The following is a 53,647-nucleotide window of genomic DNA, read 5'->3' on the forward strand; positions in this document are numbered from 1 at the left end:
TCCGCGTTCGACGACCTCATCGGTGACGACTGTCCCTGTTACGTCGCCCGCGAAGTCCCCGCCTTCGAGCGCGGCTGTACGATACTCTCTGAGGCGTGCGGGCTGGTCGGCCTCGCGCATCCGTTCCGCTACCCTGACACCGCGGCCGCGCTGTCCCGGTGTGGCTCGCTCGATGCCGTCGAACGGTGGTATCCCTACGGCCGCACCGTCGATAACAGCCTCGTCGACGACGCCATCGAGCGGTACGATCTCGTTCCTACCGGCGGCAGCGATGCCCATGGCGAGACACTGGGCGGGACCGGCCTCAACGCGGCCGCCTGGGAGCGGGTCGAAACAGCGCTCGGTGAGTGATGCGGATCCTTGTAGACTCTCCCGAGAGATTCCGATTCCGTCGTCGGCACTATTCGGACCTACGCACCGACAATCGTCTGACGACCGGCAGACGGAACCCGAGGGTTCAATGTCGTCCGGGCCTACCATTCAGGTATGCAGTGTCACTACTGCGACCGTGAGGCCGACATCGCCGTCGAGAACGACGGCGTCAAAGTCGGTGTCTGCAAAACACACTTCCGTGAACAGATGGCGGAACTCGAAGACGCCGACTGGCTCCAGGACCTCGACGAGGAACTCGATATCGACCGACGCGAGTGATTGACGCTCCGTTTCTCTTCTCTTGCCGTAGCGGAACTTCCCAGTGGCACCGCCGTAGCTTCCCGACCAACGGTTAAGGACTGTCCGGCTGTACGTGCCAGCTATGGAGAAAATCACCATCGACGCTGTCGAATCACGAATGGGGCCGGCGTCGGTCAAGCGGGCGCTCGCCGGACCGCTCGACACCGACGACATCGCACTGAACTACTACGAACTGGCTCCCGGCGAATCCTTCGGCTTTGGCTATCACCGCCATCCGAACCAGGAGGAGGTGTTTCTCGTCCAGTCGGGCACAGCGACGTTCGAGACGGAGGACGGCGACGTACGCGTCGCGGCCGGCGACGCCATCCGTTTCGCCCCCGGCGAGTGGCAACGCGGTCACAACGAGGGCGACGAACGCGTCGTCGCGCTCGCTCTCGGCGCGCCACAGGAGATGGGCGACACCGAGATGCTCCGACACTGCGAGGAGTGTGGCGGTCGCACGCACAACTACGTCGAGATGACCGATGATCGGGACGCGCTGGTGACACGCTGTGAGGAATGTGACGCCGAGACCGGTCGGTTCACCTGATGTTCACAGCCGCGACGGCAGCGCAGGTGGGAGGACGCTGGGTCAGTCGTCGGCTGCGGCGGTGGAGCCGGTTCCGTCGCGCGTGCGTTGCGCGGCGAATTCGGTGAAGTTATCGAACAACTGTTTGGCCTCGCAGGCCGCGCGGTAGTTCTCCTGGGTGACGCCGTCAAGCACCGACTCGATGCGCTCATCCGAGAGCTGGTCGTCCTTGCCCTTTGTCACTGTCTCGGCCGTCTCGGGGTCGTACTCGGGGTGGAACTGCACCGAGAAGACGTTCTCTTTCCGGAACCCGTGGACGCCGTAGTCGTTCTCGGCGAACGTGGTCGCGCCCGGCGGCACCTCAGCGACGCGGTCAGAATGCGTCGTGAAGACGGTGAAAGAGTCGTCGACGCCGGCCAGCAGTTCGTTCTCGCTGTCGTGTTCGACGGTCCGGTAGCCGATCTCGTATTCGTCCATCGGCTCAACGGTGCCACCGAGCGCGTGCGCGAGCAGTTGATGGCCGAAACAGACGCCCAGGAACGCGATATCGCGGTCGATCCCGTCCTGAACCCAGGTTTCGAGGTCCCGGATCCAGGGTTTGTCCCAGTAGACGGACGCGCGGCTGCCCGTGACCAGACAGCCGTCGAACGCGAAGGTGTCGGGCAGTTCGCGTTCGGTCACGTCGTATTCCACGAGGTCGGCGTCGAGCTCCCGCCGGAAGTTCCGGCGGTTGTCCTCGCCGTCGTGGGCCGCATTCAGCAGGGCGATTCGTGGCCTCATTACCAGTACGGAACAGTTCAAACCCTAAAAACGTGCGTACCGGCGGCAGTGATTGCCGCTCACGGTGACAGAGAGAGCCCAACTCGACCGGGGGCACAGCGGCTACCGAGGAGTACCGAACGTTCAGAACCGTCTCACTCACTGCGCGCCCTCGACTGGGAGCTGCGCGTTACGTCTGGTCCGATTCCGGGTTGTTCGTCCGCCGATAGGACCCGACCATCTTCCACAGCGTGTCGTTGAAGTCGTCCTCGCTGGCTTCGCTCTCGATCTGCCGGTACAGGTTCTCCGAGACTTCGATACGAGGCATCGGGTGTGTATAGAGAGCGGGAGTAAATAAATCTCCGCTGACACGGAAGCGAGTAAAAGCTTCAACACGCCCCTCTAGGGGCCGTATAACCATTTAGCCCCGAAGAAGACGAACCAGGCCATCCAGATACAGAAGACGACTAGCCACGTCCCGTACTGGACCGTCGGGCCGGGGACTATGACGTAGGCCACGACGAGCAACGCAGCGATGCTTGCCGCGGCCGCGGCGTCCCAGCGGTCCAGTGCGGGCGGTGTGGCCATCGGGGACTACTGCGAGATGCCGTAGGTGTCGTCGTCCCAGTCGTTGACGCCGGTGTCGTAGACCGCCTGCTCGCGTTCGATGGCGTCGATGCGTTCCCGGTCCGCGGCGTCCAGTTCCCAGTCGAACAAAGCGAGGTTCTGCCGGACGTGCTCGGGCGAGGAGGACTTGGGCAGCACGACCACGTCGTTCTCGACGGCCCACTTCAGGATGATCTGGGCCGGCGACTTGTCGTACTGCTCGGCCAGGTCCTGGATGACATCGTCACCGAACACCTCGGTCCGGCCAAGCGGCGCGGCGGCCTCGACGACGGTGTCGGTGTCGCGGCAGAACTCGACGACCTGGTCCTGGGTGTTCCAGGGGTGGTACTCGATCTGATTGACGGCGATGGGCACGTCGGCGACGTGCTGGGCGGCTCCGAGCTGGTAGGCGCTGAAGTTCGAGACGCCGACGTTGCGGATCTTCCCCTGGTCGTGAAGCGTCGCCATCGCGTTCATGGTCTCGCGGATGGAGGTCGCGGGGTTGGGCCAGTGGACGAGATACAGGTCGAGATAGTCGGTCCCGAGGCGGTCCAGCGACGCCTCGCAGGCCTCGATGACGGACTCGTAATCGAGGTGCTTCGGCAGTACCTTCGACGTGAGGAACACGTCCTCGCGGTCGTAGTCGGCCAGGGCCTCGCCGATCTCGGCCTCGTTCTTGTAGCCTTCGGCGGTGTCGACGTGGGCGTAGCCCGCGTCGAGTCCCGCTCGAACGGACTCTTGGACGGTCTCGCCGCCGATGTCCCACGTCCCGACGCCGACCATCGGCAGTTCGTCGCCACTCGGTAGTGTCACTGTAGGGGGTGTCACAGTACGTGCCTCACCCGCCGCAGTCAAAACCGTTTCGCGCTCGTCGCGTCGCGGCAGACGGCTCACTCGGGCTGGGCCACGTCGACCGGTTCCCCGGCGTCTGCACTCCGGGCCAGTGCGTCCATCGCACGCATGTTCCCCAGCGTCTCGGTCCGGTCGATGGGCGGCGTCTCGCCGTTCTCGACGGCCTCGGCGAACGCCTCGACCTGCAACTGGTAGTGGTCGACAGGATCGAACGTCTCGGTGACCTCGCGGCCGTCGACGCTGTAGGTCAGCGAGACGGACTGGTCGTGTTCCGGGCCGAAGCAGTTCGGCGCTTCGAGCCAGCCGTCGTCGGTCTCGACGCGGTAGTAATCCCGGTCCGGGCCGTCGAAGCCACAGGATATCGAGGCGACGCGCCCGTCGTCGTATGAGAGGACGCCGCTGAGGTTCGTGTCCACGCCGCTGTCCCAGGAGTCACGGGCGTGCGCGAACGCACGGTCCGGCTCGCCGAGGAAGCCCCGGGCCGCGCTGACGGCGTAACAGCCCACGTCCATCAGGCTCCCACCGGCCAGCTCCGGGTCGAGCCGGATGTTGTCGGGGTCGTCGAGCGGGAACTTGAACGACGCGTCGACGGTGTGAATCTCGCCCAGTTCCGTCTCGACGATTTCCCTGGCTCGCTGGGTTCGGGGGTGGAACTGATACATGAACGCTTCCATCAGCGCGACGCCCTGGTCGGCACAGTAATCAAAGAGGTCCGCCGCCTCAGCGGTGTCGACCGCCAGCGGCTTCTCACAGAGCACGTCGAGGCCGTGGTCGGCGGCCCGCTGGCTCCACTCGGCGTGGAGCGCGTTCGGGAGCGGGTTGTAGACCGCGTCGATGTCCGCGTCGGCGAACATCGCCTCGTAGTCGCCAAACGCACTGTCGATGCCGAGGGTCTCGGCCACCTCGCTGGCCCGGTCCCGGTCTCGGGAGCTGATCGCCGCCACGGTGTGGTCGGATTTCTGAATGCCCGGAATCACGTCTTCGCGTGCGATTTTCGCTGTCGAGATAACGCCAAAGCGCATACCGGTATCCGATGCCCCTCCGATAAACAATTATCGACATTTCGGCCCGCTACTGCGGGCGGCGTCAGTACGGCTGGCTTCGGTCCGCCGGCTGCCGTTGCGGGCTCCCGCCTGTCAGGTCAGCGACACACTGGCGGCAGAACTGGTAGTCCTGCTCGTTTCTCGCCCCGCAGTGGGGGCAGTCGATGGAGGCAGTGCTGTCGTCGGTGGCGTTGCCACGGCGCCCCTCCGCCTCGCCCTGCCCGGTCGCACCGGCGGGGTCGCCCCGGTGCCGGTAGGCGTACAGCATGGTCAGGACGTGGAGCCCCACGAGAAGCGCGATTGCGCCGTAGAGCCACTCGCTCACCATCATATGTTAACATACGGGAACATACTACTTGAGGGTTGTGCCGGGTTACCAAGGGCCTGTGATTTCGTTCGGTTTCGACCCCTGATCGAGGGGTGATTTCGGCATACGGGTCCCGCAAGCCAGCGTTCAAATAGGACCACGCGGCCAGGGGGGCCCATGCCCGTTCACACGTCCGGTGGTCTCTGATGGGCCGTCGAACGCTCGTGGCCGTCGCCCGCCCCGACGGCCGCTACGACTGCCGCACCGCACACTGGGGCGTCGACGCTGATCCGGTCGCTCAGTCCCGCCCGCTCGGGAATGGGTGGACGGCGTCGGCCGTCCTCGCTGCCCTCGATGCGACCTACGAACAGCTGGTCGTGCTCGATGGGTCGGTTCGGACCTACGCCGTCTGCTGGCTCGACCCGATGCTATCGGATATCGACGACATCGCCCTCGCTCGCACCGACGACCCCGATGCGTTCCGGTCGTGGTGGGTCGACCGCAAGGACGCGGCGTCTCGTGCCCTCGACAGCGACAATCGGAAGCCGGCGAGCGTCCGGCACGACCTGCTCGCTGCGCTCCGGGACCGCGCCGCCGCCGTTCACTGCCCCGACGACGCGTCCTTTTTACGCGGGGACCGCTAACCGCCACACGTGACCGCCGTCGAGACGCTGACCTATCCCGACCCCGCCGACGCGCTGGAACTCGCGTCGCGCGCCGCCGACCGCGGCGCACTGGTGACGCTCGTGGGCTCCTGTACGGTCGAATACGAGGGCCGAGCGGCCAGTTCGCTAGGGCTTGGCGACCGCCACGTGATGCTCAAGCCCGACGGAGCCGCGCTGGTCCACACCGACGAGGGCCAACAGCCGGTGAACTGGCAGCCGCCAGGCTGTGAGCACAGCGTCAGCGTCGACGACGGCTCGCTGGTTGTTCGCTCCACACGGTCGACCCCCGAGGAGTCACTGGACGTTGTCTTCGAGACGGTCGCCCACGCCGCGGCCTTCGACGTGAGTGACTCCGAAGACCTCGCGCTCACCGGGACCGAAGCGGATCTGAAAGACCGCATCCTCGACGAGCCGGCGCTGGTCGAGTCGGGCTTTACGCCGCTGGCGACCGAGCGCGAGACACCAGCCGGCGCGGTCGATATCTACGGGGAGGACACCGACGGCCGGACGACGATACTCGAACTCAAGCGCCGCCGCGTGGGCCCCGACGCCGTCGGCCAACTGGGCCGGTACGTCGATGCCCTGGACCGAGATTTACACGCTGACACCGAAGTCCGGGGAATCCTCGTTGCGCCGTCGGTAACGGACCGGGCACGTCAGTTACTCGCCGAGAAAGGATTGGAGTTCGTCTCGCTGGAACCGCCGTGACCTGCTGTCCGTCAAACCACTACCGGACGTGTCTGGCCTGCCCCGGGCTACCCGAGTGGGGACAGGGAGCTACCCATCTACAGTGACCGTTCCATCGGTATCGACGACCACGCGGTGGCCGCTGTAGTCGAACGCGACGTGGGCGTCGGTGTTCGAGTCGTCGATACACGCCGTCAGCGCATCCGGATTGATACTGTCGCCCAGCGGCGGGAGTGACTTCGTCGGTCGCCCCTCCACGGCCGCCACAGCGCGGACGACTGCGGTGATGATTGACTGCTCGGGACCGTGGGCTTCGATAACGGCTGGTGAGATTCCAGACACGGTGCTTTTCCTCATGATAAATCTAACACCCAGGCGTAAAGTTCAACATGGCTAGCATAGTGAACGCCAACGATGTGAAGTATGCCAACATTCTTCACGGGATATCGAGTACACCAGCGTATGTCTCAACAGCCTGGTGACGGCCGGGCGGTTACGCGTGTAGAGTTTGACCTGTCTGATGCGTCGTATCCCTTTGTATCGGTATCTGAGACCGAATCGTGTTCGGTGATTTTGGTGAAGTGCCTCCCCAGAGCGGACGACACGTACGCGGAATTCCTCTCAATTGAGGACGCTCGTCCCGACAGGCTCGCCGAGTCTGTCGAGGACGATGCCCACCGTGAGGCGCGGGTCCTCGACCGGACCGACGACGGCGGGCTCGTCGAACTAGATGTCCAGAACAGCTGCCCCATCGTTTCGCTTGCAGACGCCGGTGCGGTGCCACAAACTGCCCAGGGTGTCGACGGCCAGGGGACGGTTGTGGCCGACGTACCGGGGCAGACGGAGACGGCGGCGGTTATCGAGGAGTTTCTGGCGTCTCATCCCGACGCCGAACTCGCGACGAAACAGCAGCGGGAGTCCATCGTCCCGCTGTTCGGCTTCCAGGACTACGCGGCCCTCACCGAATCGCTGACCGACCGCCAGCGGGAGGTCCTCGAAACGGCCCACGAAGCGGGCTACTACAACTGGCCTCGCGAGGCGACAGCCGCGGACCTGGCTGAACGCCTCGACATCTCCGAGCCCACGCTGCACAAGCACCTGCGCGCCGCCGAGCAGAAACTCGTCGCGGCCATGTTCGCCTGTCCGCACGACGACGCAGCCGCCGATACCGATAACTGATTTCCGCGACCGCTGTTATTCGAGGCGGTCCTGTAAGTCCGCGAGCGCGTTCATCGCTTCTATCGGCGTCATCGTGGCTACGTCGAGCGACGCCAACTGCTGTGCCACTGACTCCGGGAGCTGCCCTTCGGCGTCGGCTCCGTTCGTCCGACGCGTTTCGTGTGCGTGGCCGTCCGCTGAACCCTCGCCGGCCGACCCCGCCGCCGTTCCGTCGGCTTCGGCCGACACCGTCTCCGCAGCGGCGGTATCAGCGTCTGAGTCAGCCGCCGCCCCGGACTCCGATTCGCCGGCGGCTCCCGGTCGTTCTCTGTCGGTGTCGGCCCCCTCGGCATCCGTCAGGAGATCCCGTGACCGTTCGACGACGGACTCGGGGACGCCGGCCATGCTCGCCACCTCGACGCCGTAGGAGGCCGCCGCGGGACCGGGCGCGAGTTCGTGGTCGAAGCGAACGTCGCTGTCCTCACGGCTGGTCTCGAAATGGCGGTTGGTCGCGCCGGGTAGCGCCGCGGCGACGGCCGTCAGGTCGTGGTGGTGGGTCGCAAACAGCGTGTACGCGCCGACCTCGTCGTGGAGGTACTCGGTGACCGCGCGGGCGATAGCCAGCCCGTCGGCCGTCGACGTGCCCCGCCCGACCTCGTCCAGCAGGACCAGCGAGTCGGCGGTCGCCGCGTCCAGAATCGTCGCCAGTTCGGTCATCTCGATCATGAACGTCGAGCGGCCGCCGGCGATGTCGTCGCTGGCCCCGACGCGGGTGAACACCCGGTCGAGAATCGGGAGGTCGGCCGCCTTCGCGGGGACGAAGCCCCCCGCCTGTGCGAGCAGGCAAATCAGCGCGACCTGGCGCATGTACGTCGACTTCCCGCTCATGTTCGGGCCCGTGACCACGGCGAGGAAGGGGTCTTGCGCTCCGGGGGATTCACCGTCAGACTCTCCCTCGTCCGCTTGTCGGTCGCCGCTCTCTCGAAGCGGCCCGCTGCCCAGATGCGTGTCGTTGGGGACGAAGGCGTCCTCGGTCCGCTCGACGACCGGGTGGCGGCCGGCGGTGATGTCGATGCCGTCGCCGCCGACGGTGGGCCGGCAGTAGTTGTACTGGGCCGCGACCTCGGCGAAAGAGACCAGCACGTCGAGGCGTGCGAGGCGGTCGGCCAGGGCCTGCACGCGCTCGGCTTCGTCGGCCACCTCGTCCCGGACCGCACAGAACAGGTCGTACTCCAGGCCGTCGGCCGCGCTCTCGGCGCGTAGGATCTCCTCTTCGCGCTCCTTGAGTTCCGGCGTGTAGTAGCGCTCGCTGTTTTTCAGCGTCTGGCGGCGCTGGTAGTCCTCGGGGACGGCATCGAGGTTGGCGTTCGTCACCTCGATGTAGTAGCCATGTACCGAGTTGTGCCCGACCTTCAGCGAGTCGATGCCGGTGCGTTCGCGCTCGCTCGCTTCCAATTCGTCGATCCACTGCTTGCCCGACTGCTCGGTCGAGCGCAGCCGGTCCAGTTCGTCGTCGTAGCCCTCGCGGATGACGCCGCCCTCTGTCACCTGCTGTGGCGGGTCCGGGCGGATCGCCGCCTCAATCTCCTCGCGGGTTTCGGTCAGCGGGTCCAGCGTCGCATGCAGATCCGCGAGCAGGCGGGCGTCTGCGTCTGCGAGGTGGTCCCGGATCTCCGGAACGACCGACAGCGTGGCGGCCAGCGACCGGAGGTCGCGGGCGTTCGCCCGGCCCCGCGAGACGCGCGAGATGAGCCGTTCGAGGTCGTACACGTCCGCGAGCAGATCCGAGAGCGCCTCTCTGGTCGCGGGGTCGCGCTGGAGTTCCGCGACCGCGCCGTGGCGGGCCTCGATTCGGTCCGCGTCGAGCAGCGGCCGGCGGAGCCAGTCGGTGAGTTTCCGCCGGCCCAGCGCACACGCCGTCTCGTCGACCGTATCGACGAGCGTGCGGTTCTCGTGGCCCCGGACCGACCGGCGCTCGAACAGTTCCAGACTCTCGACGGCGACGGCGTCGAGCAGCATGTACTCCCGCGGGTCGTACCGCGTGAGGTGATTGAGGTAGTCGAGCGTGCCGGCGGGGTCCACGTCCGGGTCGACCGGCTCGCCGTCGGGGCCGACCGCGCCGCTGCTGCCGCGGGTGTACTCCGCGTAGGCAAGCAGCCCACCGCAGGACCGGATTTCCGCGTCGCCGGCGAGCAGGCGCTCCGGCGGGCCGAAGTACTGGGTCACGCGCTCCTCGGCGCGCTCCCGGGCGAAGGCGGCCGCGTCGTAGCGCGTCACCAGGCAGGCCGGGCCAAAGACGGCGTCCCGATCCACGTCCACGTCCGGGCCGACGATGGCTTCGGCCGGGCCGAACCGGCTGAGTTCGTCGGCGACGGCGCTTGCCGAACCGACGCTGGTGGCGTAGCAGTCGCCGGTCGACACGTCGAGCAGCGCCAGCCCGTACCGCTCGCCGGCCGTCAGGGCCGCGACGTAGTTGTTGTCCGCTCCGCCCAGTAACTCGCTCTCGGTGAGCGTGCCGGGCGTGACGATTCGCGTCACCGCGCGTTCGACCACGCCGCTGACCTCGTCGGGGTCCTCGACCTGGTCGGCGATAGCGACCCGGTAGCCCGCGTCTAGCAGCGTCTCGATGTACGATTCGGCGTTGTCGATGGGGATGCCGGCCATCGGGTACTCGCCGGTCGAGTCCTCCCGCTGGGTCAGCGTAATCTCACACAGTCGGGCGACCCGCTTTGCGGCCGCACAGAAGGCCTCGTAGAAGTCCCCGACCTGAAAGAGGACCAGGGCGTCGTCGTACTGCCGGCACAGCTCGTAGTACTGCGCCATCATCGGCGTCAGGTCCTCCTCGAGCTCGGCCATCTGCTCGGGCGGGCCAAGCGCAGCGTCCATACCGGTGGCAACAGCCGCCCCCTCATAGGCGCTCCGCTCTCCCCCGCCGTGACGTGATCGCTCCGGCAGGTACTGCGGCAACGGCCGGCCACTGATTTTTATACTGTGCGGGAGAGGTTAGTCGTATGTCACGTCGTGCCAACTACGCGCTCTGTCAGTTCCAGCAGCACCTCGGCCCGTCGGCGGATTCGCTCGACGTTCCCTGGGCCGAGTACACCGGCGATTCAACCGATCCGATTGCCTTCGACCTCCCGACCTCGTCACCCGCGGACCCGTACGTCCAGATGCAGGTGTTCGATGTCGAGGACTTCGAGCACGAAATCGTCGTCAACGGCGAGCCGCTGTCGGGGTTCGACATCGCGCCGGGCGAGGGGTGGCAGCTCTGGATGGACACGATTGCGCCCGAGCGACTGCAACTCGGCGAGAACACCATTCAGTTTCGGCGGAACACCGACTCGAAGGACGCCTTCGTCGTCGGGTCGGTCACGGTTCACTGGACCGAGCCGGTTGAATGAATATATAAACAGGTCATCCCGGTCTTACTGGGGCGTGCCAACAGCTACCACTGTTGGCGGGATGTACCACCTCAGTCCGGTGGTTTTCCCCGTTCTGGGCGCATCAACAGGTGACCGACGAGCGCCCTGTAACCCCTACTTTTATATAGAACCACATGCAATCTTCGCTTGATTATGAGCCAACGCCAGATGCAGGGCCAGCCGATGATCATCCTGGGAGAGGACTCCCAGCGGATGAAGGACAAGTCTGCACAGGAACACAACATTTCGGCCGCCCGCGCGGTCGCCGAGTCGGTACGCTCGACGCTCGGCCCGAAGGGGATGGACAAGATGCTCGTCTCCTCGATGGGCGACGTTACCGTCACGAACGACGGCGTCACCATCCTCACCGAGATGGACATCGACAACCCGACAGCCTCGATGATTGTCGAGGTTGCCGAGACACAGGAGGACGAGGCCGGTGACGGCACCACCTCCGCCGTCGCCATCGCAGGCGAACTCCTCAAGAACGCCGAGGACCTTCTCGAACAGGACATTCACCCGACGGCGATCATCAAAGGGTTCAACATGGCCGCCACGCAGGCCAAGGACGAACTCGACGACATCGCCACCGAGGTCGACCCCGACGACGAAGAGCTCCTGAAGAAGGTCGCCGAAACCTCGATGACGGGCAAGGGCGCTGAGCTCAACAAGGAGCTGCTCGCCCAGCTCATCGTCGACGCGGTCAACGCTGTCACCGTCGAAGCCGAGGACGGCTCCGTCATCGCCGACCTCGAATACCTCAACATCGAGACCCAGACCGGCAGCTCCGCCGGCAACTCCGAACTCCTCGAAGGCGCGGTCATCGACAAGGACCCGGTCCACGAGGAGATGCCGACCGAGGTCGACGACGCCGACGTGCTGCTCGTCGACACGGCCATCGAGCTCGACGAGACCGAGGTCGACGCCCAGCTCTCCGTCGACGACCCGAGCCAGCTCCAGAACTTCCTCGACAAGGAAGAACAGCAGCTCAAACAGATGGTCGACCAGATCGCCGACACCGGTGCCGATGTCGTCTTCTGCCAGAAGGGCATCGACGACATGGCCCAGCACTACCTCGCCGAGAAGGGTATCCTGGCCGTGCGTCGCGCCAAGAAGTCCGACATCGAGTTCCTCAAGGAAGTCCTCGGGGCTCGCATCGTCTCCGATCTCGACTCCGCGACCGCAGCGGATCTCGGTCACGGCTCCGTCACCCGCGACGAGGCCGAAGGCCTGTTCTACGTCGAGGGTAGCGGCGACGGGGCTCACGGCGTCACCCTGCTGCTCCGTGGCTCGACCGACCACGTCGTCGACGAGCTCGAACGCGGCGTCACGGACGCACTCGACGTTGTCGCGTCGACGGTCGCCAACGGCAGCGTTCTCGGCGGCGGCGGCGCGCCCGAAGTCGAGGTCGCCCGCCGGCTCCGCGACTACGCCGACAGCGTCGAGGGCCGCGAGCAGCTCGCCATCGAGTCCTTCGCCGACGCGCTGGAGATCATCCCGCGTACCCTCGCAGAGAACGCCGGTCTCGACAGCATCGACACGCTGGTCGACCTGCGCGCCGCTCACGAGGACGGCGATGTCAGCGCCGGCCTGAACGTCTTCTCCGGCGATGTCGAGAACACGCTCGACACCGGCGTCGTCGAGCCGACTCACGCCAAACGCCAGGCTGTGTCCTCGGCTGCAGAGGCCGCGAACCTGGTCCTCAAGATCGACGACATCATCGCTGCCGGCGAGCTCTCGACCTCCGGCGGCGACGAAGGCGGCCCCGGTGGCGCCCCTGGCGGTATGGGCGGCATGGGTGGCATGGGCGGCGGTATGGGCGGCATGATGTAAGCGAGGTTCTGAGCGAAGCGAAGAACCTCGACTAGCGAGCGAATCGCTGTCTGCGGTGCGGTTTTTTGCGGTTTCGTAACGCGCCGAGTCGTCCCAGTGTGCGTATCGACTCGTGAAATCGAAGCAATCGTTACGTACGTCTCTGCGTAGTTTCTACTGTCCCAGTCCGATTGGTGGCACGGACTGGTGACAGTGGGTGGGGCACCCTCTTCGTTTTGCGTCCGATGGCTACGTCATTCAGTCCTGTTGTACTGGTCGGTTCTGCCGGCTGTTGGGGCTGACCCGTGCCAGGTATCGAACGCTACCTCCGTCGTCCCGAGGTCGCTATAGCGGAGGCTCTCCGTCACGCGGCGTGTCTCGGTCCCGTTGACGGTCGTGTACTGGAGCGCGTAGCTCCGGACGACGCCGTTGGGTGTCACGGTGGCCGAGAGGGAGACGTTGGTAACGCGGTCAACCGGGCGAGTCGCGATTGTCCTGTCGTCGGTCGCTCCGGCCCCCTTGATACGATACAGCGAAACCCCGTACAGTTGCTTGATGACCGAACCGCCAGGGCGGATGGATGTGACGTTGGTGACCGAAAGCAGCGTGATGAGGCGGCCGTTGAACGTGGGCTCGAAGAACAGCGCGGCCCGAGGGGGGCGTGGTGGACCACCGATACCGCGGCTGTCAGCGACCACCTCCGCCGATGTCGAGCCGTTGACCGTGGTCCACCTGAGTGCGCGGCCGTTTCGCCAGGTGCTGTGGATTTCCCGCGCTGTCACGCCCGGGCCGGTCACCGTTCGAGTGGCCCTGTATGACCGGTAGCCCGTGCTGATGCTGGCCCGGGTTCGGACGCGCTTATAAACGCCGCTGTCGTTCCTGACGGTTCTGGTGTGTCGAACCTGGTAGGAGGTGCTTGAGAGTTGGCCCACGTGGGCGCGACCGAGCGCGGTGGCGTTGACGACGCGGTCGCCGACGATGCCCGGGGCGCGTTGTTCTGGACTCGCCGTCGCCTCCGCAGTCGGGACGGGGGCCGGCGTCACCGTCTCTCTGGCGGCCGTGCCGTCACCGAACAGGCCGGCACACCCGGCGCTCAGCAGGCAGAGGCTGACCACGGCAATCGCTACCCCGCGACGCATACCAGTGACTGGGCGTGTGACGACATAATCCCTGTGACGGCGGGGGTATAAGTGGCGTCGAGTGTCAGGGGTTCGTATGCAGACGCTGCTTCTTGGCGCGGACGCGGTCGAGGACCACGCTGCGATGCCGGCGGTCATCGACGCGGTCGCCGCCGCCTTCGCCGCCGATGCCAGAGACAACACCATCATGCCGGCCAAGTCCTACATCGACCTGCCGCAGTACAACGGCGACTTCCGGTCGATGCCGGCCTACGTCAACGCGGAGACGTGGGACGCCGCCGCGGTCAAGTGGGTGAACGTCCATCTCGACAACCCCCGCGACCACGACCTGCCGACCGTCCTCGGGACACTCATCTACTCCGACCCGGAGACGGCGTTCCCGCTGGCGGTGATGGATGGGACCGTTCTGACGCGCCTGCGGACCGGGGCAGCGGCCGCTGTCGCCACCGACCACCTCGCCGTCGATGACGCCACATCGCTCGGTTTGGTCGGGGCCGGGACGCAGGCCTACACGCAACTGGAAGCCATCTCGTCGGTGCGGGACATCGAGACGGTAGTCGTCGCCGACCGGGACACGGAGAAACAGCAGGCGTTCGTCGACGCCTTCGACGACCGGTTCGACGTACGCGCAGGCACCATCGAGGACGCCGCCGGCTGTGACGTGCTGTCGACGATCACGCCCGTCGAGTCGCCCATCGTGGAGCGGGAGTGGCTCGGCGACCGCACGCACGTCAACGCTATCGGGGCCGACGCCGCCGGCAAGCAGGAACACGACGAACGCACGCTGCTGGATTCGAAACTCGTTATCGACAACTACGAGCAGTGTACCCACTCCGGCGAGATCAACGTCCCGTGGGGCGCGGGCGTTCTGACCGACACCGACCTCCACGGCGAACTCGGCGACATCGTCGCGGGCAAACTCTCGGGGCGGACCGATGACGACGGCATCACTGTCTTCGACTCGACAGGGCTGGCGATCCAGGATGTCGCGGCCGCACACGTCGTCTACGAGAACGCAAGCGCCGACGGCGATGGGACGGCGTTCTCGCTTGTCGACACGGACACGTCCTGATTAGGATGTGGGTGTGAGCATCTCGGTCACTTTCGAGATGCCCCAGACGATGATGATAAACGGCAAGAGTGGGACCAGCAGGACGAGCAGGCCGGCGAGCATGCCCCAGCCGATCACGTCCATGCCCTCGTTGGGACGGCTCCGCGACCCCGGCGTGACCGACCGGAGTGCCTTCGGCAGTCGTCCGCTGTCCTTCGCATCGTCGTCAGGTGATTCCGCCATACTGTCTCTTGCGTTGAGACGTGTATAAGCCTAGGGCGGCTACATCGCACCGGCGACGCCGCTGCCGATGGCGGCCCCGCACTCGCTACAGGCCACGAGATAGAACCGCTTGGAGGCCGTAAAGAAGCCCGTCGTCGACTCCATGTCGAGGAACTCCACGTCCTCCTGGTCGGCCATCTCCGCGTCGCATTCCGGACAGTGAACCATCAGGCTGCACCTCCGTTCGACTTCGCGCCGGCGACGCCGCTACCGATAGTGACGCCACAGGCCGCGCAGTTGGCAGTGTAGAAGCGTTTGGAGGCTTTGATGAACCCGGTCCTGGCGTCCACTTCGACGAACTCGATGTCGTCGGCCGTTTCCAGCGAGGTCTCACAGTCAGGGCAGTGTACCATACAGTTCTGACACTTGCGGAGTCCGGCAAAAATCTTGTGTGGGTTCCGACGCCCGGTCGGAGTCCCGTGTCCGTCCCGCCGGGATTGCTCGGACCCATCTGGCGCTGGAACGTTCGGGAGCTATCGCTGAACTGAGGGTCGTGAACGGCTTTTGCTGCTCGAAACGCCCGAAACAGTAACGGTCCATCACACGTAACAGTACGCTCACCGGGAACGCACAATGGGTGGCAAATCTGTCTTAGTCGTCGGCGACGACGGGGTGGATCCAGCAACTCTCGAATCCGCTCTCGCCGAGACGCCGGCTTCGATCACGCAACTGTCGGACCTCACGGCTCTCTTTGATACGCTCACCCGTTCGATGTTCCACGCGCTCGTCCTGCCTGCAATCGTTGACGGACAGTCCGGGACCGACATTGCGTACGGGGTCAGGAACCTATTTCCCGATCTCCCGGTGATCATCGCCGGCGAGGACCCGTCGGCAGTTCCGGACGGCCTGGACGTAACGGCAGTCGAGTCGTCGACACGGCTGGAAGACAACGTTGCCGAGGCTGTCCGGGACAGTCTCGACGGCGAGCCGCCGTCTGTTGCGGGACGCCCACCGTCGCCGATGGAGACGCTGTTACTCTCGCTGTTCAACGAGCTGCCGGATCACCTCTACGCGAAAGACGATGACGCCCGACACGTCCTGATGGGCCGGGGGTTCAACGAGCCGACCGACCGGCTCGGCCGCACTGATGTCGAAGTCCCGGAACTGGCCGACGAACACGCGAAAGCGGCCCTCCGTGATGAGATGGACGTGATCGAGGGGAACACAGACCGGATCGAAGTCGAGGAGTTCCTCAACCTCGGCGCGACGTACGTCCGCACTCGTAAAATGCCGTGGTATGACGCTGCGGGGGAGATCCAGGGCATCGTCGGGCACACACAGGACATCACCGAGCGAAAGCTCCGCGAACACGCGTTCCGTCGCCAGCACGAACGGATGGTGAAGGTCGCGCTTGTGGCGTCTCACGAGCTCCGAAACGAACTCCAGATCGCCTACGGCCGACTCGAAGACATGGCTGGCTGTGACGATGCGGCCGCCGACATTGAGGAGTCCCTTTCCAATGTTTCTACGATCATCGACACCGTGGTCGAACTCTCCACGAGCGATCCGAACGGACCGCTCCAGCACGACGAGATCGAACAGATCCCGAAACAAAAACACGTGTGGCTCTCCCGTCTCAGTCGTGAGGTCTGGGACACGCTCGCTGACAGCCGGGCGAGCCTGACCTTCGACGGCGACACCCGTATCGTCGCAGACCAGGAGTCGACTGGGCTGCTTCTCCAGATCCTGTTCCAGAACGCGCTTGAACACGCTGGCCCGTCAGTCACCGTTACCGTCGGCACGACGGACGACGGCTTCTTCGCCGCCGACGACGGCCCAGGCATCGATGTTGAGCCGCCGGAGCGCGTGTTTGACGCGGGCCACTCCGCCGTCGCGGAGAACACTGGATTCGGGCTCTATGTCGCTCGACGGGTCGCCGCGGATCAGGGCTGGACGCTCTCCATGTCGGACAGCGAGTCGGGCGGCGCTCGCTTCAACATCGGAAACGTGGACTGTCAGGACTAACGGGTCGGCGGCCGATCCGTCAGGACGCTCTCTACGCTGTGCCCCGACAGTCTCCCGAAGGGAAAGGTATAGCACCGTCCCTACCGGATGTTCCGATATCATGACTACGACCGGTGAGGAACGCGAGCGGGGGTTCGATCACACGGAGATCGAACCCCGGTGGCAGCGCACGTGGGACGAGGCCGACGTGTTCCGGATCGACGACGACGAGACCGACCCGGAGTACGTCCTGGCGATGTTTCCTTACACCTCCGGGAGCCTCCACATGGGCCACGTCCGGAACTACACCATCACGGACGCCTACGCCCGCTTCGAGCGGATGCGTGGCGAGAGCGTCCTGCATCCGATGGGCTGGGACTCCTTTGGCCTCCCCGCGGAGAACGCCGCCGAGGAACGGGACACCAACCCACGGGACTGGACGATGCAGTGCATCGACTCGATGCGCGACCAGCTCACGGAGATGGGCTTTGGCTACGACTGGGACCGCGAACTGGCGACCTGTGAACCCGACTACTACCAGTGGAACCAGTGGCTGTTCAAACAGTTCCGCGAGGAAGGGCTCGTCGAGCGCCAGGCCGCCGAACTGAACTGGTGTCCCTCGTGTGAGACCGTCCTCGCTGACGAGCAGGTCGAGGGCGAGGCGGAACTGTGCTGGCGCTGTGACACGCCCATCGAGGCCCGCGAGATGGACCAGTGGTTCTTCACCATCACCGACTACGCCGAGGAACTGCTGGAAGACCTTGACGATTTGGACGGCTGGCCGAACAACGTCCGGGAGATGCAGCGCAACTGGATCGGCAAGCAAGAGGGTGCGAGCGTCGCCTTCGAAGTCGGCGAGTACGGCGACGTGGACATCTTCACGACCCGCTTAGATACCATCCACGGGGCGACCTTCTTCTCGCTGGCCCCGGGCCACCCCGTCGCCCAGGAAATCGCCGAAGAGAACGACGCGGTCGCGGAGTACATCCACGAGGCCGAACAGGCCGACGAGGACGACTTGGACGTGACCTCTGGCGTGTTCACCGGCGAGTACGCAACGAATCCCGCCACCGGCGAGGAGATTCCCGTCTACGTCGCCGACTACGTGTTGACCGACGTAGGGACCGGCGCGCTGTACGCCGTGCCGGCCCACGACGAGCGCGACCACGAGTTCGCCGAGGCCCACGATATCGACATCGTGCAGGTCGTCGAACCGACCGACGACGCGGACGCCGACCCCGAGGACATCGACGTGCAGGAGGCGGCGTATCCCGAGGACGGTCTGTTGGTCAACAGCGGCGAGTTCGACGGACTGGAGAGCGCCGAGGCCCGCGACCGCTTCGTCGAGGAGTTCGACGGCGACCACCGCACCGAGTACAACCTCCGGGACTGGGGCATCTCCCGCCAGCGCTACTGGGGCACCCCGATTCCCATGATCCACTGCGACGATTGTGGCTACGTCGAGGTCCCCGACGAGGACCTCCCCGTCGAACTGCCGGAGTTCGTCCATACGACCGGGAATCCGCTCGACGCTGCCGAGGAGTGGAAACACGTCGACTGCCCCGACTGTGGGGCCGACGCGGTGCGGGAGACGGACACGATGGACACCTTCGTCGACTCCTCGTGGTACTTCCTGCGCTACACCTCGCCGGAGATGGACGACGCCCCCTTCGACGCCGAGCGGGCCACCGACTGGATGCCGGTCGACCAGTACGTCGGCGGCATCGAACACGCGGTGATGCACCTGCTGTACGCCCGCTTCTTCACGAAGGTGCTGGACGATCTGGACATGGTCGAGGGCGTCCGCGAACCCTTCACCAACCTCACGAACCAGGGAATGGTGCTGGGCGAGGACGGCAACAAGATGTCCAAGAGCCGGGACAACGGCGTCTCGCCACAGCGCATCATCGAGGAGTACGGGGCCGATACGGCCCGGCTGTTCATCATGGAGGCCGCCCAGCCCGAGAAGGAGTTCGCTTGGAGTCCTGAGGGTGTGCAGTCCGCACACAGCTTCCTCCAGAACGTGTACACGCTGGTTGCAGACTACACGAGTGACGAAGTCACCACCGACGATGCCGACGACATCGCGGCCTACGTCGCCAGCGAAATCGACGCCACCGCCGCGAACACGACGGCGGAGTTCGAGGACTTCCGGTTCAACCACGCGCTCCAGGCCGTGCGGGAACTGGTGTCGCTGCTGCGCCGCTATCAGGAGGCGACCGACCCCGACGCCGACACCTTCGAGCGCGGGCTGGCGACGGCAGCGAAACTGCTCGCCCCCGTCGCCCCCCACGCCGCCGAGGAGATGTGGGCCGAACTGGGCCACGACGACCTCATCGCGGAGGCCGAGTGGCCAGCGGCCGAGGCCCCAGCCGACTACGAGATGGAGCGTCGGCTGGTCGAGAACACCCGCGAGGACATCCGCGATATCGTCGAGACGGTCGGTATCGAGGACCCCCAGACCATCACGCTCGCCGTTGCACCGCAGTGGAAGCACCGCGTGCTGGACCTCGCCCGGAACGCCGACGGTAACGTCGTCGGGACCGTCATGCAGGACGAGGACCTGCGCGAACAGGGCGAGGCGGCCGCGGACTTCGCCAAGGAGATTGCCGGCCGCGCCCAGTCGCTGGACGAGCAACTGCCGCCCGAGCGCGAACAGGACGCGCTCGAACGCGCCGCGTGGCTCATCGAACGCGAGTTCGGTGCCGACGTGGTCGTGCAGGGGCCGGACGAGGCGGACCCCGACCTCGTCGGCAAGGCCGGACCGGGTCGCCCGGCTATCGATATCGCCGAGTAACGGCGTCGGGCACCAGACCCATTAGGCTCGACCTACTGGCCAGTGACGTGTTCGGTACTCGCCGAATTGGTATCGTTTTACTTGCATTACTTACCATAACGATGACACTCAGCGGCGTCGCCGCCCAGCAACAGGCCGCCACGGTCGACCCGACTCCGTCCGGTCCGAACGAGGCGGAGTCGACGCACGCGGTGACGTTCGCCGTCGGTGACAGCGCCGTCGCCGGCACCGCGTTCGAGGACATCCGCATCGACTACAGCGTCGATGCGCCGGCCGCCGACGTGTCGAACGTCGGGGCCAGTTCCATCGAACGGGTCGGTATCGACCGCGGCAACGATGACCCCGGTTCGCGGGTCGACGTTCGCGCCGCCGAAATCAGCGAGGTCAGCGGCGGGGCCGACGGCGCGGCGGTCCAGATTATCCTGGCCGGCGACCGCGAACTGCGGCAGGGCGACCAGATCGTCGCGGTCATCCGGCCGGTCCAGAACCCCCAGAACGCCGGTACCGCTGCGGTCGAATTGACTGTCAACACACAGGGGGCGGCCGTCAGCCGGACCGGCAGCGCCACCTACGAACAGCACGACGCCACCGTCACCGCTGCCGACCAGACCAGCGCCGGCGAGACGGTCGTCGTCGACGAGGTAACTCTCTCTGAAGGCGGCTTCGTCGCCATCCAGAACACCTCGGGCGCGTCGCCCGGCGAAATCAGGGGAGCGTCGGCGTATCTCGGTCCCGGGACGCACCAGGATGTCGAGGTGACGCTCGATGTGCCTCTGGACTCGACACAGGATCTCGTCGCGCAGTCCTACACCGACAGCAACGCCGACCGTGACTTCGATTACGCGGCCTCCGGTGGCGAAGTCGACGGTCCCTATCGGAACACTGACGACAACGTCATCGGATCGGATACGCTGACGGTGACATACGACCCCGACGCCGAATCGACGCCGACTGAAACTGTGACGGCAACGCCGACGCCAACCGAGACGGCAACGGCGACCGAGACGGCAACGGCGACCGAACCTGTGACGGCGACGCCGACCGAGACAGCAACGCCAATGCCCACTGAAGCCGCGACAGCGACGCCGACCGCAACCGCGACGCCGACAGCAACCGAGACCGATTCGAGTGCCGGCGATGGTGATGCCGACGGGGAGACGACTGTCACGTCGACCGATACCGAGACGGCGACCGCACCGGAGACGGTATCGCCGACAGCCTCGGCGGATTCTGATTCGGAGACTGCGAACTCGGCCGGCACGCCTTCGGACGCGACGGTAACGGACTCGTCGGACGACGACGGGGGCGTACCGCCGGTCGACAATGGGTTCGGTGCGCTGCTGGCCGCGTTGCTCGTCGCGCTCCTGTTTGGTGGTGCGACGCTACTCGGGTCCCCGTAGGCGGCCGGTCCGGACTACTCGGCCGCGATGACGCCGGTGTCGACGAGGTCCTCGAAGACGTTCGTCGCGTGGCCGTCGGGGGCGACCCGTTCGTAGACGGCGACAACGCGCCCGTTGGCGATGACGTACGTCGTCCGCTGGCTCCGACCGTCGACGAGCGGCACGTCGAAGGCCTCACACAGCCGTCCTTCGGGGTCGGCCAGCAGGTCGAAGCTGATGCCGTTCGCCGCGGCGAACTCGCGGTGGCTGTCGACGCCGTCCGTCGAGACGCCGTACACCGAGACGCCGGCGTCCGCGAACCGCTGTGCGTACGCCTCGAACTGTTCCGCCTCCGTCGTACAGCCCGGGGTGTCGTCCGCCGGATAGAAGTACAGCACTGTCGGCTCCTCGAAGGTGGGCTGGACCGCGTCGCCGTGCTGGTTCGTCGCCCTGATGGTTGGCACGTCCGTGCCGGGATCGAGCACCATCGTTAGTTCACGGGGATGTCCGTGCCGTCGTCGTCCTCGTTGCGTACGACCTTCTCCAGCCGCACGGTGAGGACGCCGTTGTTGTAGCTCGCGGTGGTTTCCTCCTCGTCGACGGCTTCGGGGAGCGGGACCGACCGGCTTATCGACTGCTGGCGGCGCTCGCGCTGGACGTACTGACCGTCAGTCGATTCCCGCTCCTGGCTCGACGCGGCGCTGATGGTGAGCTTGCGGTCCTCGACGAGCTGGACATCGATGGCCTCGCTGTCGTAGCCGGGGAGGTCCGCGTGGACGACGAAGGCGTCGCCCTCGTCGACGACATCGACTGGGATAGCGCCCATGTCGACGCCGAACTGCTCTCCCAGCATATCGAACGCGCGCTCGATCTCGCTGAACGGATCGCGGTCGGACATACACGGGGGTATGCAGGCCCGGGACTTAACGCTTAGAACCTCCTGCTGGCTCAGTTGACGACCGTCTGTGAGTCATACGACCCAAGCCGGCGGACCCACCCCTTCTCGGCGATGTCTTCGATGTCGGCCAGCGCGTCCTGCGTGCGCTGCTCGTAGAGGCCGGCCGAGATGTCGATGTGGAAGACGTAGTCGCCCAGGCGCTCGCCGCTGGGCCGGGACTCGACGCGGGTGAGGTTGATGTCGCGGTCGGCAAAGGGCTCCAGCAGTTCCAGCAGCAGGCCAGGGTAGTCCACGTCGGGGTAGACGATGAAGGAGGTCTTGCCGCCGGCCTCGCTGCGCTCGCTCGTCGGCGCGACGACGACGAAACGGGTGGCGTTCGAAGACTGGTCCTGGATGTCCTCGGCGAGGACTTGTAGTTCAGTGCCGTTGGTCGCGTTCTCCGGGTGGCCGATAGCGGCGATGTCCGGGTCCCCGCGGGCGCGTTCGACGCCGCGGGCCGTCGACGCGACGGCTTCCACGCTCACGCCCGGGTAGTGTTCGTCGAGCCAGCCCCGACACTGGGCCAGCGCCTGCGCGTGGCTGGCGACCAGCGAGAAGGAGTCGTCCTGTGCGAGCAGGGCGTGGCGGATCGGCGTGATGATCTCGTCGACGACGGCGATGTCGTACTCCGCGAAGGCGTCCAGCGACTCGGTGACCGACCCCTCGATGCTGTTCTCGACGGGGACGACGCCGCGCTCGGCCTCGCCGTTGGCGACGGCCTCGACGATGGCGGTCACCGACTCGGAGAAGGAGATCTCGTCGTCGGTGACTGCCTGTGCGGCGCGGTGGGAGTAGGTCCCCTCGGGACCCAGGGTGACAGTGGTCATACCCGGGCTACTCCGCTGGGAACCAAAAGAACGGTGGTCGTCGTCGGGCGCTGTGCCGGCGTGGTCGCGGTCACCGGCGGGCGCTGTGCCAGTGGCCTCAGCCGCCGTTCACGACAGTTGGGCCAGTTCCTCGTCGCTGAGGTCGATGGCGCTTGCGGCGACGTTCTGTTCGAGATGATCGAGGCTGCTAGTGCCCGGAATCGGGAGCGTCACGTCCGAGTGTCCCAGCAGCCACGCCAGCGCGATCTGGTAGGGTGTGGCGTCGTGGCGCTCGGCGATTTCGTCGATGCCGTCCACGCCGTCGAGGTCGCCAGCCCCCAGCGGGAACCACGGGATGAAGCCGATGCCGTAGTTCTCGCAGGCCGCCAGCACGTCCTCGTCGTCGCGGTGGGCGACGTTGTACTGGTTCTGGACTGTCGCCACGTCGACGATGTCGCGGGCGCGGTCCAGTTGCTCGACGGAAACGTTCGAGACGCCGATGTGCCGGATCAGTCCCTCGTCTTTCATTTCAGCGAGTGCGTGAATCGAGTCCTCGAACGGCGTATCGGGGTCCGGGCGGTGGTACTGGTACAGGTCGATGGGGTCCATCCGCAGGCGGTCCCGCGAGCACAGTTGCGCATTGTGCAGGTAATCGGGGTCGCCGTGGGCCAGCCAGTCGGCGTCGGTGTTGCGGAGCAGGCCGCCCTTCGTCGCGATGACGAGGTCATCGCGTTCGGTGTCCAGCGCCTCGCCGATGAGCCGCTCGGAGACGCCCGGGCCGTAGGAGTCCGCCGTGTCGATGAAGTCGACGCCGAGATCCACCGCCCGCTCCAGCACCGCGCGGGCGTGTTCCTCGTCGTCCGGTTCGCCGATGATGTCCTCACCGGTGAGCCGCATCGCGCCGAATCCGAGCCGGTGAACTGTGAGATCGCCGCCGATATCGAAGGTGTCACTCTCGTTTGTGTCCATGCCTTCACTGTCGTGGGCGCGCCTGAAAACCGCGGTGCCTGTCCCGGTAGTTACCGCTACCGATGGCTCGCTGTTCGGCGAGTACAATCTGGGACCGGCCCAGTAGTTGGTCGTGATTGGACCACGATAATCCAGCCCATCTGTTCGAAAGACTACCACGACTGGGGTGTACTTTTTTCACGAAGCGAGAGAGAAGAATCGGGTGTCTGTCAGCATCACCGCAAGTAACTGACGCGTCAGCGTTCGAGAAGGGGTCGCTCGGCCTGCAGGTCGTCCTGTTCGTCGTGACCGGCACGCTCTATGGCCTGTACTGGCTGTACAAGACTGCCAAGCAACTCGATGCGGGGACAGACCAGGATCTGACTCCGATCCTGGCGGTCATCCCGGTCGTCAACATCATCGGGGTCTGGCAGATCTCGAACGCGGCCGAGGCCGTCACCGATCAGAGTGGTGTTGTCCTGTTCCTGCTGTTCGTCGTCTTCGGCCCCATCTCGTGGTTCCTGATTCAGTCGGGTATCAACGGCACCGCGGCCAACTGACGAAGTCGAGGCTATTTTTGCCGGACACGAAGGCCGTACTGACGCACCTCTCTCGTTCCGATAGCGGTGTTCGTCGCCGGTTACGCGTCGTCGCGGTGGAACAGCGCGAGGTGGACGAAGAGATAGCGCGAGGCATAAAAGACCGCGACGCTGGCGGCGAAGGCAAACAGCGAGACGGCGGCGACCGACACGCCGAAGCCGGAGTCGACGAAGGGGTTTCGGCCCATCGCCGCGATGTACGCCGACACCGCGTCACCGCCGCCCAGGCCCACGGCGAACAGGCACAGCGAGAGCATGATCGCCAGGCCGCCCGTGCCGAGCCCGACGTACCGCGCGAAGTCTTCGGCGTTGAGCGCCGCATGTGCCTGCCGTTCGGTCAGCGGTGCGAGCCGGACCCGGTAGAGGACTGACCCGACGAGGAGCGTCGCACCGAACAACTGCAAGAAGCCGCCGAACAGCCCGAGCAACAGCACCTTCGGCGAGGCGACGGCGGGATCAACCGTCGGGAGAAACGCCGCGGTGCTGTCCGGATACAGACCGTATATCGGGAGTAACAGCGCTAACGCGCCCAGCAGGGCGCTCTGGAGCGCGAGCGTTCGTGGTACGGTCTGTCGGAGATACGAGTGCCGTTCGTAGCGGATCCGCTGGTAGGTCGATCCTGAAATGATGGCTTGGGCGATGGTGTCGTCGGGCTGTGAATCAGTAGACATATCTTACCGGTTCCTAGTCACCGTCAGTTTACTCAATCGGCATTATAACCCTTTCGTACGCCGAAACGCTCTCCTACCCTGTCATTTCGCACGTGGATCGCGGTACCGCGCACTCGGCCTGGGACTTGCCGACTCGGTCGCAAGCCCGCATTACCGTGTGTGAATCGCTTCGCCACGCGCGGCCGCGGCCGCCTCGTGGACGGCCTCGGAAAGCGTCGGGTGGGTGTGGATCGTTCCGGCGATGTCTTCGAGCCGCGCGCCCATTTCGATACCCAGTCCGAGTTCCGCGATCAGTTCGGACGCCTCCGGGCCGACGATCTGTGCCCCGAGCAGGAACTCCTCGTCGGCGTCGGCGACGACGCGGACGAACCCCTCGCGCTCGTCGACGGTGAGCGCTCGGCCGTTGGCCCGGAACGGCATCTCTCCGGTGACCGGGTCGAAGCCGGCCGCCTCGGCCTCGCTTTCGGTCATGCCGACAGTGGCGATCTCGGGATCAGTAAAGACCGCGGCGGGGATCGCCTGGTGGTCGAAGGCGGCCGGTTCGCCGGCGGCGGCTTCGGCGGCGACCTCGCCTTCGGCCATCGCCTTGTGCGCGAGCATCGGCTCGCCGGCCACGTCCCCGACCGCGAACACCGACTCGAACGCGGTTCGGCACTGGTCGTCGGTCGGGAGGACCCCGTCCTCGTCCGGCTGGAGGTCGACGTTCTCCAGCGCGAGCGTGTCGGTGACCGGTTCACGGCCGACCGCAACGAGGCACTTCGTGGCGTTGTACTCCGTGACCTCGTCGTCTTCGTTGACGGTCTGGACGCGGATGCCTTCCTCTGTTCGCTCCCAGTCGTCGGCCGCCTCGCCGAAATTGAAGTCGATGCCAAGGTCTTTGGCGCGTTCGCGGACGACCGCTGCGATGTCGTCCTCGTAGCCGGGCAGTACGTCGTCGAGCATCTCGACGACCGTGACCTCCGCACCCAGTTTGGCAAACACCGTCGACAGCTCCATGCCGATGTAGCCCGCGCCGACGACGACCAGCTTTTCTGGGACCGATTCCAGTGCCAGCGCGTCCTTCGAAGAGAGGATGTGCTCGCCGTCGAACGCAAAGCCCGGGATTTCCACCGGTCGGCTCCCCGTGGCGACGACGGCGTGTTCGAACGACAGTGACTCCGAGCCCTGGCCCTCGCCGCTGTGGGCGACCCGCACCGTGTCGTCGTCGACGAACTCGGCGGTGCCCTCGATCAGGTTGACGCCGGCGCTCTTACACAGCGACTCGACGCCTCTGGTCAGCCGCGTGACCACGCCGTCTTTCCACTCGGTCATCCCGGCCATGTCGACGGCGGGGTCCGCGAACACACCCATCGACTCGGCCTGCCGGGCGTTGTGGGCCACGTCCGAGGCCGAGATGAGCGCTTTCGAGGGGATACAGCCGTGATTCAGGCAGGTCCCGCCGTAGGCGTCCCGCTCGACGAGTGTGGTGTCCAGTCCCAGTTGCGCGCCCCGGATAGCGGCGACGTAGCCGCCCGGCCCGCCGCCGATAACCAGCAGTTCGGTTCCAGTAGTGACATCTCCGACGACCATAGCGGCTCCTCGGCCGGGCCGGTGAAAAGGTATCGCCCTTCAGCCCGCTGTCACACCCCACCGCCGGTACAGGTAGTATCCGATGACCGGAACCGACACCGCAAACGCCGGGAGGAGCGCCGTTCCCACGCCGTGGACCACGCCGGCGAGCGCATACAGCGGTGTCGGAGACCAGCCCCCCTCGGTCCGCTGGACGCGCCGGCTGTCGAGAAAGAGTCCGACCGCGAGCAGCAGGCTGAACAGCACAGCCGCCCAACTGGCGAGGACGGTCAGGGCAAACGCCCCGAGGAACGTTCCGAGACTCCCCGCACCGGTCGCGGTCGACGACACGAACAACTGCATCGCGAACCGGGAGAGGGCGATACACGCCGGGGGCAGGACGAACAGCGCGGCTAAGCCGTACCGTATCAAAGTCTCTCTCGTGGAGGGCATCGCGTGTCACGTCGTCCCAACGACGTGTTTTGCTTTCGGTCCTGAACCGGGGACTACTCCAGCAGGAGCCGTGTCGGGTCCGACAGATACGCCTTGAGCGTGTTGACGAAGCGGGCCGCGTCGGCCCCGTCGATGACGCGGTGGTCGATAGCCAGCGACAGCGGCAGGGTGGGCTGGGCGACGACTTCGCCGTCAGTGACAACTGGCCGCTCTTTCAGCGCCCCGATCCCGAGAATCGCCGTCTCGGGGACGTTGATGATCGGGCTGGCGTACTCGCCGCCGATGGCTCCGAAGTTCGTGACGGTGAACGTCCCGCCCTGCATCTCCGCGCGCTCGATGTCGCGGCTGCGAGCCCGCGCCACGAGGTCGTTGATTTCGCCGGCGAGTTCCAGCAGCCCCTTCCCGTCCACGTCGTCGACGACCGGGACCACGAGTCCGTGGTCGGTCGCCGTCGCCACCCCGATGTTGTGGGCCTCGTGGTAGACGATCTCCTCGTTTTCGGTGTCCAGTGCCGTGTTGAGAACCGGGTGCTGGTCCAGCGCCGCGGCGACGCATTTCACCACGAACGGCGTGTACGTCAGGTCGACACCGCGCTCCTCGGCCAGCGGTTCGAGCCGCTCGCGGGCCTCGACGAGCCCGGACACGACCACCCGGTCGTGGTGCGTGGCATGGGGGACCTCCCGCCGGGAGCGGGCCATCTGCTCGCCGATGGCCCGCCGGACGCCCCGGTAGGGTTCGCGGCGCTCGCCCTCGCTCGTCTCGACAGCCCTCGGTTCGGCCCCAGCGCCGCCGGCTGCCGTCGTGTCGCCTGCCTCGGCTGCCGTTTCGCTCGCCGCGCCGCCTCCGGTGCTGACGGCTTCGGCGTCGGCCGCCTGCGCGGCCTGCTGTGCCTCCGCGTACGTCCGGACGGCCGCCTCGTCGACGTAGGGCTGGCCGTCCCGCGTCTGGTCGGTCGGGATGGCGTCGATGTCCACGTCGAGTTCGCGGGCGACCTTTCTGGTGGCCGGCGTCGCCAGCGTCTGGTCGCGCCGCTCGGCCTGCTGGCCGTCCTCCGAAACGCTTCTGACAGCCGACTTCACAGCGGTCCCGTCGTCTTCGTCGTCCCCGTCATCGACTCGCGAGACGACCGCGGTCGGGCCGTCGCCGTCGTCTGACACCTTCGACACGACCGACGTGGGGCCGTCGTCGCCCGCTTCGCCGGCTGCGTCTGCTGCCGCCTCGACATCCGCTTCGGTGACGCGGCCGCCCGGCCCGCTCCCGTCGACGGCAGCGATATCGACGCCCGTCTCGCGGGCAAGCCGGCGGACGCTCGGCGAAGCGAACACGCGGCCGTCAGCCGCGCTTGCGTCCGTCTTTGTGGACCCTCCCGCTTCCGCAGCCTCGGGTGCAGTCGCATCCTCGGTCCCGCTTGCTTCGCTCGTCTCGGCGTCGCCCTCCTCCGCGATGGTGATGAGCACTTCGCCGGTCCGGACCATCTCGCCGACCTCGGCGTGTAGCTCCTGTACGACGCCGTCGACCGGGGACGGCACATCGACGGCGGCCTTGTCAGTCTCGACCTCCGCGAGGACCTGGTCCTCGGTGACGGCGTCGCCCGGCGAGACGTGCCAGGTCAGCACCTCGCCCTCGGCGACCCCTTCCCCGAGGTCCGGGAGCTTGAACTCGAACATGCCTCAGAACTCGACTGCCTCTCTGATACCGTCTTTGATGCGGGCGGGTTCGGGGAGGTAGTAGTCCTCCAGGGCGTACAGCGGGTAGGGCACGTCGAAGCCCGTCACCCGCGTCACGGGGGCCTCCTGGTACAGCAGGACCTCCTCCTGGATGGTGGCGATGATTTCGCCGGCCAGCCCGCCGGTCTTGGGCGCTTCGTGGACGACGGCTGCCCGCCCGGTCTTCTTGAACGAGTCGACGATGGCGTCGGTGTCCATCGGCGACAGCGTCCGCAGGTCGACCACTTCGGCGTCGATGCCCTCCTCAGACAGTTCTTCGGCGGCTTCGAGCGTCGGTCGGGTCATCGCACCCCAGGTGAACACGGACACGTCGCTGCCCTCCCGGCGGACCTTCGCCTCACCCAGTTCGACCGTGTAGGGGTCGTCCGGCACCTCCTCGCGGAACGAGCGGTAGATGAGTTTCGGTTCGAGGAAGATGACGGGGTCCGGATCCCGGATAGCCGCCGTCAGCAGCCCCTTCGTCTCTCTGGGGGTCGACGGGACGACCACCTTCAGCCCCGCCTCGTGGACGTAGAACGCCTCCTTGGACTCGGAGTGGTGTTCCGGCGCGCGGATGCCGCCGCCGTAGGGCGCACGGACGGTGAGCGGGCAACTGTACCGGCCGCGGCTCCGCGTGCGGAGGCGGGCGGCGTGACTGACGATCTGGTCGAAGGCGGGGTACATGAACCCGGAGAACTGGATCTCGGGGACCGGCCGCATCCCGTAGGCCGCCATGCCGATGGCCGTGCCGACGATGCCAGACTCCGCCAGCGGCGTGTCGACGACGCGCTCGTCCCCGAACTCCTCGTGGAGGCCCTGGGTCGCGCGGAAGACGCCGCCGTTTTTCCCCACGTCTTCGCCCATCACGATCACGTCCTCGTTCCGTTCCATCTCGCCGTAGAGGCCGTCGCGGACGGCCTGTACCAGTGTCAGACTCTGTGTACTCGCGTCTTGCGTACTCATTCCAGTAGCACCTCGTCTCCGTGTCGCTCGCGCAGGTCTTCGAGATAGTTCAGTTGCTGTTCGAGTCGCTGGGGCATCTCCGCGTACACGTCCGCGAACATCTCCTCCGGCCTCGGTCGCTCTGTCGCTTCGGCGGTGTCGATAGCCGCGGCGACTTCCGTCCGTATCGACTCGTCGATAGCTTCGACCCGCTCGTCGTCGAGCAGGCCCCGGTCCCGGAGAAACGTCTCCATCCGGGGGATGGGGTCTTTCTGCTTCCAGCGCTCGACCTCGCTGTCGTCGCGGTACACGGACGGGTCGTCGGCGGTCGTGTGCGCGCCGAAGCGGTACTGCACCGACTCGATCATCGTCGGCCGGAGCCCGTCTTCTGGCGGATCCCGTGCCTTCTCGATGGCCTCGCGGGTCACCTGATACACCGCAAGCGGGTCCATCCCGTCGACCTGCACGCCGTCGAAGCCGTAGGCGTTGGCCTTCTGGGCGAGCGTCTCGCTGGCCGTCTGGCGCTCCCGCGGGACCGAAATCGCCCACTGGTTGTTGTTACAGAAAAACACCGCGGGCACGTCGAACACGCCCGCGAAGTTCAGCCCCTCGTGAAAGTCGCCCTCGCTCGTCGCGCCGTCCCCGAAGTACACGAGGAAGGCGGTGTCGTCGCCCTTGAGCTTCGAGGCCCACGCGGCTCCGGTCGCGTGCGGAATCTGTGTCGCAATCGGGACCGCGAGCGAGAACACGTTGACCTCTTCGGGCGGCGAATTGCCGCGCTCCGACCCCATCCAGTACAGCAAGTCGTCCGCTAACTCCCACCCCCGAACGCACAGGGCGATGTGTTCGCGGTAGCTCGGAAACATCCAGTCCCCCTCCCGCAGGGCGAAGGCGCTGCCGACCTGGGACGCCTCCTGGCCCGACATCGGTGGGTAGGTCCCCATCCGACCCTGCCGCTGCAGACTCACCGCCCGCTGGTCGAAGTGCCGCCCGAGCTTGAGCAGCCGGTATATCTCCACCAGCTCGTCGTCCGAGAGGTCCGGCACCGTCGCGCCGTCGACCACCGTCCCGTCCTCATCGAGAATCTGTACCTGGTCCGCGGGATCGCGCTGGAGGACACTCATAGAAACCGCCTCCCTCGAAGTGGCATACGATAACTGTTCACTCGCGCCACGCTTAGAGCTTTCGCGGCGTTGAAACCACTCTCCGACGTGGGTATTACAGCACGTATCACTCCTTTCGACACTCTCCGACCCGCTCAATTTCGAGCAATCTCGCTGTGATAACTCGGATGTATCAGCTGTCGGTGCGGACCGCGGCCCGCGCCTCGTCGGCGCTTTTCCCCTCCCGCAGGACGCTCTCGACGAACAGCTCGCCGGCGCGGTACGACGACCGGACCATCGGTCCCGAGGCGCAGTACAGGAAGTCGAGCTCCGCCTCGGCGACCCGCTGCCAGGTGTCGAAGGCGTCGGGGTGGACGTACTCCGAGACCTCCAGATGCGAGCGGGAGGGCTGGAGATACTGGCCGAACGTCACCACGTCCACGCCCGCCTGCCGGAGGTCCGACAGCGTCTGGTACACCTCGTGGGCGTACTCGCCGACACCGAGCATCAGGCTGGTCTTCGTGTAGCAGTCCCCCTCGCGGTCGGCCTGCCGGAGCACCGAAAGGGACTGCTCGTAGCCCGCCCGCCGGTCCCGGACCGGCCACTGGAGGCGGTCGACCGTCTCGATGTTGTGGGCGAGCACGTCCGGGTCGGCGTCGATGATTTTCCGGACCAATTCCGGTTCGCCCTGGAAGTCCGGGATGAGACACTCGACCAGAATAGACGGGTCGCGCTCCTTTATCGCGCGGATCGTCTCGGCGAAGTGGCCAGCGCCCTGGTCGGGGAGGTCGTCGCGGTCAACGCTCGTCAGGACCACGTAGTCGAGGCCGATCTCGGCGACGGCGTCGGCCACCTGCTGTGGTTCGTCGGGGTCCAGCGGCTCCATGCCACCGGTTTCCACGTCACAGAAGTTACAGCCCCGCGAGCAGCGGTCGCCCATGAGCATGAACGTCGCCGTGCCCGGGCCGTTCTGTCCGCTCCAGCACTCCCCGAGATTCGGACAGTTGGCCTCCTCACAGACGGTGTGGAGGTCCCGGTCCCGGAGCGTCTGTTTGATGTCGGTGAACCGCTCGCCCGACGGCGGCCGGGTCTTCAGCCAGTCAGGCTTGCGCGAACGACTCATTACCCGCGTGTTAGGTGTGTCGCGCAAAAGGGATTGGGTTCGGACTGAGCGAACTACATCGTGAGGCTCGCGCCGAGTGCTGTCGCTTTCGCGGTGCCGTACCAGTTACACTGCCGGCTATTCGCCTGCGGTTTTCGGTTACTCGATCTGCGTGGTTTCCGATGACTCACACTCCGGACACTTCGACCAGTACGAGTCGGGATCCGCGTCTGATCGGAACTCGTGGCCGCAGTCCGCACACTCGTACAGGGGCTTTTCCTCCGTGATTCCCACCTTCTGCTTGACGGTTTCGAGTACAGACATCGGTTCCACCCGCCACTTGCCGAGCGAGGCGGTTATAACGTCGGCAGGCGCTTCAGGCACTGAAAACCCCTATATCGGCCGTCCAAGCTTGTACGGTTACACCACGACGAAATCTATCCGCTCGGTCCGTGCAACGGGACCAACCGTCACCGAGTGTGGCAGTTTCAGTCCGTGAAGCCCCGCGCTGGACCGCCCGACTGCCGTACTCGTCGGGTGAATCACGTCTCGTCGGGACAATGCGAGGCTCTGTCCTCGGGTGCCTCGCCCTCGCGTTCCAGCCCGTCGCTCGCTGCCTCTGGCTCGCTCTCACTGTCGCGGACCGCGGTGCGCTCCTCGACCAGTTCCCGGTGGAGCTCGATGTCGACCTCGAAGCCACCCCCGTCGAGTTCGAAACACAGCCGCTCAAGCGTCGTCTCGTACACTTTGTAGTGGTTCCCGTCAGCGTCTACGCGGGTGTCCTCTCGAAGCAGGTCGTACTCCTGACAGATGTTGACGCGGCGATACACCGTCGGCTCCGAAGCGTCCAGGCGGTCCGAAAGCGCCTGAACGGAGACAGGCCCCACGTTGGCGGCCGCGAGAATCCGCCGGACCTCTTCACTGCCGATGACCTCGAACACGGTCTCCGGCTCCCAATCCATGCGTACAGGTGCGATACGTTCGTCCAGACGGAAAAGAGCGGCGCGGATCTGAAAGCTCAGTACAACGTCCGCTGGCGCTCAGTTGCTCGCTGCGGATGCTGCCGGCTGCCAGACCTTGCTGTCGGCGAGGTATTCCTCGAATGGCGTCGTCTCGATGCCCCATTCGGCGAGCGCGGGGATGTCGATGTCGTAGCCCACGTCGTTGAACCACTGGAACATGTCGGCCAGTTCGTCGCCGGCCATCTCACGGTACTCCGCGATGTCGGCGTGGACCGGTTCGACCTCGTGGCTCAACTGCTCGCTGAACGCTGCGGCGAACTCCTCTAGGGTCAGGTCGTCGCCGGCGAGTGTGACGACCTCGCCGAGGAACGCGTCGGGGTCGTTCAGCGCGGCCACGACGGCCTGGCCGATGTCGGTCGCGTCGACGACGGCCAGGGAGACGCCCTCGTGCAGAGGCATCGCCAGCCGGCCGTCCATGATGTCGTCGCGCATCATGTACGCGAAGTTCTGCATAAAGAACACCGGGCGGACCACGGTCGCGGGCAGCCCGAGTTCCTCGATTCGCTGCTCGACGGCCCACTTGGACTCGAAGTGCGGGAGGCCGGTGTCGGCGTCCGCGCTGCCGACGGAGCTGTAAACGAAGTGCTCGACGCCGGCATCGGCTGCCGCCTCGGCCAGCGTGACGCCCTGCTCGACTTCCACGTCGGTCCCCTGCTCCATGAACGTCGTGACACCGTAGACGGCGTCCATGCCCTCGACGAGGTCCTGCATCCGCTCGGCGTCGGTCAGGTCGCCTTCGACGACGGTGACGCCGCGGGCTTCGAGGGCCTCGGCACCGTCGCTCGTGGCGTCGCGTGTCAGCCCGTAGATTTCCCACTGTTCGCTGTCAGCGAGGAGGTGGTCGACGACTGCGCCGCCCTGGGTTCCGGTTGCGCCGGTGACGAGTACGTTTCTCATAACGTATAGATATACAACAGGGATATAGATAAACTAGCAGGGAGCCGTGCTACCACGGCTTTTCGAGGGGACTACTGGCCCGACGATGTTGGGCCGTCCCGCCGCCGATGATGGGATTGCCCCACCGCACACGCCGCCATAGAAACGCCTTTGCCGTCGCGGAACTGCGACTGTGACGTGCCATCCCGAACCGACAGCGAGCCGACTGTGGCGGTCGCGGAGGTGCTCCCCGACTTTGCCGACGCCTTCCCCTTCGAGGAGTTCAATCGGATGCAGTCGGAGACGCTGCCGGCCCTGCTGAACCGCGACGACAACGTCGTCGTCAGCGCACCGACGGCCAGCGGAAAGACCGCACTGGCCGAACTGGCAATCTGTAAGACGCTCGCCGAGGACGGGACCGCGCTCTTTCTCGCGCCGTTGCGCGCGCTCACAAATGAAAAAGAAAGCGAGTGGGAGCGCTTCGAGGACCTGGGCTACTCCGTCTACGTCGTCACCGGCGAACGGGACCTGAACCCCCGCCGCGCCGAACGAGCCGATATCCTCGTGATGACGCCGGAGAAAGCCGACTCGGCCACCCGGAAACACGAGACCAGCCGCTACTCCTTCATCACCGACGTGGACTGCTGTGTCATCGACGAGGTTCACCTGCTGGATTCCGATCGGCGGGGGGCAGTGCTCGAAGTCACCGTCTCGCGGCTCCGCCGGCTGTGTGACCCGCGCGTGGTGGCGCTGTCGGCGACGATGCCGAACATCGACGACGTGGCCGCGTGGCTCGACGCGCCCGAGGAGACCACCTTCGCCTTCGGCGAGGAGTACCGTCCGGTCCCACTCAACGCCGACGTGAAGACCTACTCCCACGGCGAGAACGCCTTCGCCGACAAGTATCGGCGGCTCTACCGGGCGCTTGACCTCGCCGAGCCACACATCCGCGAGGAGGGGCAGGCGCTCGTGTTCGTTTCCTCGCGCCAGGACACGGTACAGGCGGCGAAGAAGGCCCGTGACGAGATCACCGAGCGCGATATCCCCATGGGCGCACGCGGGGACTACGACTTTCACAACGACGCCGCCGACCTCTCGAACGACACGCTCCGCCAGTCCGTGCTGGACGGCGTGGGCTTTCACCACGCCGGCCTCGCGCGCGAGGACAAGAACAAAGTCGAGCAGTGGTTCAAGGAGGGCAAGATCCAGCTCCTCTTCTCGACCTCGACGCTCGCGTGGGGCGTGAACCTCCCCGCCCGCTGTGTCGTCATCCGGGACACCAAACTGCACGACCCGCTCGAAGGCGAGGTCGACATGAGCCCCCTCGACGTGCTCCAGATGCTCGGCCGCGCCGGCCGGCCCGGCTACGACGATATGGGCTATGCGTGGGTCGTCTGTGACCGCTCGGACGCCGACAAGTACCGCCGCCTGCTCCGGGACGGCAAGGAAATCGAGTCCCGGCTGGCCGCGGAACTCGACGCCCACCTGAACGCCGAGATTGCACTGGGGACCATCGACGACGTGGACGACGTGATGGACTGGCTCGCCACGACGTTTTATTATGCTCGCTCGCAATCGGCCCCCGACGAGTACGACGCCGGCAACGACCTCCGACAGCGGGTCAGCGACACCCTCTCGGCGCTCGTCGACGAGGGCTTCGTCGAGCAGGACGGCCTCAACGTCGAACCGACGCGATTGGGGCAGCTAGCCTCGAAGTTCTATCTGCGGCTGTCCACCGCACGGCGGTTCGCCGACATCGCCGAGCGCTGTCAGGACGCCGCCGACCCGGATTCCGCCGTCTCCGTGGACGCCGACGACCTGTTGACCGCGGTGGCCGGCGCAACCGAGTTCGACAGCGTTAGCGCCCGCTCCGACGAGGAGGACGCCGTCCACGCAGTGCTGGGAGACAGCGTCGACGACAGCCTCGATGCCGGCCAGCGGAAGGTGCTGGCCATCCTCCGCTCGGGCATGACCGGAACCACGCCGACGGAACTCAAAAGCGACGCGTGGGTCATCCGCCAGAACGCCCTGCGCCTGCTGGCTGCGATGCGAGAGTTCGTCGACACGTTGGGGCCGGCCCGCTACGCGAACCTGGCCTGCCGGGTCGAGGCCCGCGTCGAACACGGCATCAGCGCCGACGCGGTGGGGCTGACGGCCATCGACGGCGTTGGCAGCGGTCGTGCCGGCAAACTCGCCGCTGCGGGGCTCACGTCACCCGCCGACGTGGTCGAAGCCGGCGAGGACGGCCTCGTCCGTGCTGGACTCTCTGATGGCGTCGCCGAGCAAGTGCTTGCGAACGCGCGGGATCTCCCAGTCATCTCCGTCGACTGGGGTGATTTCCCCGAGACAATCGCGCCTGGCGACAACGATATGCGAGAGGTAACGGTCGAAAACACCGGCGGCAGCGCCCGCGCGGGCCTGCGAGTCACGGTGAACGACCGTGAGATGACCGCGAAACCGTCGTATCTCGGCGAAGCCACGCTTCCCGTGGCTGTTTTCGGCGCGGACGCGGACGAACTCACGTTCACCGTCGAGGTCGCGTTCCCCACGCTGCCGCTCCCGACGATTACCGAAACCCGGTCCGTACTGGTCCGGTAACCACCGTCTCAGCCTGTTCGCTGAAACGACCTTAGAAGGCGCGATAAAATTTACAAAGGATTCTAGAAGCGTTATACAGCGCCGTGAAATATCGCTGAAAGGTGCTGAAATCCGACTAACATCTCGAAAAGAACACGAATTATCCCCAAGGGTCTGGCGTTTATATGGGGGTCTGGGTCCTTACGAAGAAGTGAGGAAGCTCACAATGTCCAGTGCATCGCCCTTCCGCTCTCCGATGGAAGCCGCCCAAAGCAGTGTCGACCTCCAGTCACTCACTCGTCCCCTGCAGTTCATCGCGTTCTGGCTGGCTATCGTGACGCCGCTGGCGTACCCGCCGCTGCTGCTGGGCGGACTGGACAGTCAGACCTTCCTCATCTTCGTGGGTGTCGTTGCCCTCAACGTCTTCGGCCTGCTGGCAGGCCGAGGCTACGGTGACCCCGCCTGACCTGGCCGTTGTCCCTCCGTTCTGGCATTCCTGGCACACGGATTCCTGTTTCTGACTCCGCCCCGTCATTCTGGTACTCCCCATCGCTTCCAGTACTCGACCGCCGAACGCACCGTTTTCGTCCGCTGCTTCGAGCCACGATACCACTGCCACTCTCGCTCCGTCGTTTTCCGTAAAGATCGTATAACGGCTGTTACACACCGCCTAACAGCACTTGTCGCAGCGACGCGGCGTCGTTTGCGATCTCATGAACCATCGAGAGGTCCGTCTCGTCGCCGTCACCGCGGAACCCGACGGTCGTCATCCCGGCGGTGACGGCGGCGCGTGCGCCCGCGGTGGAGTCTTCGACGGCCCAGCAGTCCTCTGGTGCGACGCCCAGCTCCGCCGCGCCGTGCTCGTAGATGTCCGGCTCGGGCTTGCCGGGGCCGTCGATGTCGTTTGCGCTGATCGCAACGTCGAACTTTGAGAGGAGGTCGAAGCGCTCGTCGGCCACGTCGATCCAGGCCCAGGGCGCGGAGGTCGTCAACGCCAGCGCGACCCCGGCGTCCCGAAGGTCGTCCAGTAGCTCGTGTGCGCCATCGAGCAGGGTCGCTTGCTCGCCGTAGATCGTCTCGCCGTACTCCTCGAACAGCCCCTCGAAGGCCTCGCGGCTGATTTCGAGGTCGTACTCTGTGGCCAGTTCGGGGTACAGCTCCCGGTAGTTCCGGCCGGTGATGGCCGAGACGGGGATGTCGTCGTTTGGCGCGGCTGTCGGGAGAATTTCCTCGCGCTGGGCGCGGACCCAGTGGTCTTCGGACTGGATGAGGACGCCGTCCATATCGAAACAGATCGCGACCGGTGATTCGCTCATTACCGTGCAGTCACTCGGCGACGGCTTTGGCTGTTGTGACTCCGGCGGCGGTACCGACACACTGCCGTATCGATGTCTCGGCCCTGCTGTGCTCGTCGGCGGCCCAGTCCGGGCACAACTGTCGCATCCGCTGGAGCGATCTCAGCACCGTACTGCCATCGTAAAAAATCGGTGTCGCATTCAGCACGCTTGACGCGGTTTGTTTGGACCTACAGCGATCGGAATCCGTCTGACTCGCGGTCGATCAGTCGTCCACAGCGGCCGGTCCGGTCCCGTCGATCTCCATTGAATCCAGCTCGCTTGCGTCCGTCTCGCCGCTGACCTCGAACTCGTCGACCAGTTCCTCCAGGTCGTCCGCGAGGCCGGCGACCGACCGGACATTTTCGGAGACGCTGGTGAGCGAACTGGACTGTTCCTCGGAGGCGGCCGAGACGTTGCTGGCCTCCGCAGCCGTCTCCTCGCTGACGCTGCTGACCTCGTCGACCATCGCCACGACTTCCTCGGTCGTGGCGGCCTGCTCGTCCGTGGCGTCGCTGATTTCCGTGACGCCGCTCTCAGCGTCGTCGACGACCTCGGCGATCTCGTCGAACAGGTCGATGGCGTTCTCGGTGGTCCTGACGCCGCTCTCGACCTGGTCGCGCATGTCTTCGATGTCGTCGACCGTCTCGTCCGTCGAGTCCTGTATCTCGGTGATGAGCGACTCGACTTCCTCGCTCGCCTCGCCGGCCTCCGACGCGAGGGACTTGATCTCGTCTGCGACGACGGCGAAGCCTTCACCCGCTTCGCCGGCTCGTGCGGCCTCGATGGAGGCGTTCAGTGCCAGCATGTTCGTCTGCTCGGCGATGTCGGTAATCATCGCGACGATCTCGCTGATCTCCTCCATCTCCGTCTGGAGGTCCGAGACCTGGTCGACCGCATCGTCGGCCCCGTCCTCGATCTCCTGAATCTCCTCGGATGCTTCGGCGGCCTGTTCGCTTCCCATCTGCGCTCGCTCGGCTGCATCCTGTGCCGTGTTGGCTACGTCGACCGACGAGGAGGCTATCTCCTCGATGGTCGCCGACATGTCGTTCATCTCGCTGGCGACTTCCTGGAGGTTGTCGGATTGGGTGTCGGCCCCGCTGGATATCTCCTGGACCGACTCGGCGACCTCCTGGCTCGCTTCCTCGATCTCGGTCGTACTCGCGGCGACCTCCGTGCTCGCCTCGCTCACGTCCTGTGCAATCGACTGGACCTGCGCGATGCTCTCGTCGACTGCGTCGAGGCCCTCGTCGATGTTCGTGAGGACCTCGCCGTAGGCCCCAGGCAGGTCAGTGTCGAGGTCCTGGTCGAGGTGTCCCTCTCGGAGGTCCGCGCTCACGGCCTCGAGCTGGTCGAAGCTCTCCGAGAGCTGCGTGAGGCCGGAGTTGAGTTCGCGCATGACCTCGCCGTAGTCGCCGGGGAGATCGGTGTCGAGGTCCTGGTCCAGCTCCCCGGTGCGGATGTTCTGGCTCGCCCGGCTGATCTCGGTGAAGCTTGCGCTAAGCTGGGTCATCCCGTCTTCGAGCCCTTCCATGATCTCACCGAACTTCCCGGGCATGTCGGTCTCGATCTCGTCGTCGAGGTGCCCGTCGCTGAGCGAGCCGCTGACGGATTCGATCTGTTCGACCTGCCGGTTCAGGTTCGCCTGCATGTCCTCGAAGGCCGTCACCATCTCGCCGATCTCGTCGTCACCGGTCGAGATGTCGTCGGTCTGGTCGAACTGTCCCTTCGACAGTGCTATCGCCCGGTCGCGGACCTGTTCGATCGGCTTCGAGATGTACCGGGCCGCGGCGTATCCTGTTACCGAAACCACGATGGCCGCGAGACCGAACAGCCCGATGACGAGGTTCCGTGCGGAGTCGGTCGTGCTCTGGAGCGTCGCGGCGAGCGCGGCAATCGGCTCGTTGATGTCCTGTTCGGGGACGGTGGCGACGAGAGTGAACTGCTTGTCACCGAGTTCGAGCGGCGCGAAGCCGGCGTACCTCGTGACGTTGCCTTCGCCCTCGACCTGCTTCGTGTGCGTCGTCATCCCTGACTCACCGGCGAGCATCTGGTTCTGTGCGATCGTCCCGAGTTCCGCACCGTACTCGCCGTCTGCGACGTTCGTCCGCTGTTCGATCATGCTCTGGTCCGGATGGCTGACGATCTCGCCGTGGTCGTTGAGGATGTAGAGGTAGCCGCTCTCACCGACCGTCACGCGGTTCGTCGTATCGGTGATGAGCGAGTAGTTGAACTGGGCGGCGACGACCCCGCGGAACTCACCGTCTCTGTACACCGGCGTGGAGATGTACATCGTCTCGTGGCCGTCCGAAGTCCGGACCTCGTCGAAGTAAGCCTCGCCCTGGCTGCCGGATGCGGCGCTGGTGAACCAGTCCGCGTCGGCGTAAGACTGTGCGCTGTCCGAGCCGGTGGTCACGTCCTGGCCCGTCCGGTCGGTGTGGATGATTTCGTCCCCGTTCGGACCCGCGAACGTGATGTGTTCATACGCCAGGTGTTCCTCGTCACCGACGGTGACTGACCGCGTCAGGAGGTACCGCTCGAAGGAATCCGCCATCTCGCTTTCGGCGTCGTTGACCGCGGTCTCCTGGAGTTCGTAGTAGTAGACGCTCGGGGCGATGACCCAGTCGAAGGGCTCGTAGTAGGTGTAGGCGATGAACTTCGTCATCTCGGGGTTGCCCTCCTGGGTCGTGTCCTCCCACTCGTACTCGGCGACCCCCCACTCCTCGCCGTTGCGGATCGCCTGGTTGGATTCGACCTCGGTCTCGATGTCCTCGAAGACGACCAGCGTCCCGCCGCTGTCCTCGACGAGGTTGTGCCCGTCGTCGAGGCTGTGGTGGACGACGACGTTGGAGTCGCTGTCGGTGATGTACGCGTACCCCGTGTCACCGAAGTAGCCGGGCTGGAACGAGTCGTACATGGTCCCGGACGAACGCGTCTGGTCCCCGGCCGTCCCGCCGATCATCGACTCGACTTCCCGTTTGACTTGCTCCTGTTCCGAGGGCGAGAGGTCTTCCCAGTCCTGTCCATTGTACTGTTTTTCCAGCACCATCTGCATCGCGTTGTCGATGCTGGTGCGCATCTGGAGGGACGTGTACCCGAGCTGGCGCTGACTCGACTCCTGGACGAGCTCCATCTCGCCGTCCTGTGCGGCCAGGTAGTTCTCCATCGTCGAGGAATCGGATAGCGACCGAACGTCGACCTCGCGCTGGTTCATCTGGTTCTGGATGCCCTCCTGTCGCGCTTCGACGCTGTTGTTCAACTGGTCGGTCATCGCCCCGCGGAGGTAGTTCCCGCTCTGGGTCTGGGCGTCCTGATTTAACTGTCCCATGCTGTTGGCTGACAGTAACCCGACACCGGCTAGCGGCGCAAGCGAAATTGTAAGAAGTAAGACTATTAGCTTGATCTGCAGGTCCATACACCGGGTCGTATAATACGCAATTTAACCCTTGCCGCCGCATTCTCCGCGTTGATAATTAATGGCCAAAACGTTAATAAACGTGGATAAACCAAGCCTCAATTCTATACAATTACAACATAGCTGACTACTCTTCTCCTCGATTTACTGCTGTCTCGGCTGTCGGTCTTAGCTATCAATTCCACAACTAAATTTCCGTCGTGAGAATGTTCAAATACCAGTACGTGACCAGGCCGGTCCATGCACGATGGAACCCGTGTGATGGCTGGTGAGTGTACGACCGTTTTCGAGGGATCGCGCGAGCGGGAACAGCGCGGCGACGTGCTCGTCGTTGTCAAGCCCGACAACACTGTACTCGTCCACGATGCCGCGGGGTATCAGCCGGTCGCGTGGCTCACGCGCGCCGAAACCGTAACCATCGAGGACGGGACGGTGACCGCCCGCGACGGCGACGAACTGCTCCGCGTGGTCACCCACGAGGAACACGGCAGCGCCCGGTATCCGGCCTCGAACGCCGGCGTTCCGGTGCGTGACTGTCCCGACTGCCCCGGGACGCTGGTCCGCGCCCGGAGCGAAGTCACCTGTACCGGCTGTGACGCCGCGTACGGGATTCCGAGCGACGCCGCGGTCACCGGTGGCCGCTGTGACGATTGCGGACTCCCGACACTTCGGGTGGAACGCGGCCGGGCCTTCGAACTGTGTCTCGACCGTGACTGTGATTCGCTGGACGACGCGGTCACCGCGGCCTTCGACCGTGAGTGGGACTGTCCCAACTGCGACGGCGACCTGCTGGTTCTCCGCCGGGGCGGCCTGCTCGCCGGCTGTGAACACTACCCCGACTGTGACACCGGCTTCTCGATGCCGTCCGGCGTCGTCGTCGGCGACTGTGAGTGTGGCCTGCCGCTGTTCGAAACCGCCGGCGGCACTCGTTGTCTCGATTCGACGTGCTCGGAATCGGGGTGAGTTCACAAGACCGTGTTTGCTGGGGATACAGTTCTGAACCACCTGAAAGTCTACTTAGCCCGTATTACCCAACCGACTCTCGGGGCTTTCTGGTTCTTTATGTTGTTTGCTGTTGGCGTCGATACAGCCGCTCTAACAGACCGGACCCGCAGGGGCTTTGTCGCCGCGGGAGCCACGTCCGAGTATGGAACTGACGCTCGACGGCGATGTCGTGCGGGCCGGCTACGAGGCGCGCGAGCGGTTCTACGACTCGCGCGGCTACGGGAAGGTCCGCAACGGCGATATCGACCTGGCCCCGGTGGAGGCCGCACATCTCCTCTACCGCGGGGACATCGAGAGTATCGACGGGATGGACTTCCGCGCCTTCCTGGGGTCGGCGGCCGTCTCCGAGGTCGACTTTGCCGTCTACAAGGACCTCCGGGACCGCGGCTTCTACCTCACGCCGGCCCGAGAGGGGTGGGTCGACGACGCCGCGGGCACGGATTTCGTGGTCTACCCCCGCGGCAAGGGGCCGTGGGACAACGAGGTGGCCTACCGCATCCGGGTCGTCGGCGAGCGCGATACTGTGGACGCCGCCGACCTCGGCGCGTGCGTGCTGGCGGTCGTCGACGAGGAGAGTGAAGTGACCTACCTCGACACCGACCGGCGAGATGTTGCGGGGACCAGCGACGCCGTCGTCCCGGCGACGGAGGGGGAACTGCTCGCCGAGCGGGTGGTGTGCTGGGAGCCGCCGGCGGAACTGTACGAGCAGGCCTTCTACGGGCAGCGACTCGATGATGACGGCGCGATACAACTATCGCTCGTAGAAGCCGCGTATCTCGCACGAGAGGGACTGCTCTCCGTCGACGGCGGGGCTGAGGCTGTCGTCGAGCGGGGCCGCGAGGTCGAGGGTGACCGCTTCGACCGCCGGCTGGCCGTCTACGCTGCCCTCCGGGCCAGCGGTGTCGCCCCGAAGACCGGCTTCAAGTTCGGCGCTGACTTCCGGACCTACGCCGAGGTTGAGAGCGCCGAGAATCTGGGCCACTCGGAACTGCTGGTTCGGGTGCTGCCGGCCGGCCACCAATTCGAGCCGCGGGACCTCGCGCTGGACGTGCGCCTGGCCCACGGCGTCCGGAAGACGATGGTGTTCGCGCTGACGGCGGACGGCGGCGACGGGAGTGGCCATAGCGGCGATAGCGACGGGGACGACATCGAGTGGGTCGCTGTCGAGCGGCTGACACCCTGAAACGGTCGAATGCTGCGGCGTTGGACAACGGTCGGGTACCGATCCGGACAGCGTACGGAAACGAACCCTTTTTGCGCCGACCGGAACCAAAGCACCTGTAACGTGGCTCACCGCGAGCCGACCACAGCCATGACAACGGACGACTCCCACCACGACGACGCATCGCCCGACGAGGACCGCCGCCAGTCGGGCGGGGAGTGGCGGGAGTCCGACGCCCGCTCCGGCGGCCCGATTGTTCCGGACGGCGGCACTGAGGCCGAAGGGGCCGACGAGGCGACGCTCGACCCGTGGGGCTCCTCGACCATCGCCGACTACCGCAAGCTGTTCGAGCAGTTCGGCATCGAGGAATTCGACGAGGTGCTCCCCGAAGTCCCCAACCCCCACTACCTGATGCGCCGGGGGGTCATCTTCGGCCACCGGGACTATCGACCGGTCGCCGACGCGATGCGCAACGACGACCCCTTCGCCGCGCTGTCGGGGTTCATGCCGACCGGTGACCCCCACATCGGCCACAAGCTCGTTTTCGACGAAATCATCTGGCATCAACAGCAGGGCGGGGACGCCTACGCGCTCATCGCGGACCTCGAAGCTCATAGCGCCCGCGGGCTCTCCTGGGACGAGATCGACGAGCACGCGACGAACTACATCCTCTCGCTGCTCGCGCTCGGATTCGACCCCGACGAGGGGACGCTGTACCGCCAGTCCGACAACCGCGCGGTGCAGGACCTCGCGTTCGAACTCGGTGCGGAGGCGAACTTCTCGGAACTGCAGGCCATCTACGACTTCGACGGCGAGACGGATGTCTCCCACATGCAGTCGGTTGTCACCCAGATGGCGGACATCCTCTACCCGCAACTGGACGAGCCGAAGCCGACGGTCATCCCCGTCGGCCCGGACCAGGACCCCCACATGCGGCTGGCCCGGGACCTCGCCGCGCGGATGCGGTACTTCGGCGTGACGGAGGCCTTCGCCAGTTTCGAGGCCGACGCCGTCGAACGGACGCTGCTCCGGCAGGCCTACGACGCCCGCGAGGAGTACGCCGAGGACGCCGACCGACCGCGATGTGGCGAGGCCGCCGACTGGCTACGCGACCACCAGCCCGCGCCCGCCGACGCCCGCCAGTCTGTCGTCGCCAAACTCGACGAGGCCGGGAAGGAACCGCTCCGCCCGCGCATCCGCTTCCTCGACCGCAACGCCACAGAGGTAGCCTTCGAGGCACTCATCGAGACCATCGACGGCGAGAAGCGGGTGTACGACGAGCATATCGACACGTTCGATCTGGACCATGCCGAGGCCGAGGAACTGGCCCGCCAGGTCGAACTCGACAACGGGGGCTACGGCTTCCAGCCGCCGTCCTCTATCTACCACCGGTTCATGACCGGGCTCACCGGCGGCAAGATGTCCTCCTCGATTCCGGCGTCGCACATCTCGCTGCTGGACGACCCCGAAGACGGGTACGACAAGGTGAAGTCGGCCACGACCGGCGGTCGCTCCACGGCTGAGGAACAGCGCGAGAAGGGCGGCAAGGCGGACGAGTGCCCCGTCTATGAACTGTACGCCTACCTGCTTTCGGGCGACGACGACGAATTTGCGAAGGAGGTCTACGACGAGTGTGTCGGCGGCGAGCGCCTCTGTGGCGGCTGCAAGGAACAGGCCGCCGAACTGATGGCCGAGTTCCTCGAAGATCACCAGGAGAAACGCGAAGAGTGGGAAGACAAGCTCGACGAACTCGACATCGACTTAGACTCCGACCGCGCCCCGACGAGCGCGGACTGAGTGCCTGACCGACACAGCTTGGTTTCGTGTCGAGACGGGCACACGCGCAACGTTTTTAATCGCTACCACCAATCGCTCAGATATGGCACCCGAATCCCACCGTGCCGGCGTCGCTCGCCAGCCACTCGCCAGTCCGGGGTTCGGCTTCTTCTTTGCTGCCTGATCGTGTGTGGACTCTGACGGCGTCGAGAGGCGTGGTCGGACGAAACCGCGAACAGGAAGTGAGAACCGTTAACTGAGCGACCCGCGGTTATCCCCACAAGACCGAGACACCCGTATGAAACGACCACAGGCACAGGTGGCCGTCCTGCAGGCCGCCGACGCACAGGAAGACAGGCGTATCGACGACGTGGCCGCAGACGCCGACCTCAAACCGGAAGCGGCTACCAGAGCGGCGTTCGAACTCGAAGCCGACGGGCTGGTGTCCGTCACCGAGGAGACGCTGGAGCACTACGAACTCACCGAGGAAGGTGAGACGTACGTCCGTGAGAGCCTGCCCGAGCAGGACCTCTACGCGGCAGCTATCGACGCCGGTGCGGCTGACGGCCCGGTCCAGATGGGACAGGCCATCGGGGCCTCGGGCCTCGACGGCGGCGCAGTCGACATCGCGCTCTCGAACTACGCCCGCAAGGCCTACGGCGAGATCGACAGCGGCGAAATCACAGCCAACCCGGACGCCGACCCCGGATCTGACCCCGAGATGCTGGCGCTGGAGGCCGTCGCAGACGGACGCGTCGCGGACGCCGACGCGGACGCGCTCGACCAGCTGGAACGGCGCGGCCTCCTCGACGTGCGCGAGGAGACCGTCCGCTCCGTGCGACTGACCGACGACGGCGTCACTGCGCTGATGGAGGGCGTCGAAGCCGCCGAGACTGTCGACCAGCTCACCCCCGAGCTGCTCACCAGCGGCGAGTGGGAGGACGTGGCCTTCACCGAGTACAACGTCGAGGCCGACGCCGAGGACGTGAGCCACGGCAAGGAACACATCCTCCGCCAGACGGCCAACCGCGTGAAGGACACGCTCGTCGGCATGGGCTTTTCGGAGATGGAAGGCCCCCACGCCGACGCCCAGTTCTGGATCAACGACTGCCTGTTCATGCCACAGGACCACCCCGCCCGAACCCACTGGGACCAGTTCGCCCTGGAGGAGCCCGAGGAAATTGGCCACCTTCCCCCGGACCTCGTCGAACGGGTCCGCTCGGCCCACAAGGAGGGCGTCGGCCCCGACGGCGAGGGCTATCACTCGCCGTGGACCGAAGATATCGCCCGCGGGATGGACCTGCGCGGCCACACCACCTCGCTGTCGATGCGCTATCTCTCCGGCCATCAGGTCGGTGAGTTGGACCCGCCCGAGCGCTACTTCAGCGTCGAGAAGGTGTACCGCAACGACACGCTCGACCCGACCCACCTGCTTGAGTTCTTCCAGATTGAAGGCTGGGTGATGGCCGAAGACCTCTCCGTGCGGGACCTGATGGGGACGTTCACGGAGTTCTACGAGCAGTTCGGTATCACCGACCTGGAGTTCAAGCCCCACTACAACCCCTACACGGAGCCGAGCTTCGAACTGTTCGGCACCCACCCCGAGACTGGCGAGGTTGTTGAGGTCGGCAACTCCGGTATCTTCCGCGACGAGGTGCTCACGCCGCTGGGCGTCGAGTGTGACGTGATGGCGTGGGGCCTCTCGCTCGAACGACTACTCATGCTCATGTACGGCTTCGAGGACATCCGCGACGTGCACGGGACGCTGTGTGATCTTGAACTGCTTCGCGAGACGGAGGTGATTCGCTGATGCCGGTCGTCGATGTCGATCCCGACGAACTGCGGTATCTGACCGGTCACAACGAGAAGGACGACGACGAACTCAAGTCGGACCTGTTCAACCTCGGGCTGGAGTTCGAGGGCTGGACCGAGGACGACGAGTTCCAACTGGAGTTCGCGCCGGACCGACTGGACCGCCTCTCCGTCGAGGGGGTCGCCCGGTCGCTGCGCTACCACTACGGCGACGACCGCGGGGTGGAGATCCCCAACACGAACAGTGCCGACTGGACTATCGAAGTCGAGGACCAGCCCGACGAGCGCCCCTACGTCACCGGCGCTGTCGTCCGCGGCCTGGACATGGACGAGGCCGCACTGGAATCGCTCATCCAGCTGCAGGAGAAGCTCCACGCCACGATGGGCCGCAAGCGGGCGAAAGGCGCTATCGGCGTCCACGACTTGACGATGCTGAAGGGTGACTCGGTCACGGACGAGACGGGCAAGTCCATCACCTACACCAGCGCCGACCCGGACGAGGCGACGTTCGTCCCGCTTGACGCCGACGCGGAGATGACCCCCAGCGAGGTCATCGAATCCCACGAGACCGGCCAGACCTACGGCGACCTCGTGGCCGACTTCGACCGCGTGCCGGCCATCTACGACGCCATCGGGCTGTTCTCGTTCCCGCCGGTCATCAACGGCCGCCGGACCGAGGTCAGCGTCGACTCCCGGGACCTGTTCATCGAGATGACCGGGACCGACCAGTGGACTATCGACCACATGTGTAACATCGTCTGCTACGCGCTCGCCGCCCGCGGCGGCCAGGTCGAGAAGGTCGACGTGTCCTACGCCGAGGACGCGCCCGGCGAGTACGCCGGCAAGACCCTGGAGCGGCCGGATTTCTCGGTCCGAACGAAGACGGTCACCCACAACCGCATCGAGTCCATCCTCGGTGTTTCGCTGGAGGGCCGCGAGGTCATCGACTACGCCGAACGGGCTGGCCTCGATGCCACCGAGACGGAGTCCGACGACGGCGTGGCCTACGAGGTGGAGGTTCCGCCCTATCGCGTCGACGTTATCCACCCGCTCGATATCATCGACGACATCGGCCGTGCGCTCGGGTTCAACAGCCTCGAACCGACCTACCCCGACGTGTCGACGGTCGGCGGCCGCCACGAGCGGTCCCGGCTTGAGGACGCCGCCCGCGACGCCCTCGTCGGCCTGGGGTTCGAGGATCTGCTGAACTTCCACATGATAAACGAGGCTGAGAACTTCGAGCGGATGGGTCTTGACCCCGACAACCCGGACGGCGACGCCGTCGGCGAGGCCGACCCGGTCACTATCCAGGAGCCCTACAGCGAGGACTACACCATCCTCCGGACGTGGGCGCTGCCCTCCATCATGATGGTGCTCGAAAACAACACCCACCGGAGCTACCCGCAGGACCTCGCCGAAATCGGGCTGGCCGCCGGTCTCGACGATTCGGAGAACACCGGTGTCGCCGAACACCGCACCGTCGCGGCTGCGCTCGCGCGCACGGACGCCTCCTACGAGGACGCGAAGGCCCGCCTGCAGGCGCTCGCCGACGCCTTCGACAAGGACCTCGAAACGCCCCCGACTACGCATTCGTCGTTCATCGACGGACGCGCCGCCGAAGTGGTTCTGGACGGCGAGTCGGCCGGTGTTATCGGTGAGATCCATCCGAAGGTGCTCGTCGAACACGACCTGGAATTGCCAGTGGCCGCGTTCGAGTTCCGCCTGGACGCGCTGGAGTAGCGGAGGCGCGGTCGGCCTATCGCTCGCTCGGATACACGTACTCCACGTCGCTCGGTTTCTCAGCTTCCGCCTCGTCGGTCTCGATGACGATGGTTGAGGAGAGCTTGTTGAACAGCCGGACCCCGTCCTCCTCGTATGCCAGCCAGCCGACGATGATGTCGATAGGGAGCAGGAATGCCTTTCCGAAGCTCTCGACGGCCGCCGTTCCGTAGTCGATGGCGTCACCGCGCTCGTCCGTGACGGCGATGTTCATCACCATCTTTCCGGCCGACTGGCCCTGCCGGCCTTCGAGGACCGTCCAGTAGACGAACAGGCCGAGACCGTTCAGACCGGTGAACGGCGTGGTCGCTGAGAGGCTGCCGGTCAGGAGCGAGAACACGCCTGCGGCCTCACCCAGTGCGGAGAGGACGACGCCGACGAGCAGGATGTCGAGGAGCCATGCGAGAAAGCGGTCGTCCCAGGCGGCGATGTGGAGGATGCGGGGGCTGTCATCCATGCTGGCGGTTCGCCGCAACTGTACTTCAAGATTTGCCAGTTACAGGTCCGCGCCGACGGCGTCTTCCACGGAGTCGAAGCCGTCCTCTGCAAGCAAGTCCAGCAGTCCCTCGTTGATCTCGCGGGCGATGGACGGACCGCGGTATACCAAGCCGGTGTACAGTTGGACGAGCGAGGCCCCGGCGCGGATCTTCCGGTACGCGCCCTCGGGTGTTGAGACGCCGCCGACGCCGACGACGGGCACGTCGACGCGTTCGGCGACGAACCGAACCATCTCTGTCGCCTGATTCTCTATCGGCTTCCCGGAGAGGCCACCCGTCTCGACGGCGTTGGGCGAGCGCAGGCTGGCAGGCCGTTCCGTGGTCGTGTTCGTCGCAACAACGCCGTCGAGACCGAGTTCGGTCACCAGGTCAAGCGCGTCTTCGACTGCCGGTTCAGGCAGGTCCGGCGAGAGCTTCACAAGTAGGGGGGCTGCGCCCGCATCTTGGAGTTCGCCGAGGATTGCTTCCATCGCGTCGCGGTTCTGGAGCTCCTCGAACCCTTCGGAGTTCGGACAGGAGACGTTGACCACGAAGAAGTCCCCGCCCTCGGCGACGTGTTCGTACGTGGTTCGGTAGTCCTCGGGGGCCGCGTCCGTGCCAACGTGTTCCGTCTTGGCGATGTTGACGCCGACGGGGAACGGCGCGTCGACGTTTTTCAGCCGCTCGCCGATGACGATGGCCCCGTCGTTGTTCAGCCCCATCCGGTTGATGATTGCCTCGTCCTCCTTGAGCCGGAACATCCGCGGGCGGGCGTTCCCGGTCTGTGGTTCGGCCGTCACGCCGCCGACCTCGGCGAAGCCGAATCCGAGCGACGCCAGCGCTTCGGGGATGGTGGCGTTCTTGTCGAAGCCGGCAGCCACGCCAATTGGGTTGTCGAAGGTTCGGCCGAACGCTTCCACGGCGAGTCGGTCGTCAGCGACGGTGTAGCGGTCGGCCATCGCGTCGGCGACCCGCGTCCCGTCGACTGCCTCCAGCAGTCGGTGGACGCTCCGGTTAGCGGTCTCTGCTGGCAGGGCAAACAGGAGTGGTTTCGCGATATCGTAAGGTCTCATTGTGTGGGTGGTTCGATTGACTCGAAGAACTGTGGTGACCGACTGGCACCGTGCGTTGGCCCCGGAAGCTCCGCCCGGTGGCACTGTGTCACCGTCGATGGTGCCTCAAAAGTCGTGTTCGACCTCTTCGGGGTCGGCCTTCTGAATGATAATCTTGTTGTCGCGGACGCGAACGAACACCTCGTCGCCGATCTCCATTCCGGCGACGGCCAGCTCGTCCTCGTGAATGTTGATATGTACGTTGTGGTACTCGCCGTCCTCATCTTTGGCGCCACTCGGGCTGAGCTTCTTCTTTCGCACCATCGCGCTATCCTACTCCGCACTTCACCGCAGGATACACTTAAGTCTACCGTGCTGCCGGCCGCTGGCTGGCGGTTTGGTGCGCGCGCGTGAGGACAGATCCCCGAATTTCCGGTCTGAACCAACCGGTTTGAGGGTCCACACCGGCACGATTTGGCTCCGATATATAAAATCACCAGCCAGCTGAGGGTGGATTGGGGGGTATATTTATGTTCTGGCATGTGCTGAATTGGCATGGAGCGGTGAAAACCATGGCACCCGACAGTGACAAGCGCAACTTCGCACTGCGCGAAGACGGTGACGAATCGAGCGTCTTCTCGGGCGGAACACCACGACAGGCTGCGTTAAAGGCAGCTCGTCGACTTGATCCGGCTGACGGTGAGGACCAGGCAGATCCTGAGGAGATACGACTACGGGAGAAAGGGACCCACAAGGTCCACATCTATGAAGCATGGGCGTGGGTCGAGGAGGCACCGGACGACAAACCCGACTGGATGCCCGGCGATATCACGAAAGGGAACGTCTCGAAGCAGGGCGTCGAACACCTAGACGAGATCTAGGTCGCGTTCTCGACATTTTCAGTGCATACCTGTTCCGGCTTCGCGCCCACGTGCGCGCGAGAATAGCCTTTTGTTCCTAGTCTCGTCTCTCTGTGCACCCGTATTCGCCGTTCCTACACGTGTGGGACACTCACACCCGTGTAATCGCTTCCCGTAGGCAACTCCCTTCGACGGGGTTAAGTGTGGCTCACTCATCGGAATGTAATGCGAACGCGGTCAGGGGCCGACGCCCCCGAACGAACGCACTCGTTCCGACGCCCTTAAGTGTAACAGGGTGTTCGGAATGAACGCGAAGGTCGCTCGCGTCGTGCGGTTCGACGCGAGCCCGATCCGACGCCCTTAAGTGTAACAGGGCACTCGGAATGAATGCGAACGACGTTCGGTCGGGGGGCATCGAACCCCTGCCGACACGGACCTGGCGGGACCTGCTCGCCAACGAAACTCGAAGCCTTTATGGTGGCTTCGAGACAACAATCAGGTCCGAAGAAATGAGGATTCCACCCCTGCGGTCCGCCGTCAAGATGGGATCTGATGTTAGCCCTGATAGTTCGGTGACACTCGGTCGACGGGTGTCCTCGAACACCCTTCGATAGCGACCACACCCTTTACCGGGTGTGATCCCGCCTAACCCCCCGGCATTGTGCCGGGATACATTCCGGTTGATCCTGCCGGAGGCCATTGCTATCGGAGTCCGATTTAGCCATGCTAGTCGCACGGGCTTAGACCCGTGGCATATAGCTCAGTAACACGTGGCCAAACTACCCTACAGACCGCAATAACCTCGGGAAACTGAGGCCAATAGCGGATATAACTCTCATGCTGGAGTGCCGAGAGTTAGAAACGTTCCGGCGCTGTAGGATGTGGCTGCGGCCGATTAGGTAGATGGTGGGGTAACGGCCCACCATGCCGATAATCGGTACGGGTTGTGAGAGCAAGAACCCGGAGACGGTATCTGAGACAAGATACCGGGCCCTACGGGGCGCAGCAGGCGCGAAACCTTTACACTGCACGACAGTGCGATAGGGGGACTCCGAGTGCGAGGGCATATAGCCCTCGCTTTTCTGTACCGTAAGGTGGTACAGGAACAAGGACTGGGCAAGACCGGTGCCAGCCGCCGCGGTAATACCGGCAGTCCAAGTGATGGCCGATATTATTGGGCCTAAAGCGTCCGTAGCCGGCCGGACAAGTCCGTTGGGAAATCGACGCGCTCAACGCGTCGGCGTCCAGCGGAAACTGTCCGGCTTGGGGCCGGAAGACCTGAGGGGTACGTCCGGGGTAGGAGTGAAATCCTGTAATCCTGGACGGACCACCAATGGGGAAACCACCTCAGGAAGACGGACCCGACGGTGAGGGACGAAAGCTAGGGTCTCGAACCGGATTAGATACCCGGGTAGTCCTAGCTGTAAACGATGCTCGCTAGGTGTGCCGTAGGCTACGAGCCTGCGCTGCGCCCTAGGGAAGCCGAGAAGCGAGCCGCCTGGGAAGTACGTCTGCAAGGATGAAACTTAAAGGAATTGGCGGGGGAGCACCACAACCGGAGGAGCCTGCGGTTTAATTGGACTCAACGCCGGACATCTCACCGGTCCCGACAGTAGTAATGACGGTCAGGTTGACGACTTTACCCGACGCTACTGAGAGGAGGTGCATGGCCGCCGTCAGCTCGTACCGTGAGGCGTCCTGTTAAGTCAGGCAACGAGCGAGACCCGCACTTCTAGTTGCCAGCAATACCCTTGAGGTAGTTGGGTACACTAGGAGGACTGCCGCTGCTAAAGCGGAGGAAGGAACGGGCAACGGTAGGTCAGTATGCCCCGAATGGACCGGGCAACACGCGGGCTACAATGGCTCTGACAGTGGGATGCAACGCCGAGAGGCGACGCTAATCTCCAAACGGAGTCGTAGTTCGGATTGCGGGCTGAAACCCGCCCGCATGAAGCTGGATTCGGTAGTAATCGCGTGTCAGAAGCGCGCGGTGAATACGTCCCTGCTCCTTGCACACACCGCCCGTCAAAGCACCCGAGTGGGGTCCGGATGAGGCCGTCATGCGACGGTCGAATCTGGGCTCCGCAAGGGGGCTTAAGTCGTAACAAGGTAGCCGTAGAGGAATCTGTGGCTGGATCACCTCCTACTGATCGGGATTGGGGCTTTGCCCCAACCCACCTTACACCAACTGGTGATTGTAACATACGAACGTCGTCGTCCTCTGGACGACATCGTTCTGACCTACAATCACCAGTTGCCGGTGTTCGAGAACACCCGTCGACCGGGCACCTATGAACTATCAGGGCTGACAACGTGCGGATCTGCCGGGCCCATAGCTCAGCGGGAGAGCGCCGCCTTTGCAAGGCGGAGGCCCTGGGTTCAAATCCCAGTGGGTCCATACGACGTGCCTGCCCCGAACCGTGCCCCTTAAGTGTGGGACGGCGATGGGATATGGTACGACGACAGATGCACCAGGCCGGGTGAAACCGAGCCTGGGAAGGGTCGATTCGCCCACCATCTCCACCTTGGGGGCGAATATGAAACCGTGTGTACGTGCGATCCAGGCGTCCACTGGACTCGTT

General features: G+C 65.2%; 52 protein-coding genes, 1 tRNA gene and 1 rRNA gene (1 of these 54 only partly in view). 23 read left to right on the forward strand and 31 right to left on the reverse strand.

The genetic code is table 11. The features are described from left to right. The 3 genes from NDI54_RS03545 to NDI54_RS03555 all read left to right on the forward strand — a co-directional run. Positions 1–351, forward strand: partial view of a PHP domain-containing protein gene (locus tag NDI54_RS03545; protein ID WP_310895089.1) — the 3' end only. It extends 426 nt beyond the left edge of the window; only the last 351 of its 777 coding nucleotides appear in the window; its start codon lies beyond the left edge, outside the window; the stop codon is at positions 349–351. A gap of 135 nt (positions 352–486) precedes the next feature. Further along, the gene (locus NDI54_RS03550; RefSeq protein WP_310895090.1) at positions 487–651 is read left to right on the forward strand and encodes a DUF6757 family protein; all 165 of its coding nucleotides are present in this window, start codon (positions 487–489) and stop codon (positions 649–651) included. Positions 652–754: 103 nt separating this feature from the next. Further along, positions 755–1,222, forward strand: coding sequence for a cupin domain-containing protein (locus NDI54_RS03555; protein ID WP_310895091.1), 468 nt, complete (start codon positions 755–757; stop codon positions 1,220–1,222). Between the two features lie 42 nt (positions 1,223–1,264). On the opposite strand, the gene NDI54_RS03560 is transcribed toward NDI54_RS03555, so the two are convergent. The 6 genes from NDI54_RS03560 to NDI54_RS03585 all read right to left on the reverse strand — a co-directional run bounded on the left by NDI54_RS03560 (position 1,265) and on the right by NDI54_RS03585 (position 4,792). Then, entirely contained in the window at positions 1,265–1,981 is a 717-nt protein-coding gene (locus NDI54_RS03560; protein WP_310895092.1) for a type 1 glutamine amidotransferase, read from the reverse strand. 169 nt (positions 1,982–2,150) lie between these two features. Beyond that, complete coding sequence (locus NDI54_RS03565; RefSeq protein ID WP_310895093.1) at positions 2,151–2,288, reverse strand: hypothetical protein; 138 nt, start codon at positions 2,286–2,288, stop codon at positions 2,151–2,153. A gap of 74 nt (positions 2,289–2,362) precedes the next feature. Beyond that, positions 2,363–2,548, reverse strand: coding sequence for a hypothetical protein (locus NDI54_RS03570; RefSeq protein ID WP_310895094.1), 186 nt, complete (start codon positions 2,546–2,548; stop codon positions 2,363–2,365). 6 nt (positions 2,549–2,554) lie between these two features. Further along, positions 2,555–3,349, reverse strand: a complete 795-nt coding sequence (locus NDI54_RS03575) for an aldo/keto reductase (protein ID WP_310895150.1) — start codon at positions 3,347–3,349, stop codon at positions 2,555–2,557. 107 nt (positions 3,350–3,456) lie between these two features. Then, positions 3,457–4,440, reverse strand: a complete 984-nt coding sequence (locus tag NDI54_RS03580) for a Gfo/Idh/MocA family protein (protein ID WP_310895095.1) — start codon at positions 4,438–4,440, stop codon at positions 3,457–3,459. Positions 4,441–4,504: 64 nt separating this feature from the next. Beyond that, a complete protein-coding gene (locus NDI54_RS03585) occupies positions 4,505–4,792 on the reverse strand; it encodes a zinc ribbon domain-containing protein (RefSeq protein WP_310895096.1) in 288 nt (95 codons plus the stop codon). Positions 4,793–4,974: 182 nt separating this feature from the next. On the opposite strand from NDI54_RS03585, the gene NDI54_RS03590 reads away from it, so the two are divergent. Both NDI54_RS03590 and nucS read left to right on the forward strand, forming a co-directional pair. Beyond that, positions 4,975–5,412, forward strand: a complete 438-nt coding sequence (locus tag NDI54_RS03590) for a DUF6735 family protein (protein WP_310895097.1) — start codon at positions 4,975–4,977, stop codon at positions 5,410–5,412. 9 nt (positions 5,413–5,421) lie between these two features. Then, a complete protein-coding gene (gene nucS, locus NDI54_RS03595) occupies positions 5,422–6,141 on the forward strand; it encodes an endonuclease NucS (protein ID WP_310895098.1) in 720 nt (239 codons plus the stop codon). A 69-nt stretch (positions 6,142–6,210) separates the two neighbouring features. Here nucS and NDI54_RS03600 read toward each other — a convergent pair whose 3' ends face one another. Beyond that, a complete protein-coding gene (locus tag NDI54_RS03600) occupies positions 6,211–6,477 on the reverse strand; it encodes a HalOD1 output domain-containing protein (RefSeq protein WP_310895099.1) in 267 nt (88 codons plus the stop codon). A gap of 105 nt (positions 6,478–6,582) precedes the next feature. Here NDI54_RS03600 and NDI54_RS03605 point away from each other — a divergent pair, with 105 nt between their 5' ends. Beyond that, positions 6,583–7,299 (forward strand): helix-turn-helix domain-containing protein, encoded by a 717-nt coding sequence (locus NDI54_RS03605; RefSeq protein WP_310895100.1) that lies wholly within the window; start codon positions 6,583–6,585, stop codon positions 7,297–7,299. 15 nt (positions 7,300–7,314) lie between these two features. Here the strand turns inward: NDI54_RS03605 and mutS are convergent, their stop codons facing one another. Further along, positions 7,315–10,164: a DNA mismatch repair protein MutS gene (gene mutS, locus NDI54_RS03610; RefSeq protein WP_310895101.1), complete on the reverse strand. Its 2,850-nt coding sequence runs from the start codon at positions 10,162–10,164 to the stop codon at positions 7,315–7,317. 125 nt (positions 10,165–10,289) lie between these two features. On the opposite strand from mutS, the gene NDI54_RS03615 reads away from it, so the two are divergent. Next, positions 10,290–10,679 (forward strand): DUF7383 domain-containing protein, encoded by a 390-nt coding sequence (locus NDI54_RS03615; protein ID WP_310895102.1) that lies wholly within the window; start codon positions 10,290–10,292, stop codon positions 10,677–10,679. Between the two features lie 174 nt (positions 10,680–10,853). Continuing rightward, positions 10,854–12,533 carry a thermosome subunit beta gene (gene thsB, locus NDI54_RS03620; RefSeq protein WP_406600163.1) on the forward strand — a complete coding sequence of 560 codons (1,680 nt, stop codon included), beginning with the start codon at positions 10,854–10,856 and terminating at the stop codon, positions 12,531–12,533. 233 nt (positions 12,534–12,766) lie between these two features. On the opposite strand, the gene NDI54_RS03625 is transcribed toward thsB, so the two are convergent. Next, positions 12,767–13,651, reverse strand: coding sequence for a hypothetical protein (locus NDI54_RS03625; protein ID WP_310895103.1), 885 nt, complete (start codon positions 13,649–13,651; stop codon positions 12,767–12,769). A gap of 76 nt (positions 13,652–13,727) precedes the next feature. Between NDI54_RS03625 and NDI54_RS03630 the strand changes: the two genes are divergently transcribed. Further along, a complete protein-coding gene (locus NDI54_RS03630; RefSeq protein ID WP_310895104.1) occupies positions 13,728–14,723 on the forward strand; it encodes an ornithine cyclodeaminase family protein in 996 nt (331 codons plus the stop codon). On the opposite strand, the gene NDI54_RS03635 is transcribed toward NDI54_RS03630, so the two are convergent. The 3 genes from NDI54_RS03635 to NDI54_RS03645 are packed head-to-tail and all read right to left on the reverse strand — an operon-like array spanning position 14,724 to position 15,337. After that, complete coding sequence (locus NDI54_RS03635; RefSeq protein ID WP_310895105.1) at positions 14,724–14,945, reverse strand: DUF7535 family protein; 222 nt, start codon at positions 14,943–14,945, stop codon at positions 14,724–14,726. A gap of 39 nt (positions 14,946–14,984) precedes the next feature. After that, positions 14,985–15,152 (reverse strand): hypothetical protein, encoded by a 168-nt coding sequence (locus NDI54_RS03640; protein ID WP_310895106.1) that lies wholly within the window; start codon positions 15,150–15,152, stop codon positions 14,985–14,987. Continuing rightward, a complete protein-coding gene (locus NDI54_RS03645; RefSeq protein WP_310895107.1) occupies positions 15,152–15,337 on the reverse strand; it encodes a hypothetical protein in 186 nt (61 codons plus the stop codon). Before NDI54_RS03645 ends, NDI54_RS03640 begins: the two co-directional genes overlap by 1 nt. A 220-nt stretch (positions 15,338–15,557) precedes the next feature. On the opposite strand from NDI54_RS03645, the gene NDI54_RS03650 reads away from it, so the two are divergent. From NDI54_RS03650 to NDI54_RS03660, 3 genes are all read left to right on the forward strand, one after another. Beyond that, on the forward strand, positions 15,558–16,949 hold the full coding sequence (locus tag NDI54_RS03650) for a sensor histidine kinase (protein ID WP_310895108.1): 1,392 nt from the start codon (positions 15,558–15,560) through the stop codon (positions 16,947–16,949). A gap of 100 nt (positions 16,950–17,049) precedes the next feature. Continuing rightward, a complete protein-coding gene (gene leuS, locus NDI54_RS03655) occupies positions 17,050–19,725 on the forward strand; it encodes a leucine--tRNA ligase (protein ID WP_310895109.1) in 2,676 nt (891 codons plus the stop codon). A gap of 101 nt (positions 19,726–19,826) precedes the next feature. Then, positions 19,827–21,125 (forward strand): DUF7282 domain-containing protein, encoded by a 1,299-nt coding sequence (locus NDI54_RS03660; RefSeq protein ID WP_310895110.1) that lies wholly within the window; start codon positions 19,827–19,829, stop codon positions 21,123–21,125. Positions 21,126–21,139: 14 nt separating this feature from the next. Here the strand turns inward: NDI54_RS03660 and NDI54_RS03665 are convergent, their stop codons facing one another. From NDI54_RS03665 to NDI54_RS03680, 4 genes are all read right to left on the reverse strand, one after another. Next, positions 21,140–21,592, reverse strand: a complete 453-nt coding sequence (locus NDI54_RS03665; RefSeq protein ID WP_310895111.1) for a peroxiredoxin — start codon at positions 21,590–21,592, stop codon at positions 21,140–21,142. Positions 21,593–21,594: 2 nt separating this feature from the next. Beyond that, positions 21,595–22,002: an Hsp20/alpha crystallin family protein gene (locus tag NDI54_RS03670; protein WP_310895112.1), complete on the reverse strand. Its 408-nt coding sequence runs from the start codon at positions 22,000–22,002 to the stop codon at positions 21,595–21,597. 50 nt (positions 22,003–22,052) lie between these two features. Further along, on the reverse strand, positions 22,053–22,868 hold the full coding sequence (pheA, locus tag NDI54_RS03675) for a prephenate dehydratase (RefSeq protein WP_310895113.1): 816 nt from the start codon (positions 22,866–22,868) through the stop codon (positions 22,053–22,055). 108 nt (positions 22,869–22,976) lie between these two features. Continuing rightward, entirely contained in the window at positions 22,977–23,816 is an 840-nt protein-coding gene (locus NDI54_RS03680; protein WP_310895114.1) for an aldo/keto reductase, read from the reverse strand. 284 nt (positions 23,817–24,100) lie between these two features. Here NDI54_RS03680 and NDI54_RS03685 point away from each other — a divergent pair, with 284 nt between their 5' ends. After that, positions 24,101–24,355, forward strand: coding sequence for a hypothetical protein (locus NDI54_RS03685; RefSeq protein ID WP_310895115.1), 255 nt, complete (start codon positions 24,101–24,103; stop codon positions 24,353–24,355). A gap of 80 nt (positions 24,356–24,435) precedes the next feature. Here the strand turns inward: NDI54_RS03685 and NDI54_RS03690 are convergent, their stop codons facing one another. The 10 genes from NDI54_RS03690 to NDI54_RS03735 all read right to left on the reverse strand — a co-directional run bounded on the left by NDI54_RS03690 (position 24,436) and on the right by NDI54_RS03735 (position 33,838). Then, on the reverse strand, positions 24,436–25,065 hold the full coding sequence (locus NDI54_RS03690; RefSeq protein WP_310895116.1) for a hypothetical protein: 630 nt from the start codon (positions 25,063–25,065) through the stop codon (positions 24,436–24,438). A gap of 150 nt (positions 25,066–25,215) precedes the next feature. Then, entirely contained in the window at positions 25,216–26,634 is a 1,419-nt protein-coding gene (gene lpdA, locus NDI54_RS03695) for a dihydrolipoyl dehydrogenase (RefSeq protein ID WP_310895117.1), read from the reverse strand. 39 nt (positions 26,635–26,673) lie between these two features. Further along, positions 26,674–27,066, reverse strand: coding sequence for a hypothetical protein (locus NDI54_RS03700; RefSeq protein ID WP_310895118.1), 393 nt, complete (start codon positions 27,064–27,066; stop codon positions 26,674–26,676). Between the two features lie 53 nt (positions 27,067–27,119). After that, the gene (locus tag NDI54_RS03705) at positions 27,120–28,733 is read right to left on the reverse strand and encodes a dihydrolipoamide acetyltransferase family protein (RefSeq protein WP_310895119.1); all 1,614 of its coding nucleotides are present in this window, start codon (positions 28,731–28,733) and stop codon (positions 27,120–27,122) included. Between the two features lie 3 nt (positions 28,734–28,736). Next, positions 28,737–29,735: an alpha-ketoacid dehydrogenase subunit beta gene (locus NDI54_RS03710; protein ID WP_310895120.1), complete on the reverse strand. Its 999-nt coding sequence runs from the start codon at positions 29,733–29,735 to the stop codon at positions 28,737–28,739. Then, a complete protein-coding gene (pdhA, locus tag NDI54_RS03715) occupies positions 29,732–30,838 on the reverse strand; it encodes a pyruvate dehydrogenase (acetyl-transferring) E1 component subunit alpha (protein ID WP_310895121.1) in 1,107 nt (368 codons plus the stop codon). The genes NDI54_RS03710 and pdhA overlap by 4 nt, the downstream gene beginning before the upstream one ends. 172 nt (positions 30,839–31,010) lie before the next feature. Then, entirely contained in the window at positions 31,011–31,967 is a 957-nt protein-coding gene (gene lipA, locus NDI54_RS03720; RefSeq protein ID WP_310895122.1) for a lipoyl synthase, read from the reverse strand. 111 nt (positions 31,968–32,078) lie between these two features. After that, positions 32,079–32,243, reverse strand: coding sequence for an FmdB family zinc ribbon protein (locus NDI54_RS03725; RefSeq protein ID WP_310895123.1), 165 nt, complete (start codon positions 32,241–32,243; stop codon positions 32,079–32,081). A 218-nt stretch (positions 32,244–32,461) separates the two neighbouring features. After that, positions 32,462–32,881, reverse strand: a complete 420-nt coding sequence (locus NDI54_RS03730) for a winged helix-turn-helix domain-containing protein (protein WP_310895124.1) — start codon at positions 32,879–32,881, stop codon at positions 32,462–32,464. 78 nt (positions 32,882–32,959) lie between these two features. Next, positions 32,960–33,838 carry an NmrA/HSCARG family protein gene (locus tag NDI54_RS03735; protein WP_310895125.1) on the reverse strand — a complete coding sequence of 293 codons (879 nt, stop codon included), beginning with the start codon at positions 33,836–33,838 and terminating at the stop codon, positions 32,960–32,962. Positions 33,839–34,045: 207 nt separating this feature from the next. On the opposite strand from NDI54_RS03735, the gene NDI54_RS03740 reads away from it, so the two are divergent. Then, entirely contained in the window at positions 34,046–36,415 is a 2,370-nt protein-coding gene (locus NDI54_RS03740) for a DEAD/DEAH box helicase (RefSeq protein WP_310895152.1), read from the forward strand. A gap of 205 nt (positions 36,416–36,620) precedes the next feature. Next, the gene (locus NDI54_RS03745) at positions 36,621–36,860 is read left to right on the forward strand and encodes a hypothetical protein (protein ID WP_310895126.1); all 240 of its coding nucleotides are present in this window, start codon (positions 36,621–36,623) and stop codon (positions 36,858–36,860) included. A 193-nt stretch (positions 36,861–37,053) separates the two neighbouring features. Here NDI54_RS03745 and NDI54_RS03750 read toward each other — a convergent pair whose 3' ends face one another. Both NDI54_RS03750 and NDI54_RS03755 read right to left on the reverse strand, forming a co-directional pair. After that, positions 37,054–37,710 (reverse strand): HAD family hydrolase, encoded by a 657-nt coding sequence (locus tag NDI54_RS03750; RefSeq protein WP_310895127.1) that lies wholly within the window; start codon positions 37,708–37,710, stop codon positions 37,054–37,056. Between the two features lie 244 nt (positions 37,711–37,954). Next, positions 37,955–41,056: a methyl-accepting chemotaxis protein gene (locus NDI54_RS03755; protein WP_310895128.1), complete on the reverse strand. Its 3,102-nt coding sequence runs from the start codon at positions 41,054–41,056 to the stop codon at positions 37,955–37,957. Between the two features lie 327 nt (positions 41,057–41,383). Here NDI54_RS03755 and NDI54_RS03760 point away from each other — a divergent pair, with 327 nt between their 5' ends. The 5 genes from NDI54_RS03760 (at position 41,384) to pheT (ending at position 48,638) form a co-directional block, all read left to right on the forward strand. Then, entirely contained in the window at positions 41,384–42,106 is a 723-nt protein-coding gene (locus NDI54_RS03760) for a PDDEXK family nuclease (RefSeq protein ID WP_310895129.1), read from the forward strand. A 184-nt stretch (positions 42,107–42,290) separates the two neighbouring features. Beyond that, a complete protein-coding gene (endA, locus tag NDI54_RS03765) occupies positions 42,291–43,331 on the forward strand; it encodes a tRNA-intron lyase (protein WP_310895130.1) in 1,041 nt (346 codons plus the stop codon). Between the two features lie 129 nt (positions 43,332–43,460). Beyond that, positions 43,461–45,107 (forward strand): tryptophan--tRNA ligase, encoded by a 1,647-nt coding sequence (locus tag NDI54_RS03770; RefSeq protein ID WP_310895131.1) that lies wholly within the window; start codon positions 43,461–43,463, stop codon positions 45,105–45,107. A 277-nt stretch (positions 45,108–45,384) separates the two neighbouring features. Beyond that, a complete protein-coding gene (pheS, locus tag NDI54_RS03775; RefSeq protein WP_310895132.1) occupies positions 45,385–46,896 on the forward strand; it encodes a phenylalanine--tRNA ligase subunit alpha in 1,512 nt (503 codons plus the stop codon). Continuing rightward, complete coding sequence (gene pheT / locus NDI54_RS03780) at positions 46,896–48,638, forward strand: phenylalanine--tRNA ligase subunit beta (RefSeq protein ID WP_310895133.1); 1,743 nt, start codon at positions 46,896–46,898, stop codon at positions 48,636–48,638. The genes pheS and pheT overlap by 1 nt, the downstream gene beginning before the upstream one ends. 16 nt (positions 48,639–48,654) lie before the next feature. Here the strand turns inward: pheT and NDI54_RS03785 are convergent, their stop codons facing one another. The 3 genes from NDI54_RS03785 to NDI54_RS03795 form a co-directional block, all read right to left on the reverse strand. Further along, a complete protein-coding gene (locus NDI54_RS03785) occupies positions 48,655–49,134 on the reverse strand; it encodes an RDD family protein (RefSeq protein WP_310895134.1) in 480 nt (159 codons plus the stop codon). Between the two features lie 39 nt (positions 49,135–49,173). Next, entirely contained in the window at positions 49,174–50,226 is a 1,053-nt protein-coding gene (locus NDI54_RS03790) for a quinone-dependent dihydroorotate dehydrogenase (RefSeq protein ID WP_310895135.1), read from the reverse strand. Positions 50,227–50,331: 105 nt separating this feature from the next. Continuing rightward, positions 50,332–50,529 carry a hypothetical protein gene (locus NDI54_RS03795; RefSeq protein ID WP_004516407.1) on the reverse strand — a complete coding sequence of 66 codons (198 nt, stop codon included), beginning with the start codon at positions 50,527–50,529 and terminating at the stop codon, positions 50,332–50,334. Positions 50,530–50,777: 248 nt separating this feature from the next. Here NDI54_RS03795 and NDI54_RS03800 point away from each other — a divergent pair, with 248 nt between their 5' ends. The 3 genes from NDI54_RS03800 (at position 50,778) to NDI54_RS03810 (ending at position 53,463) form a co-directional block, all read left to right on the forward strand. Continuing rightward, on the forward strand, positions 50,778–51,086 hold the full coding sequence (locus tag NDI54_RS03800) for a non-histone chromosomal MC1 family protein (RefSeq protein WP_137683144.1): 309 nt from the start codon (positions 50,778–50,780) through the stop codon (positions 51,084–51,086). Between the two features lie 652 nt (positions 51,087–51,738). Then, positions 51,739–53,210, forward strand: a 16S ribosomal RNA gene (locus NDI54_RS03805). A gap of 181 nt (positions 53,211–53,391) precedes the next feature. After that, positions 53,392–53,463: transfer RNA gene (locus NDI54_RS03810), tRNA-Ala, on the forward strand. Positions 53,464–53,647 lie beyond the last annotated feature (184 nt).

It is taken from the genome of Haloarcula terrestris (assembly GCF_031624315.1).
Lineage (GTDB): Archaea > Halobacteriota > Halobacteria > Halobacteriales > Haloarculaceae > Haloarcula > Haloarcula terrestris.

Excerpts from the sequence above, each read along its gene's own strand:
- NDI54_RS03735 (WP_310895125.1), bottom strand. The coding sequence starts at position 33,838 with ATGAGAAACGTACTCGTCACCGGCGCAACCGGAACCCAGGGCGGCGCA.
- NDI54_RS03760 (WP_310895129.1), top strand. The coding sequence starts at position 41,384 with ATGCACGATGGAACCCGTGTGATGGCTGGTGAGTGTACGACCGTTTTC.
- NDI54_RS03730 (WP_310895124.1), bottom strand. The coding sequence starts at position 32,881 with ATGGATTGGGAGCCGGAGACCGTGTTCGAGGTCATCGGCAGTGAAGAG.
- leuS (WP_310895109.1), top strand. The coding sequence starts at position 17,050 with ATGACTACGACCGGTGAGGAACGCGAGCGGGGGTTCGATCACACGGAG.
- lpdA (WP_310895117.1), bottom strand. The coding sequence starts at position 26,634 with ATGGTCGTCGGAGATGTCACTACTGGAACCGAACTGCTGGTTATCGGC.
- NDI54_RS03710 (WP_310895120.1), bottom strand. The coding sequence starts at position 29,735 with ATGAGTACGCAAGACGCGAGTACACAGAGTCTGACACTGGTACAGGCC.
- NDI54_RS03570 (WP_310895094.1), bottom strand. The coding sequence starts at position 2,548 with ATGGCCACACCGCCCGCACTGGACCGCTGGGACGCCGCGGCCGCGGCA.
- NDI54_RS03795 (WP_004516407.1), bottom strand. The coding sequence starts at position 50,529 with ATGGTGCGAAAGAAGAAGCTCAGCCCGAGTGGCGCCAAAGATGAGGAC.
- NDI54_RS03625 (WP_310895103.1), bottom strand. The coding sequence starts at position 13,651 with ATGCGTCGCGGGGTAGCGATTGCCGTGGTCAGCCTCTGCCTGCTGAGC.
- NDI54_RS03750 (WP_310895127.1), bottom strand. The coding sequence starts at position 37,710 with ATGAGCGAATCACCGGTCGCGATCTGTTTCGATATGGACGGCGTCCTC.
- NDI54_RS03605 (WP_310895100.1), top strand. The coding sequence starts at position 6,583 with ATGTCTCAACAGCCTGGTGACGGCCGGGCGGTTACGCGTGTAGAGTTT.
- NDI54_RS03660 (WP_310895110.1), top strand. The coding sequence starts at position 19,827 with ATGACACTCAGCGGCGTCGCCGCCCAGCAACAGGCCGCCACGGTCGAC.
- NDI54_RS03555 (WP_310895091.1), top strand. The coding sequence starts at position 755 with ATGGAGAAAATCACCATCGACGCTGTCGAATCACGAATGGGGCCGGCG.
- NDI54_RS03600 (WP_310895099.1), bottom strand. The coding sequence starts at position 6,477 with ATGAGGAAAAGCACCGTGTCTGGAATCTCACCAGCCGTTATCGAAGCC.
- thsB (WP_406600163.1), top strand. The coding sequence starts at position 10,854 with ATGAGCCAACGCCAGATGCAGGGCCAGCCGATGATCATCCTGGGAGAG.
- NDI54_RS03635 (WP_310895105.1), bottom strand. The coding sequence starts at position 14,945 with ATGGCGGAATCACCTGACGACGATGCGAAGGACAGCGGACGACTGCCG.
- pheS (WP_310895132.1), top strand. The coding sequence starts at position 45,385 with ATGAAACGACCACAGGCACAGGTGGCCGTCCTGCAGGCCGCCGACGCA.
- NDI54_RS03575 (WP_310895150.1), bottom strand. The coding sequence starts at position 3,349 with ATGGTCGGCGTCGGGACGTGGGACATCGGCGGCGAGACCGTCCAAGAG.
- NDI54_RS03650 (WP_310895108.1), top strand. The coding sequence starts at position 15,558 with ATGGGTGGCAAATCTGTCTTAGTCGTCGGCGACGACGGGGTGGATCCA.
- NDI54_RS03630 (WP_310895104.1), top strand. The coding sequence starts at position 13,728 with ATGCAGACGCTGCTTCTTGGCGCGGACGCGGTCGAGGACCACGCTGCG.
- NDI54_RS03790 (WP_310895135.1), bottom strand. The coding sequence starts at position 50,226 with ATGAGACCTTACGATATCGCGAAACCACTCCTGTTTGCCCTGCCAGCA.
- NDI54_RS03580 (WP_310895095.1), bottom strand. The coding sequence starts at position 4,440 with ATGCGCTTTGGCGTTATCTCGACAGCGAAAATCGCACGCGAAGACGTG.
- NDI54_RS03700 (WP_310895118.1), bottom strand. The coding sequence starts at position 27,066 with ATGCCCTCCACGAGAGAGACTTTGATACGGTACGGCTTAGCCGCGCTG.
- NDI54_RS03550 (WP_310895090.1), top strand. The coding sequence starts at position 487 with ATGCAGTGTCACTACTGCGACCGTGAGGCCGACATCGCCGTCGAGAAC.
- NDI54_RS03690 (WP_310895116.1), bottom strand. The coding sequence starts at position 25,065 with ATGTCTACTGATTCACAGCCCGACGACACCATCGCCCAAGCCATCATT.
- NDI54_RS03785 (WP_310895134.1), bottom strand. The coding sequence starts at position 49,134 with ATGGATGACAGCCCCCGCATCCTCCACATCGCCGCCTGGGACGACCGC.
- NDI54_RS03665 (WP_310895111.1), bottom strand. The coding sequence starts at position 21,592 with ATGGTGCTCGATCCCGGCACGGACGTGCCAACCATCAGGGCGACGAAC.
- pdhA (WP_310895121.1), bottom strand. The coding sequence starts at position 30,838 with ATGAGTGTCCTCCAGCGCGATCCCGCGGACCAGGTACAGATTCTCGAT.
- NDI54_RS03680 (WP_310895114.1), bottom strand. The coding sequence starts at position 23,816 with ATGGACACAAACGAGAGTGACACCTTCGATATCGGCGGCGATCTCACA.
- NDI54_RS03585 (WP_310895096.1), bottom strand. The coding sequence starts at position 4,792 with ATGATGGTGAGCGAGTGGCTCTACGGCGCAATCGCGCTTCTCGTGGGG.
- pheT (WP_310895133.1), top strand. The coding sequence starts at position 46,896 with ATGCCGGTCGTCGATGTCGATCCCGACGAACTGCGGTATCTGACCGGT.
- NDI54_RS03560 (WP_310895092.1), bottom strand. The coding sequence starts at position 1,981 with ATGAGGCCACGAATCGCCCTGCTGAATGCGGCCCACGACGGCGAGGAC.
- NDI54_RS03645 (WP_310895107.1), bottom strand. The coding sequence starts at position 15,337 with ATGGTACACTGCCCTGACTGTGAGACCTCGCTGGAAACGGCCGACGAC.
- NDI54_RS03755 (WP_310895128.1), bottom strand. The coding sequence starts at position 41,056 with ATGGGACAGTTAAATCAGGACGCCCAGACCCAGAGCGGGAACTACCTC.
- NDI54_RS03565 (WP_310895093.1), bottom strand. The coding sequence starts at position 2,288 with ATGCCTCGTATCGAAGTCTCGGAGAACCTGTACCGGCAGATCGAGAGC.
- NDI54_RS03640 (WP_310895106.1), bottom strand. The coding sequence starts at position 15,152 with ATGGTTCACTGTCCGGAATGCGACGCGGAGATGGCCGACCAGGAGGAC.
- NDI54_RS03745 (WP_310895126.1), top strand. The coding sequence starts at position 36,621 with ATGTCCAGTGCATCGCCCTTCCGCTCTCCGATGGAAGCCGCCCAAAGC.
- NDI54_RS03590 (WP_310895097.1), top strand. The coding sequence starts at position 4,975 with ATGGGCCGTCGAACGCTCGTGGCCGTCGCCCGCCCCGACGGCCGCTAC.
- NDI54_RS03705 (WP_310895119.1), bottom strand. The coding sequence starts at position 28,733 with ATGTTCGAGTTCAAGCTCCCGGACCTCGGGGAAGGGGTCGCCGAGGGC.
- endA (WP_310895130.1), top strand. The coding sequence starts at position 42,291 with ATGGAACTGACGCTCGACGGCGATGTCGTGCGGGCCGGCTACGAGGCG.
- NDI54_RS03670 (WP_310895112.1), bottom strand. The coding sequence starts at position 22,002 with ATGTCCGACCGCGATCCGTTCAGCGAGATCGAGCGCGCGTTCGATATG.
- pheA (WP_310895113.1), bottom strand. The coding sequence starts at position 22,868 with ATGACCACTGTCACCCTGGGTCCCGAGGGGACCTACTCCCACCGCGCC.
- mutS (WP_310895101.1), bottom strand. The coding sequence starts at position 10,164 with ATGGACGCTGCGCTTGGCCCGCCCGAGCAGATGGCCGAGCTCGAGGAG.
- NDI54_RS03800 (WP_137683144.1), top strand. The coding sequence starts at position 50,778 with ATGGCACCCGACAGTGACAAGCGCAACTTCGCACTGCGCGAAGACGGT.
- NDI54_RS03615 (WP_310895102.1), top strand. The coding sequence starts at position 10,290 with ATGTCACGTCGTGCCAACTACGCGCTCTGTCAGTTCCAGCAGCACCTC.
- NDI54_RS03725 (WP_310895123.1), bottom strand. The coding sequence starts at position 32,243 with ATGTCTGTACTCGAAACCGTCAAGCAGAAGGTGGGAATCACGGAGGAA.
- NDI54_RS03770 (WP_310895131.1), top strand. The coding sequence starts at position 43,461 with ATGACAACGGACGACTCCCACCACGACGACGCATCGCCCGACGAGGAC.